Below are 57,054 nucleotides of genomic sequence, written 5' to 3'. Positions count from 1 at the left end.
GAGATCCTCGGCCTCGCGCCCGGTGGCGGTCACCGCGAGAACGGTCCTGGCCGCCCCCTTGGCCCCCTCCCTCGCCAGCGCGGCCACCGCGAAGGGGCGCAGCGCCGGCGGCGCGACCAGCGACACGTCGGACGAGTCGCCCCCGCGCACGTCCCGAAGAAGGGAAGCCAGCTCAGGCTCCCCGGCGACAAGGTCCAGAAGTCCGGAAAGACTCATCAGATTCGCCCACAGCCCCACGACGGCAACACGACAACCCCGGGCCGGGAGGACACGGGGGGTACCCGCTCAAGGCTACTTGCCCAGGCGCACGCTCTCGCAAAGAGTGGTAAATGCGCGACGAATCGTGCTGACTTGACTACTCTCGGTTACATGTCAGAGGTGAGGTCGGTCGTCGATCGAGACGACTTGTTGAGTCAGCGGATCAGGGAGCAGTGGAGCAGCCAGCTCGGCCGGCGGCTCGACATCCTGATCGCCGGGTGCGGATGGCCCGAACCGCTCGATCTGGCCCAGACGGAGTCCAGGGTCATCGGGATCGACGAGGACCTGCCCGTGTTGCGCACGAGCACGTCCGCCCGCAAGGACCTGGACTCCTGGGCCCTGGGCGACCTGCGCTCCGTGCCGGTGCCCCCGCGGGCGTTCGACATCGTCTACGTGTCGTTCCTGCTGGAGCGGATCGAGCACGCGGAACTCGTGCTCGACCGGCTGCTCACCGGGCTGCGCCCCGGCGGGCTGCTGCTGGTCAGGATGCGCGACCGGGCTTCGGCGTACGGGGCGTGCGACCGGCTGACGCCGTCGAGGCTGCGGCGGGCGGTGTGGCGCAGGTTCGCCCCGCCGGGGGCCGTGGGCCCGCTGCCCGCCGTCTACGAGCAGATCGCCTCGCGCGAGGGGATGCACTCCTTCTGCCTGGTGCGCGGGCTGATGGTGACCGAGGACATCTCGGCCGGCAGCGGGCCCGCACTGCGCGGACCTCTAGGTAAGCTTGCCCGCGCCACCTGCTCGATGGTGGAGGCCCTCTCCAGGGGGAGCCGGCCCGCGTCTCACGACGAGATAACCATGGTGATCCGCAAGCCCCAGAGTCACTTCGCCCGATTGATCTGAGATCCACCGGGCCGAGGCACCTGGGATTCACCGGGCGGGTGGATCCCAGGCTCGCTCGACAGGGACGCCCATCGTGAGCGGGTGAGACAGAGAAGTCCGACGATCACGATGGTGGAGCAGATGACGGCGCCTTTCGAGTGGACCCCCGACGCCCGCGAGCTGGCCGACCTTGAGCTGCTGCTCTCCGGCGCCTTCAGGCCGCTGACGGGCTTCCTGAGCTCGGCCGACGCGCACTCCGTGGACGAGCGCGGCACGCTCGCCGACGGCACGCCGTGGCCCGCGCCGGTCACCCTCACCCTGCCGGACGACCATCCGGCCGCCCCCGGCGACCGGATCACCCTGCGCGACCCCGAGGGCGCCGCGCTGGCCGTGCTGAGCGTCACCGGGCGGGAGAACGGCTTCGTCGCCGGACCGGTCGAGGCCCTGGACGCCCCCGAGCACGGGCCTTTCGCCCGGCTCCGCCACACCCCGGCGCGCATCCGCGAGCAGCTGGGCGGGCGGGAGTCGGTCCTGGCCGTCACCATGCGCGGGCCGCTGGGCGACCTCGGCGAGATCGTGGCGACCGCGCAGGAGCTGGAGGCGTCGATCCTGCTGCTCCCGCTGGCGCACGGCGAGGGCGGGCCCGCGGTGGTTCGCGCCGCGCTCAAGGCCCGTGACGGGCTGCCCGAGGACACGCTCGTGGCGGTGGTGCCGCTGGCGCCCAGGGAGCCCGCCATCGACCTGGAGCTGCGCGAGCGCGTGGCCGAGGCCTACGGCGCGACCGAGCACCTGGCGGGCCCCGAGCCCGTGACGCTCCCCGGGCCCCCGCACCGCCGGGGGCTGGTGGTCTTCTTCACCGGCCTGTCCGGCTCCGGCAAGTCGACCGTCGCCCGGGGGCTGCGCGACGCGCTGCTGGAGCGCGGCAGCCGCACGGTGACCTACCTCGACGGCGACGTGGTCCGCCACCTGCTGTCGGCGGGCCTGACCTTCTCCAAGGAAGACCGCGACCTCAACATCCGCCGCATCGGCTTCGTCGCCGCCGAGGCCGCCAGGCACGGCGGGCTGGCGATCTGCGCGCCCATCGCGCCCTACGCCGCCACCCGCGAGGAGGTACGCGCGATGGTCGAGGCCGTCGGCGCCGACTTCCTGCTGGTCCACGTCTCCACCCCTCTCCAGGAGTGCGAGCGCCGCGACCGCAAGGGGCTCTACGCCAAGGCCCGCGCGGGGCTCATCCCCGGGTTCACCGGCATCTCCGACCCGTACGAGGAGCCGGACGACGCCGACCTGGAGATCGACACCACCGGCGTCAGCGTGGACCGGGCGGTGCACCAGGTGCTCGACCCGCTGATCCAGGGCGGCTGGATCCGGTGATCCGGGGCGGTTGAATCCGCTGATCCGGGTCCGATGACGTGGGCCCGGCGATCCGGTGTCGCCCGTCGCCGACCCCCGCCGCCGCGCGGGACGGCTTCGGCCCGTACCTCGGCGGGGGTCAGCCCGCCGGGACGGCGGCGTTGAGGTGCGGGTCGCGGGCGAGCTCGCCGAAAGCCTTCCGCCCGCCGGGCGTGGTGTCGAAGCGGGTGTCGCCCCGGGGGGCGCGCGGCGAGTCGAAGTAGACCAGGGCCTTGATCCGCGGGTACTCGCCGATCTCCCGGCGCACCGAGGCGAAGAACGACTCCTTGAACCCGGGCCGGTCGTGGCGCTCGAAGACGCCCCACTCGGCGAGCATGACGGGCTTGTCCGGAAAGCGTTCCCGCATCCAGCGGTAGAACCCCTGCCACCGGGGAAACTCGGGGCGGATCTTGTTGACCAGCCCGTCGAAGCTGTGGACCCTGTGGTCGACGTAGGGATCCATCGCCACCCAGTCGACCACGTCGTCACCGGGATAGAGCTTCTCGAACCAGGGCTCGGACGCCCAGTTGGGCGCGCCCATGTAGGTCATCACCGTGACCGCGTTGGTCACGCCCCCGTGCCGCAGGCGCGTCACCACGTGGCGGAACATGGCGGCATAGTCGGCCGCCGTCATCCCCTTGCCACGGGCCTCGCGCACGTCGTTCTCCGGCTCGTGGTGGACGGTGAGGAAGAACTTCTCGGGGAAGGTCCTCACGATGTGGGCGGCCAGCCTGTCGATCCGCTCGTCCAGCGCCCCGTGGGCGATCTGCTCCCAGGTGTGGTCGAGGGAGGGCTTCCAGTTGACCAGCAGGAGCCTTCGGCCGTCCGGGTCGCGGGCGATGGCGCGCTCCTCCGGGGTCGGGAAGAGCTCGTCGCCCCGGTGGTAGACGTGCATGATGTCGGCCTGCCGGCCCATGCGCCTCTCGGCCCTCTCGAGAGCCCGCCCCGGAGGCCTTCCGGTGAAGATCTCCGGCGCGACGCCCCACCAGGCGCCGCAGGAGGGGACGAGCCTGCCGGTGACCTCACAGGCCTCCCGGGACGGCTCGGCGGACGGGCCCGGCGCACCCGGAATCCCCGGCGCCCCCGGGGCACTCCCCGCGCCGGCGGCACCCGCGGCGCCCGGGGCACTCCCCGCGTCCGCGACGCCCGCGGCGTTCGAGTTCTGACCGCTCCCGCTGATCCCCGCGACCGCCAGTGCGAGAGTGCCCAGTCCCAGCGCCAGGACGAGGCCGGAACCGGCGATTCTGACCACGCGCGGAATTACTTCTATAGCAGCATTTGTCCGATGCACCGGTTCCTCACAGCTGTCGCGCGTACGCATTCGTGGATCGTCTTCGTCCGTCACGGGGAAACACCTTCCCATCACCCGGACGTGCCTCGTCCCTCACTTTGCCGGTCCATGCCGTAGCCCCGGAGCGGACGACGGGAAATATCGGATAAACAGTTGTTATCTCTCCGTGATTGGCCATACCTGCGTGAAGAAAATCTTGCGTACTGGTTCGAAGAAATGGAGACCCGACCTATAGTTCCTAGGGTTCCCAGCGTCTGTTCGCCGGAGAGGCACCCGCGACATATGAGCCCGTCACCGGACGCCCCCGTCCGCCACGGAGGCGAGGACCTGGCGGACTACGCGTCGTTTCTCCGCCGCCGGTGGCTGATCGTCGTCTCCCTGCTCCTCACCGGGGCCGGTGGCGCCGCCGCCCTGCTGTGGCTCACCCCGCCCTCCTACACCGCCTCCGGGCAGGTCCTGGTGACCGCGACCGGCTCGCAGGAGCAGACCAACCAGGTCACCATCCGACAGCGCGAACCGCTCAACCTCGACACCGAGGCCCAGGTGGCCCGGTCCGCGGTGGTCGCGGCGAAGGCCCGGCACCTGTTCGGCGGCCTTCCCTGTCCCGCGGAGGTCTCGGTGCCGCCCAACACCTCGGTCCTGGAGATCTCCTGCAGCGCCGCCGACCCGAAGGCCGCGGCCTCGGGAGCGAGCGCCTACGCCCTCGCCTACCTGGCCCAGCGCCGCGAGTCCTCCACCCAGACGCTCACCGCCCAGATCGGGGCCGTGCTGGTCAAGCTGAAGCAGATCAACGCGAGCCTCACCAGGGTCGCCACCACGCTTCCCGGCCTCGGCAGGGGGACCACCGAGCGGGCCCTCGCCCTCCAGCGGCAGAACGTCCTCGCCCGCCAGGTCCACAGCCTCACCGCCAGATACGACGCCCTCAAGACCGTCGCCGTCACCCCGGGCTCCGTGATCAGCCAGGCGGTGGCACCGACGGAACCCACCGCCCCCCGCCCACCCCTCTACCTGGGCAGCGGCCTCATGGCAGGGCTGCTCTGCGGGGTGGGGACCGCCTGGCTCCGCGACCGCCTCGACACCGCCCTGCGGACCGCCGCCGACCTCAGGCGCCTGACCGGCCTCGACGCCGTCAACGTCGGGGAGACGCACGGCCTGACGGGCGCGGTGCTCGTGGTCGCCGTGCCCGGCACCTCCTCGCGCGAGGTGAAGGGCGCCGTACGGGCCCTGAACGATCGCGGGGTTCCCGTGGTCGGCGCGTTCGTCATCGGCGACGACTTCCCTTCGTTTCCCGCGTCCCCCACCGCGCGGGCTCCGTACGCCGAGCAGGCCTCGCAGGTCCCGCCCGTGCCGCTGCCCGGCGAAGTACGGGGCCGCGAGGGCGCCCCGAGGAGGGCCGCGCGGCCTCTCGCCGGTCTGGCGAGTGGTCCGACCGCGCCCGAACCGCCCGGCGAGAGCCCGCGGGCACCCGCCCGGCCGGGAGCACACGGAGCGAACGGCGACAAGGCACGCGCAACGCCCGGGGCTCCGGAGGCACCGCTCGCACCCGGGACGTACGGGAACGCTCCAATCGCCCGGCAGGCGGCGGCCGGGCGGAGGGGGCGCAGGTTGTGAGGGGTCCGCGTCCGGCCGTCTGGCCGATCGCCGCGCTCCTGGTGGGATATCCGGTCTGGTGGGCGCTCGGCTTCGGAGGCCTGTCGGTGGTCGTGGTGGCCCCGGCGATGGCTCTGGTCCTGTGGCGCAGACGGCCGATCAGGGCGCCGCGCGGCTTCGGGCTCTGGCTGCTGCTCCTGGCGGGTTACCTGATCAGCGCGCTCATGCTCGGCGAGATGCCGCCCGGCACCTACGGCGAGTTCGGCGCCGGGCGTGTCATCGGCTACCTGATGCGCCTGTGCCTCTACGTCTCACTGTTGATCATGGTGCTCTATCTGGGCAACCTGACGGAGGAGGAGTTGCCGCAGCTCACCCTGGTGCGCATGCTCGGCGCGCTCTTCCTCACGACCGTCGCGGGCGGACTGCTGGGCGTGTTCGCCCCGCGCGCCGAGTTCACCTCGCCGGTCGAGATGCTCCTCCCCGGCTGGATCGGCGGCAACTCCTTCGTCCACAACCTGATCCACCCCACCGCCGCCCAGATGCAGAAGGTCCTCGGCCACGCCTCGCCGCGCCCCGAGGCGCCGTTCGAGTGGGCCAACGCCTGGGGCGGCAACCTCTCGGTGCTGCTCGTCTGGTTCGTGGTCGGCTGGTGGGTGTACGGCGGGCCGCGCAGGCGCCTGGCCGTGATCCCGCTGGTCGCGCTGGCCGCGATCCCCGTCGTCTACTCGCTCAACCGCGGCCTGTGGATCGGGCTCGGCGTCGCCGCCGCGTACGTCCTGCTGCGCCTGGGCACGCGGGCCCGCGTCGCGGTCTGCGCGGCCCTGGCCGCGGGGGGCCTGGCGTTCGCCCTGAGCCCGCTGCAGGCGATGGTGGCCCAGCGGCTCGACAGCCCGCACAGCAACGACATCCGCGCCTTCACCGTCTCGGCGACCATCGCCGCCGCGGGCACCGCGCCGCTCATCGGGTACGGCAACACCCGCAACGCCACGGGCAACCACCGCACGATCACCACCGGCAAGAGCGACTGGTGCCCCACCTGCGGCCACCCGCCGCTGGGCGGGGACGGCCAGCTCTGGCACCTGATGATCACGCAGGGTTTCACCGGGGCCGCCCTCTACGTGGCGTTCTTCGCCGGGGCCGTCCGCCGCCACTGGCGTGACTGGAGCCCGATCGGCCTGGCGGGGGTCCTCGTGATGATCCTCACTCTCCTCTACATGTTCGTCTACGACGGGCTGGTCACCCCGCTCAGCCTGTACCTCGTCTCGTTCGCGCTGCTCTGGAGGAATTCGATGGCGAGCACGGCCGCATGAACGACGCCCGCGCCCGTCTGCGCTACCTGGACCAGACCCTCGACCTGCTGTTCCCCGGTCCCGGCGACCCGAGCCCGTACACCCTGCTCCCCCACCGGCTGCTCCCCCGCAGGCTGGTTCCCCGCGCGTGGTGGCACCCTGGCGCGAGGGTCACGGTGCCGTCGGGGCGGGACGGCATCGAGAGCCACCTGAGCGAGGTGTTCGGCACTCCCGTCCGCGTCACGCTGCGCGTGCGCCCGGCCAGGCGGGCCAACCGCAAGCCGATCCTGGAGGCGCGCGCCGCCGACGGGCCGATCGCCTTCGTGAAGATCGGCGACACCGACCTGACCCGGGAGCTCGTCGCCCACGAGGCGCGGACGCTCGGCCTGCTCGCCGGCGTGCCGCTGAAGACCGTCGTCCCGCCCGCCGTGCTGCACCACGGATCCTGGCGCGGCCTGTCCGTGCTGGCGCTGACCCCGCTTCCGGTACGGCGGGGGCGGGTACCGGGCGACGTCCTCACCGACGCGATCGCCGAGATCGCCCGCATTCCCGGAGGCCACGTCCCGGATCGCGCTCCGCTCGACGACCCGGCCCGGGGAAACCCGGCTCCGGGAGACCCGGCCTCCCATACGCGCCAGCTCCCCGGAGACCCGATCCGGGGGTTCTCCTGGCACGGTGACCTGACGCCGTGGAACATCTCGCGCGGGCCCGACGAACGGCTGCTGGTCTGGGACTGGGAGCGGTTCGGCACCGGGGTCCCGCTGGGCTTCGACGCCGTCCACCACTTCTTCCAGCGGGCCCTGCGCCGTGACGATCCGGCCACCGCGGCCAGGGCCTGCGTGGCGCGGGCCCTGCGGATCCTGGCCCCGTTCGGGCTGTCGGCCGCCGAGTCACGACTGACCGCGCTCCGCTACCTGATCGCCCTCGCCGACCGTCACGCGTCCGACGGCCACGCGCCCCTCGGACCACCGGAGCTCTGGCTCACCCCCCTCGCCGACTCCCAGGAGATCCTGCTGTGAAGCCCGCGCTGAAGCGTTCGATCCACGCGGCGTCGGAGGCCATCGGTCGCCTCACCTCGGGAAGCCGGGTGCTGCCCTCCTTCCTCATCATCGGAGCGCAGCGCTGCGGCACCACCTCCCTGTACCGCGTCCTGTCCCAGCACCCGCTCGCCCTGAAACCCGTCCTGCGCAAGGGCGTGCACTACTTCGACACGGCGTACGACCGGGGCCTGTCCTGGTACCGGGCGCACTTCCCGCTGCGGGTGTCGGCCGCCCGGCTGGCCCGCAGGTACGGCTACCGGCCCCAGGCCTTCGAGTCGTCGCCCTACTACCTGTTCCATCCGCTGGCCGGCCCGAGGATCGCCCGCGACCTGCCGGGCGTCAAGCTGATCGTGCTGGTCCGCGACCCCGTCGAGCGGGCCTTCTCCGCGCACGCCCACGAGCTGGCCAGGGGCTTCGAGACGGAGCGGTCCTTCGCCAGGGCCGTGAGGCTGGAGGAGGAGCGGCTGGCCGGGGCGACGGAGGCCCTGTGCGCCTCGCCGCACGCGACGAGCCTGGCCCACCGCCACCACGCCTACCTGGCCAGGGGCCGCTACGCCGAGCAGCTCGCCCGGCTGGAGCCGCTGGTCGGCCGCGACCGGCTGCTCGTCCTCGACAGCGGCCGGTTCTTCGCCGAACCCGACCTCGCCTACGACCGCGTGCTGGCGTTCCTCGGGCTGCCGCACCTCGGCGACCCGGTGTTCGAGCGGCACAACACCCGGGCCAGGCAGGGCCCCATGTCCCGCAAGCTCCGTCGCGAGCTGACGGCCCACTTCGAGGAGCAGGACGCCCTGCTGACCTCGTGGCTGGGCACGGAGCCGTCGTGGCGCCGCTGACCTCCACCCGCCTGGCGGGGCTGACCGGGGCCGCGCGGGGCGGGCTGGCGGGGCTGGCGGGAGCGGGAGCGGGTGCCGTCGCGCAGTTCCTGACGGTCGTGCTGGTCACCAGGGGGACGGGGCAGGAGACGGCCGGTCTCTTCTTCTCGGCGACCGCCCTGTGCCTGACGGTCGCCGCGGTCCTGCGGCTGGACGCCGGGAACGGGCTGGTCTACTTCATCGCCAGGTCCCGGTCCTCCGGCTACCGCTCCACCTCCGGCTACGTCCGCGCGGCGCTCGTCCCGGTCGCGTCGCTCTCGCTGGCGGCCGGTGCGGCGGTCATCCTCACCGCCTCCGACCCGGCGCTGCGGGTGCTCGCGGTGGCCCTGCCCGCGGTGGCCTGCTCGGGCGTCGTGGTGAGCGCGACCCGCGGGTTCGGCGCGATGCGGCCGACCGTGCTGCTGGACGGGGTGCTGCAGCCGGTGGCCCAGTTGCTCCTGGTCGGGGCGGTGGTGCTCGCGGGCCGCGATTCCGTGCCGCTGCTCGCCGCGGCCTGGGCGCTGCCGTACCTGCCGGTGCTGGTATCGGCCTCGCTCTGGCTGCGCTGGCGGCTGCCCCGGACCCCCTACCTGCCGGGCACCGCCCGCGACCTGTGGCGCCACACCTGGCCCCGGTCGCTGGCGGCCGGGATCCAGGCGGTGTTCCAGCGGCTGGACGTCGTGGTCGTGGCTCTGCTGGCCGGACCGGCCGAGGCGGCCGTCTACACCGCCGCCACCCGTTTCAAGGTCGTGGGTCAGCTGGCCGGCCAGGGACTGGCTCAGGCCACGCAGCCGAGGCTGGTGCGGGCCCTCGCCGAGGGCGACCTGCCGCGCGCCCGCGAGCTGTACCGGTCGGCCACCCTCTGGCTGGTCCTGCTGACCTGGCCGGTCTGGCTGGCGTACGCCGCGCTCGCGCCGTGGCTGCTCGGCGCCGTCTTCGGGGACGGCTACACCGGCGGCGCGCCGGTGGCGCTCGTGCTGGCCGCGACGATGATGCTCGCCACGGCGTGCGGGATGGCCGACGTGGTGCTGACCTCCGCCGGGCACACCGGCTCCAGCCTGGCCAACCTGGTCGCCGCCGTCGCGACGGCGGTGGCGCTGGACCTGCTGCTGATCCCCTCGATGGGCTCGCTCGGCGCCGCCCTCGGCTGGGCGGGGGGCACGGTGGTCAAGAACCTGCTGCCGCTCTGGCGCATCCACCGCCTGTACGGCCTGCGGCCCTTCGGCACGTACGGCCCGGCGGATCCGAACACGCGGCGGGCACCGTGACCGCGCGGTCCGCGCGGTCCGCGCGTTTCGGACGCCCCGGCCACGCGCGGCCCGAACGTCCCGAGCACCTGAACACGCGGCGGGCGCCGTGACACCCGTGCTGGTCACCGGGCTGCCCAGGACGGGGACGAGCTGGACGGGCAGGATGCTCACGGCGAGCGGGGAGCTGGTCTACGTCAACGAGCCGCTCAACCCCGAACACCCCCCGGGCCACTCTCCCGGCGTCCTCGACGCCGTGGTCGGCCACCGCTTCCAGTACATCTGCCGGGACAACGAGGACGCCTGGCTGCCCGCCTTCACCCGCACGGCCGCGCTGCGCTACGGGTTCCTGGCCGAGTTGCGCCGCAACCGGTCGCCCTACGACCTGGCGAGGATGGTCCGGTACGGCACCGCGTTCACGCTGGGGCGGCTGGGCGGGCGCCGGGCGCTGCTGGACGACCCGTTCGCGCTGTTCTCCGCCGGGTGGTTCGCGGACCGGCTGGGCTGCCGGGTGATCGTCCTGTTGCGCGATCCGGTGGCGTTCGTCGGCAGCTGGCAGCGGCTCGGCTGGACGATCTACTTCCACGAGCTGCTCGAACAGCCGCTGCTGGTGCGCGACCAGCCCCACCTGGAGGCGTTGCGCCCGCTGGTCGGCTCCCAGGACCGCGTCGCCAAGGCCGTGGCCCTGTGGCGGGCGGCGGGCATCACCGCGGCCAATCTGGCCGCCCGGCATTCGGGGATCATGCTGGTCCACTACGAGGACCTGGCCCGCGACCCCCGGCCGGGTTTTCGCCGCCTGTACGAGTGGGCGGGCCTGACCTGGTCGGCCCGCGCCGAGGAGCGTGTCCGCCGCGCGTGCACGGCCACGTCGGGCGCAGACGCCTCAGGCACGGACGCCTCAGGCACGACCGTGCCGGACGCGGGCACCGGCGGCTTCACCTGGAGCGGCTTGTCCCGTACGGCCTACCGGCCGATGGACTCGCGCCGCGCCCTCGCCGAGGCCGGTGCCCGGTTGAGCCCGCAGGAGGCCCGCAGGGTCAGGGAACTGGCCTCCGCGGAACACTGACGGCGCCGCCGCGGGAAACGCCACGCGGAAACGGGCACCGGCGCTTCAGGGCCTCGCGCCTTCACGGCCTCACGGCCTCACGGCTTCGTGGCCTCGTGGCCTCAGGAGAACAGGCCGCGTACGAGGGAGACCGTGAGGAGCCGGAGCGCGTACGGCAGGTCGTCGACCAGGTAGCGGCGGGCGAGCCTGCCCGGCTCCCGCGTCAGCCGGAAGATCCACTCCAGGCCGCCGCGGCGCATCCACACCGGTGCCCGCCGGACGGTGCCCGCGGCGAAGGCGATCGCCGAGCCGCAGCCGACGAACCAGGTGCCCGGCAGGTCCCGGCGGAGTGAGGCGATGAGCCGCTCCTGCCGGGGAAAGCCGAGCCCGACGAAGACGAGCCGGGGGGCGGCGGCGATCACGGCGTCGCGCACCCTGGCGTAGCTCTCGGGATCGTCCTCGAACCCGTACGGCGGGGCGCCGACCCCGGCGATCACCAGCTTCGGATGGCGGCCCACCAGCTCGCGGGCCGCCTGCGCGGCCGTGCCCTGAGGACCGCCCAGCAGGTACACGGGGTGGCGGTAGAAGGCGGCGGCCTCCGACAGGGACCAGATCAGGTCGGCGCCGGTGACCCGGCCGGGAAGGGGGGTGCCGAGCAGCCTCGCCGCCCACACCAACGGCATGCCGTCCGCCACCGCGAGGTCGGCGCGCTCGACGAACCGGCGGGCCCCGGCGTCGCGGGCGACGGTCCGGCTGATGTCGACGTTCGGGGTGACGAGGTGGCCGCCCTCACCGCGTTTCAGGGCGGCGACCACGTGGTCGACGACCTCGCTCTCGGTCATCGGGTCGATCGCGACCCCCGCCACGCGCACGCGCCTGCGCAGACGCCTGCGGGTGGCCTTGTCGGGCCGGGGCCTGCGGGGGGCGGGCGGGGCCGCCCCCCGCCTGGTGACCGGCGTTCCGGCCCGCCCTGCGACGGCGGGCAGGCCGGGCACCGGATCGTGACCGGCGGTCGCAGACCGGTGGTCGGTGAGGGGTGGGATCGGCGTCACGGTGTACCGGGCGGCCGGGACCACGGCCCGCCCCACCGCGGACGACATGACCGGCGGGCCGTAGCGCGCGAGCGCCGGCGGGCGCTCGGCGGCCCGGTCCGTCACGGACGGAACGATCGAGGCACCGTGGCGGAGGATCACACGCGGGTGCTCGGTGATGGGCGCCATCAGATGCCGTGTCCCCGATGGTGCAGGAGGCTGAGCAGGGTCCGCGCGGGGACCAGGCCCGCCGCCACCGCGAGCGCGATGGGCGCGCGGGGCTCGCCGTGACGGGCGGTGAACGCCCGCCAGGCCCAGCGGCCCGCCTCCCGACGCTGGCCGAGGGCCGCGTGGTGGAAGGCGAGCTGACCGTAGACCCGCGCCGCGCCGCGCGGATCCACGGCCAGATCAGGGTGCCGGGCGAGCATCCACTGCAGCCCGGCGATCCGGTCGGCCCAGCGGGCCACGTACGAGGAGCCACCCCAGCGCACCCGGACCAGGGGCCGGTCGACGTGCACGATGGGATGCTGGGCGGCGGCGCGCAGCGCCAGGTCCCAGTCCTCGTTCTGGCCCTTGGGGGCGCTCTCGTCCACCCAGAGCCCGCCGCGCCGGAACAGGAACGTCGAGGAGTGCACCATCACCATCCGCGAGCGCACCAGGTGGCGGTAGGTGACGCGGCCGGTCCCGGCCAGCCGGGGAATGCGGCGCGATCCGTACTCGACCTCGATGGCGCAACTGGAGAAGCGCGCGTCCGGTTCGGCCTCCAGCGCGGCGACCTGGGCCCGGGCCTTGCCGGGCAGCCACAGGTCGTCGTCGTCGCAGAAGGCGACCATGTCGGTGCCGAGCGCCGCGATGCCGGTGTTGCGGGCACCGGGCAGGCCGGGGGTGAGCCGGTTGGCCATCACCCGCACGCCGCGCGAGGGCGCCCCGTGCCGGCCGGGTGTCAGCGCCCGGCTGGCCAGGAGGTCGGCCACCTGGTCGGCGACCCAGGCCGGGTCGCCGCCGTCCACGACGACGACGACCTCGACGGGACCGGGGTGGTCCTGGCCGAGCACGGCGAGTATGGCCGTGCGCAGCCGGTCGGGCCGGTGTCCCCGGGTGGGGATGACGACACCCACCGATGTGTTCACGAAAGTCTCCTGTGATAGCCGTACTTGATCATGAGGGGCCAGGTCAGCGCGGCGACCAGGCGCGACTGCCGGGGCGGCGCGACGGCGCGCCAGCTGTCGTCCCTGGTCAGCTCCGTGCGGCCGACCATGAAGCGCACGGGGTTGCCCGAGGCCGTGTGGGCCGTCGAGAACTCCGCCCAGCCGCCCGAGAGGAAGTCGAGGCGGCACGGGAGGCCGATCCTGGCGACCACGCGCCTGAGGGTGTCGGCGGGGGCGTCGAGCAGGTCCTCGTAGCGGACCCGGGTGACCGGGACGCCCCTGCGGGCGAGGAGTTCGAGGCTGAGGTTCTCGCTCAGCCAGTGCAGCGAGGTGCGGGAGGGCGACCAGTGGGTCATCGGACGCCCGTCCTCGGGACGGGCGACCCTCCTGCGCCAGGAGTGCGCGACCGCGCGCGGGTCGCGAACCACGTGGACGACCTGGACGTCGACTCCGGCCGCCGCGAGGCAGAAGGCCAGCGAGGCGTGCTTGCTGGAGTCGATCACGACTGGGCAGTCGGCGACCTCGCCCGCCGCGTCGTACAGGTCGCGGTGGATCGCGACGTACTCGTCCAGCTCGGCGGTGCCGGGCGTCGGCCACCTGCCGGTGCCCGCCTGCTCCTCGGCGAGGAGCCTGGCCAGGGTGGGGATGCGCCGGGTGCGGTCGACGCGGGACCTGAGCGCGATCATCCGGTGGGCCAGCTCCTCGGACCAGCCGCCGAACGCGCGCTCACCGACCTTCTCCCAGAAGGGACACGACCCGAAGGGCTCTCCGCACCCGCAGGCCTCGTCCGCGAGCGCGCTCCTGGCCCAGAGGTGGACGACCTCGCCGAGCGGCGCGATGCCGGGGACCTCCCCGAGCAGGCGCTCAAGCAGCGTGGTCCCGCTGCGGCCGAGGCCGCCCAGAAATACCACCCGAGCAGGTGACGGACTATCAGACACAGGCGCGAATCCTTACCCGACGGATACGGAACGTGCCGAGGCTAGCGCGGAGCGTAACGGAGGGGTCAGAGAACGGACAAAGGATCTACCCAGCGGGTGTAACGCCGCCCATCTCCTGAACGGGGAATCGCCGGAACCCCGCGACCCGCCGCCGGGCACAGGGGCACGAGGGGGCGTATGGCTCAGGAAACGGCGACCGGAACCTCACGGTGCGCCCGCGTGTCGCCGGGCGGACCGCCCCGGGAAGGACCCCTCACCGGTGCGGTCGGCTCAGGAAACGGCGACCGCCCGCGGCCCCGCCGTGGCTCCCTCCCCTCGCGTACGGGGAGGGAGCCACGGCGGCGAACGCGGGCGGCGGGGTGTGCCTACCTGGCGTCGACGATCATCCCGGCGCCGACGGTGTTGTTGGTGGACTCGTCCACGAGGATGAAGCCGCCGGTGAGGCGGTTGCGGGCGTAGTCGTCCACGAACAGGGGCTGGGTGACGCGGAGCGAGACCCGCCCGATCTCGTTGAGGCCGAGCGACTGTGCCGTCTCGTCCCGGTGCAGGGTGTTGACGTCCAGCCGGTAGTGCAGGTCCTTGACCAGGACGCGGGCCGTGCGGGTGGTGTGCTTGATGGTCAGCTTGGTGCGCGGGGCCAGCTTGGCGGTGTCGGCCATCCAGCAGATCATCGCCTCCAGCTCCTGGGAGACGTGCGGCTGGTTGTTCGGGCGGCAGATCATGTCGCCGCGCGAGATGTCGATGTCGTCCTCCAGCCGGAGGGTGACCGACATCGGCGGGAACGCCTCGTCGACCGGCCCGTTGAAGGTGTCGATCGACGCGATGCGCGTGGCCAGGCCCGAGGGCAGGTGCATGACCTCGTCGCCGGGCTTGAGCACCCCTCCGGCGACCTGGCCCGCGTAGCCGCGGTAGTCGTGGAGTGAGGGGTCGGTGGCCCGCTGCGGGCGGATGACGTACTGCACGGGGAAGCGCACGTCGACCAGGTTGCGGTCGGAGGCGATGTGCACGTGCTCCAGGTGGTGGAGCAGGGAGGACCCGTTGTACCAGGGCGTGTTCTCCGAGCGCGACACCACGTTGTCGCCGTGCAGCGCCGACATCGGGATGAACGTCAGGTCCGGCGCGTTCAGCTTGGAGGCGAACGCGGTGAACTCCTCGCGGATCTCCTCGAACCGCTCCTGGGAGTAGTCGACCAGGTCCATCTTGTTGACGGCCAGGACCAGGTGCGGCACCCGCAGCAGGGTGGTGAGGAACGCGTGCCGGCGCGACTGCTCCAGCACGCCCTTGCGGGCGTCGATCAGGACGATCGCCAGGTCGGCGGTGGAGGCGCCGGTGACCATGTTCCGGGTGTACTGGATGTGCCCGGGGGTGTCGGCGATGATGAACTTGCGCTTGGGAGTGGCGAAGTAGCGGTAGGCCACGTCGATCGTGATGCCCTGCTCCCGCTCGGCCCGCAGGCCGTCGGTGAGGAGCGACAGGTCGGTGTACTCGGTGCCGCGGTCGCGGGAGGTGCGCTCGACGGCCTCCAGCTGGTCCTCGAAGATCGCCTTCGAGTCGAAGAGCAGCCGCCCGATGAGGGTCGACTTTCCGTCGTCGACACTTCCCGCCGTGGCGAAGCGAAGAATGTCCATTAGCGCTGCTCTCCAGAGGTCGTACGGCGTGCGCGGCGGGACCGCGCGGGAAGGGGCCCGTGCGGGGCCGGGTGGCACGGGGAGCCGGGGAGGGGGATGTCCACTAGAAGTAGCCCTCCCTCTTGCGGTCCTCCATGGAGGCCTCTGAGGCGCGGTCGTCGGCGCGGGTGGCGCCGCGCTCGGTGATCCGGGTCACGGCGATCTCCTCGATGATCGCCTCGACCGTCGCGGCACTCGACTGGACGGCTCCGGTGCAGGTCACGTCGCCGACCGTCCGGTAGCGGACCGTCATGTCCAGGAGCGGCTCGTCCTCGTCGCGGATGATGAACTCGCTGTCGGCCAGCAGCATGCCGTCGCGCTCGAACACCTTGCGGGTGTGGGCGAAGTAGATCGAGGGGATCTCGATCTCCTCGCGCCGGATGTAGTCCCAGATGTCGAGCTCGGTCCAGTTGGACAGCGGGAACACGCGGATGTGCTCACCCTTGCGGATCTTGGCGTTGTAGAGGTTCCACAGCTCGGGGCGCTGGTTCTTGGGGTCCCACTGGCCGAAGTCGTCGCGGAAGGAGAACACGCGCTCCTTGGCGCGGGCCTTCTCCTCGTCGCGGCGGGCGCCGCCGAACACCGCGTCGTACTCGTTCTCCTCGATCGCGTCCAGCAGCGTCGTGGTCTGCAGCCGGTTGCGCGAGGCCCTGCGGCCGGTCTCCTCGACGACGCGTCCGGCGTCGATGGAGTCCTGGACTCCGGCGACGACCAGGCGGGCGCCCAGCTCCGTGGCACGGCGGTCGCGGAACTCGATGACCTCGGCGAAGTTGTGCCCGGTGTCGACGTGCATCAGGGGGAAGGGAATCGGCGCGGGCCAGAACGCCTTCTCCGCGATGCGGAGCATGACGATGGAGTCCTTGCCCCCCGAGAAGAGCAGACAGGGACGCTCGAACTCCGCCGCGACCTCGCGCATGATGTGAACAGCCTCTGCCTCGAGGACGTCGAGCTGCGACGTGGTGTAGTCGCGCTGAAGCATCAGACTCTCCTAGCGGGGGATTTAGCGGTGCAGATCCCGGATTCCAGCGAGCAACGTCGGCGCCAGTCCCGGTAGGGATACCAGGATATCCGGCAGTGAGGGGTCAGGCTGGTTGTAGATCAGCGGCGAGCCGTCGATGCGGCTCGCGTGGACCCCGGAGGCGAGGGCCACCGCGACGGGCGCGGCGGAGTCCCACTCGTACTGGCCCCCGGCGTGCACGTAGGCCTCGACCTGACCGGTGAGCACGGCGGAGATCTTGGCGCCCGCCGAACCGATCGGCACCAGGTCGGCGCCGGCGAGGCGGGCCAGGTTCTGGACGAACTCCGGCGGGCGGGTCCTGCTGACCGCGATCCGCGGCCTGGCGCCCGACTCGGGGGCGGGCGGCACCGGGGGTTCGAGGGTGGAGAGCGTACGGCCCTGGGCGGGCAGCGCCACGGCTCCGGCCGTCAGCGTGCCGCGCTCCCAGAGAGCCACGTGGACCGCCCAGTCTTCGCGGCCCTCTTCGGCGAACTCCCGGGTGCCGTCCAGTGGGTCGACGATCCAGACCCGCTCGGCGCGCAACCTGCGCGGGTCGAGGCGCTCCTCGCTGGTCGCCTCCTCGGACAGCACACTGTCACCCGGGCGCAACCGTGACAGGGCCTCCATCAGGAACACGTGGGAGGCGGCGTCGCCCTCCTTGCGAAGCTCGGACGGGTCGCCGAAGCCCCGCTCAGCGCGCAGGGCCGCCAGCTTCTCGCCGGCCGTCGTCGCCAGCTCCGCGGCGAGTATGTGATCGTCGCGAACGGTCATCAGTATGCTCCAGCTCCTCGCGCGACAGCCGACCAGGTCTTCCACAGGATCTGCAGGTCCAGCATGAGGGACCAGCTCTCCACGTAACGCAGGTCCAATCGTACGGATTCCTCCCAAGAGAGGTCAGAACGGCCGCTTACCTGCCAGAGGCCGGTCATACCTGGTTTGACGAGTAATCGGCGGCGGACGTCATCACCGTACCTGGCGACCTCCTCGGGCAGCGGCGGCCGGGGGCCGACCAGGGACATGTCCCCCAGGACCACGTTGATCAACTGGGGCAGCTCGTCCAGCGAGTGGCGGCGCAGCCAGGCGCCCAGCGGGGTCACCCTCGGATCGTTACGGATCTTGAAGAGCATGCCGGGGCCGTCACTGGACAGGGTGATCTTCCGGCGCTCGGCGTCGGCGCGCATCGTCCGGAACTTGTAGATCGTGAACTCGGCGCCGTCGCGGCCCACCCTCGTCTGCCGGAAGAACACGGGACCGGATCCCGAGGCCCGCACGGCCACCACCACCCCCGCCAGCAGCGGCAGCAGTGCCGCCAGCAGCAGGCCGGCCCCCACCCGGTCGAACAGGTTCTTGAGCACCTGGCGCAGGCCGGAGATCTCGGGGTGGTCCACGTGCAGCAGCGGCAGCCCCGCCGCCGGGCGGATGGTGATCCGCGGCCCGGCCACCTCCATCAGCGCGGGAGCCACGATCAGGTCGGTGTCGGTCTTCTCCAGCCGCCAGGCCAGCCGCCGCAGCGCCACCCCGTCCATCTCCGGGCAGGCGAGCACGGCCACGGTGTCGGCCGAGACCTGCCCGACCGCGAGCGCGACGTCGGAGAGGTCGCCCATGACCGGCACGCCCTCCACGTCGCCCATCCCGCCGCGCGGGACGCACGCCGCCACGACCTCCATGCCGTGGTAACGCTCCCGGCGGAACCTGCGGACCAGCTCGGCGATCGCCGCCCGGTGGCCCACCGCCACGACCCGCCGCATGCACCCGCCGCGCGCCCGCCTGCGGTGCAGGGAACGGCGCAGGCCGTACCGCGTGAGGAGGGTGAGCAGCGTCGTCAGGGGGAGGGCCAGCACCACGTAGCCCCGGGCCACCTCGATCTTGGTGAGGTAGGCGCAGACGGCGAGGGCGGCGGTGAGCATGAAGCCGCACTGGAGGATCCGCTGGAACTCCTCCGAGCCCAGGCCGATGAGCCGGGGCTCGTAGGCGCGGTTCAGCGCGACCACGCAGACCCAGACGGCGGGCAGGGCGGCGCTCAGCACGACGTACGGGAAGACGTAAGGGGTAACCTCGCCGAATCGAACGAACAGCGCGAGGGCTCCGGCCAGGGCGGCGCAGGAGGTGTCGGCGGCGACGGCCATCGCGCGGTGCTCCCGCACCCAGCCCGGCATGCGCCTGCGCGCGGCGGGAACGGCTCCGGGCCCGGTTTCCTGTACGGCCTGGACTGCGGTCACGTCGCGCACGCGCTCCCCCTGCGTAACCGTTCACGGACAGACAGTTATGGAATGGTAGCGGCGGTGGGAGAGGCTCGAAGGTTGAAGACCGAAACGTACATCTCTGTGGATGTCGAGGCTGATGGTCCCATTCCGGGGCCGTATTCGATGATCAGCTTGGGTATGACCGTGGCCGGGCGGATGACCGGAAAGGTCTTCGAACCGGTGAATCCACAGGCCCACACGTTCTACGTGGAGCTGCGGCCGATCAGCGACGACCACGTGCCCGAGGCACTCGCCGTGAGCGGGCTGGACCGGGAGACGCTGGTCCGCGAGGGGCGCGATCCGACCGAGGCGATGCGGGAGGCCGCCGCGTGGGTCCGCGAGGTGTCCGGGAACAGCTCGCCGGTGCTGGCGGCTTACCCGCTCTCCTACGACTGGATGTGGATTTACTGGTATTTCATGCGCTTCACCGGTGTCTCACCGTTCGGGCACTCGCGCTGCATCGACCTCAAGACGCTGTACGCGGCCAAGGCGGGCGTGCCGATCGGCTGGGCGACGAAGCGGCAGATGCCCGAGCACCTGCGGTCCCGGCGGCCGCACACCCACAACGCGCTGGACGACGCGATCGAGCAGGCCGAGCTGCTGCAGAACCTGATGGCGTTCGACCGCCGGCCCCCCTCACCTCACCCTCAAGGCGCACGGGCCCCAGGTGCTCAGCCCGCGGACTGAGCCGACTCGGCCCGCCCGCCGCCGAACACCTCCTCGACGATCTCCGGGATGGCCTTCCGCGGCTCCGGTGGGCGACCTGATCTTGGCGAACAGGGCCAGGACCAGACCTCGGGGGCTGAGGGCGGGCGTACCGGGACGCGGGTCCGGTGTCAGTCGTCGATCGCCTGGTAGAGCGTGGTCCAGAAGTCGTGGATGAGCCGCGCCGAATCCGGGACCGACATCCCGACCTGGGTGAGCAGGATTCCGGTGAGCCGGTTGTCCGGGTCGGCGTACGTCGAGGTGCCGCTTCCGCCGTCCCAGCCGAACTGGCCGACGGGCGCGTAGTCGCCGCGGTAGGTGCGCACCGCCATCCCCATGCCCCAGCCGCCGTGCTGCCCCTGGCCGAACGAAACATGGACGTTGTTGACGGCCATGGCGTGTCGGGCGGCGTTCTGCTCGGGCGTGAGGCGGTTGGTGGTCATCAGCTCGACGGCGGGCCGGGACAGGATCCGTTCGCTCCCGTGCGTCCCGCCGTTCAGCAGCATCCGGAAGTAGGCGTGGTAGTCGTCGACGGTGGAGACCAGCCCGCCGCCGCCGCCCTGGAACGCCGGAGGCCGGCTCCACCGTCCACCCGCGGCCTCGTCCCACACGACGAACTCCCCGGTCCGCGGGTCGGGGGCGTAGAGGGTCGGCAGCCGGTCGATCTTGTCGGCGGGCACGTGAAAGGCGGTGTCCTTCATCCCCAGCGGGTCGAAGATGCGTTCGCGCAGGAACTCCTCGAACGACTGGCCGGTGACCCTGGCGACGAGCACGCTGAGCACATCGTGGCTGATCTGGTACTGCCAGCGCTCTCCGGGCTGGTACATCAGCGGAAGCGTGCCCAGGCGGCGCATCCACTCGTCCGGCCCGGGCATCGGCTCCGGCAGATCGGGCGTGAGCCCCTGCTCGAAGATCGCGCCCATGATCGGAGCGCCCAGCGCCGTCATGTCCATGCCGAGCCCGAACGTGGAGGTCAGCAGGTCCCGCACGGTGATCGGCCGCCGCGCCGGCACGGTGTCCTCCAGCGGGCCGTCGATCCGCTTCAGCACCCGGCGGTCGGCGAGTTCCGGCAGCCACGGCTCCACCAGGTCGTCCAGCCGCAGCCGGCACTCGTCGAGCAGGACCATCGCCGCCGCCATCGCGACCGGCTTGCTCGTGGACGCCATCCGGAAGATCGTGTCCCGGCGCATCGGCGCGCCACCGTCATGGCGCATCGTCCCGATCGCCTCGACGTGCGTCTCACCGTTCCGGCCGACCAGGGCGACGAGTCCGGGAATCCTCTTCGACTCGACATGCCGTGCCAGCACCTCGCGCAGCCTGTGCAGCCCCGCTTCGGAGAAGCCTCTGTTGCCGTGTTCCATCCTGAATCTCCTTGATTCCATTCGCTTACAGAGAGTGATCGACTGTGGGCGACGCCGTCCAGGCGCCGTACCAGGGGGTGGATCAGGCGCCGCTGGGCGCGATCCATTCGGTCGGCTCGACGACGACGCCGTTGGGGTCGGTGAGACGCATCAGCGGCTGCGTGGAGCCCTCTCGTCCGCCCCTTCCTCGCGCCGCGCACGTCGACGGCGCTCCTCGGGGGCCGCGGGTCAGAGGCTGCGGGCGACGATGTCGCCATAGGCGGTGGTCGCGTGGATGTCGAGCTGGGCGGCGGCGCCTTCGGTGTTCTTGAGCGCGTTGTGGATCCGGCCGTAGGAGGTTCCGGCGTTCAGGGAGGCCGAGACTCCGGCGGCGGCGCCGACCGACACCTCGCCGGCCTCGGTGCGCAGCACGACCGTGCCGCGCACGGCCTCGGCGACGCGGATGTCGCCCTTTCCGGTGCTGATCTTCGCGGGGCCGGTGAGGCGGCCGATTGAGACGTCACCGGCCAGGGTGGTGAGGCGGAGGCTCGCGGCCTCGTCGAGCTTGATCGAGCCGTGCGCGCCCTCGAAGGCGACGTCGCCCAACCGTCCGACGACCCGGAATTCGGCGCTGGCCGCCTTCGCCTCGACCCGGGAACCGGCGGGCAGCTGAACCGTCACCTCGATGGATCCGGAGGAGCCGAGGAACTGGTTCTTCGCCGAGGTCTCGATCCGCAGGACTCCGTCGCCGTATTCGACCTTGGTCTGCTCCGCCACCTTCACGTCGCGGCCCTTCGAGGCGTCCGCGGGCAGGATCTCGACCGTGGTGTCGGCCCGGTCGGCGGCGATGAACCGGACGCGCCCCGCGGGGATGTCGAGGACGGCGGAGATCGGGGCGGGGGTGTCGTACTTCTGCATCGCACTCTCCTGTGCTCGTTGTTTCTGACACTGGAAACGCTACGTTGCATTCCATGGCACTGCAACAGTCTCGTTGCACAAAAACAGCATTCATGCAGCTAGAGGCCATAAAATCGTTGCGATGGCTCTGCATGTAACGCAACAGCAGCCCTCTTGCGTGTTGCAATGAATTGAAAGTGAACGCTATGCTGGAGGCATCGGGGAACACGAAGGAGATCACGATGCCGGGAGGCAGGCTCACCCAGCAGGACCGCCAGCAGATCGCGCTGTGGCTGGCCGACGGCCTCGCCTACGCGGAGATCGCCAGACGTCTCGACCGCCCCACCTCCACGATCACGCGTGAGGTGATGCGGAACGGCGGCCCCACCACCTACCGCGCCGACCTGGCCCATCGCGCCACCGAACGCCGCGCCCACCGGCGCAGGCAGGCCGCGCCCCAGGGGCCGGAGGCGTCCCCGCAGCCCTACGGACGCGACGCCGAGGCCGTGCGCGAGTACGAGGAGACGCTCACCACCGTCCTCATGCAGGCGGGCACGCCCAAGATGATGGCCCGGGTGCTGGCCTGCCTCCATCTCGCCGACGCAGGCAGCCTCACCACGTCCGAGCTCGTCCAGCACCTCCAGGTCAGCCCGGCGTCCATCTCCAAGGCGATCACGTTCCTGGAGAGCCAGGACCTCATCCGCCGGGAACGCGACGAACGCCGCCGCGACCGCTACGTCGTCGACGACGACGTCTGGTACCAGTCGATGATCGGCAGCGCCCACGCCACCGCCCACCTCGCCGAGATCGCGCGGCAGGGCGTCGGCATCCTCGTTCCCGGCACCCCGGCCGCCGCCCGCCTGGAGAACATCGCCCGCTTCGTCGACTTCGTCTCCGAGAGCATCGTCCGCGCCGCGGAGCAGGCCCGCGAGATCCTCCACACCAAACCCGGAGCGCCCTCAGGCGGCACCGTCATGCCGGGTTCGGATCGCGGATAGACGGCCGTCTCGATGGTCACGGCCATGGGACGACGCCGGCCGTGTTCCCGGCCCGGCGCCCGGGAGCGTGCGGTGAGCCCCGATCACCCGAGCGGACCGGCTACCTGGGCGGGCCGGAGATGTTCAGGTCGCCGGTGTGGAAGGCGTTCTGGGTCGGCTCCAGGCCGACCTTGATCAGCGACTCCACCACGTCGGAGGCGCGGTCGACCAGGAACGCGAGGTCCTTGCGCTCGACGGTGGCGAAGTCACGCAGGACGTAGGCCGCGGCGTCCATCCGGCCGGGCGGGCGGCCGATGCCGAACCGCACCCGCAGGTAGTCCTTGGTCGCCAGCGACTTGGTGATCGACTTCAGCCCGTTGTGGCCGTTGTCGCCTCCGCCCAGCTTCGCCCTCAGCGCGCCGTACGGGATGTCCAGCTCGTCGTGGACCACGACCACGCGGGCCGGGTCGACCTTGTAGAAGTCGGCCAGGGCCTTGACCGGTCCACCGGAGAGGTTCATGAAGGACAGTGGCTTGGCCAGGACGGCGGGGACGCCCGCCAGGCGGCCCTCCAGCACCTCCGCCCGCGACCTGTGGGTCTTGAACCGTCCCCCGGCCCGCGCGGCGAGCTCGTCCAGGACCATGAACCCCGCGTTGTGCCGGTTCCCGGCGTACTCCGGCCCGGGGTTTCCCAGGCCTACGACCAACCAGCGGTCCACGATCGGCATCCCTTCACACGCGCGTCAGGGCGGCCCGGTCCCGGGCCGCCCTGACAGATCTAGCAGAGAAAACTACTCGGCGCTCCCGGAGCCCTCGCCCTCGGCGGCGACCGTGCCCTCGGCGGCCTCGCCCTCCGGCTCGGCGGCCGTCATCCCGGCGACGATCAGGACCAGCGCCTCGGGGTCGGCCGCGAGGGTCGTGCCCTTGGGCAGCTTCAGGTCGGCGGCGGTGATCTGCGTGCCGATCTCCAGGCCCTCGACGTCGACCTCGACGCCCTCGGGGATGTGGGTGGCCTCGGTCTCGACGGAGATGGAGACGAGCTGCTGGTCGAGGATGCCGTCGGCGACCTCGCCGACCACGGTGACGGGGATGTCGACGGTGACCTTCTCGCCGCGACGGACGAGGATGAGGTCGACGTGCTCCAGGAAGCCCCTGATCGGGTCACGCTGGACGCCCTTGGGCAGGGCCAGCTCGGCCACCGCGCCCTCAAGACGGATCAGCACGTTCGGCGTACGCAGGGCGAGCAGCAGGTCGTGACCCGGCAGGGTCAGGTGCTGCGGGTCGGTGCCGTGCCCGTAGAGGACGACGGGGACCTTGCTCTCACGACGGATCTTGCGGGCGGCGCCCTTGCCGAACTTGTCACGGAGCTCGGTGGTGATTACCACTTCGGACACGGCTGATCTCCTAGGGATCTTGAGAATCGGAAAGGTGCGTTCCCCCTCACCCGCCCTAGCGGAAGGCGTTACGAACGCACGCAATCCCACAACCCTACCGTGTCAACGGTGACGCCGACGCGCCGCGGTCCCGGCCGGCCCCCGGGAAGGGGCCGGGCCCGTCCCCCGGGAACGCGTGGACGACGGATTCCCGGGGTGCGGGGCGAAGGGTCAGCTGTCGCCCTCGAAGAGGCTGGTCACCGAGCCGTCGCTGAAGACCTCGTTGATCGCGCGGGCGATCAGGGGGGCTATCGACAGCACGGTGAGCTTGTCGAACCTCTTCTCCTCGGGGAGCGGCACCGTGTTGGTGACGATGACCTCGGAGATCCCGGAGTTCTTGAGCCGGTCGACCGCGGGGTCGGAGAACACCGCGTGGGTGGCGGCCACGACGACGTTGGTGGCGCCCTGCTCGTACAGCGCGTCGGCCGCCTTGCAGATCGTTCCCGCGGTGTCGATCATGTCGTCGATCAGCACGCAAGTGCGGCCCCTGACGCGGCCGACGACCTCGCTCACCTTCACCTGGTTGGCCACTTCGAGGTCGCGGCGCTTGTGGATGAAGGCCAGCGGGGTGCCCAGCGTGTCGGCCCAGCGCTCCGAGAGCCGCACCCGGCCGGTGTCGGGCGAGACGACCGTGGTCGTGGCCAGGTCGAGCTTGTCCTTGAGGTAGTTGACCAGGACGGGCATGGCGAACAGGTGGTCCACCGGGCCGTCGAAGAAGCCCTGGATCTGGGAGGTGTGCAGGTCGATCGACATCAGCCGGTCGGCTCCGGCCGTCTTGAACATGTCGGCCATCAGTCGGGCGGTGATGGGCTCGCGGCCCCGGCCCTTCTTGTCCTGGCGGGCGTAGCCGTAGAACGGCATGATCACGGTGATCCTCTTGGCGGAGGCGCGCTTGAGGGCGTCCACCATGATCAGCTGTTCCATGATCCACTGGTTGATCGGCCAGGTGTGGCTCTGCATGACGAACGCGTCGCAGCCGCGGACCGACTCCTGGTAGCGGGCGTAGATCTCCCCGTTGGCGAAGTCGCGCAGCGTGGTCGGCGCCGCGTCGACCCCGAGGTGGCTCGCCACCTCGTCCGCCAGCTCCGGGTGCGCGCGCCCGGAGAAGAACATCAGGTTCTTCTCACCGGTCTTCTTGATGCCGCTCATGCCGTCCCCCTCGCCTGGCAGCACACCGATGCCCGCGCGACGCTGCCGTGCCCACCGGGCCGCTCGCTTCGCTCACTCACGTCTGGCTCCCCTGCTGTTTCCCGGCCTCGGCGGCGCGTAACGCCGCCTCCGCCGATCTGGTGCCCGCGCGCCTGCGCGCGACCCACCCTTCGATGTTGCGCTGCCGTCCGCGAGCCACCCCGATGGCCCCCGGGGGGACATCCGTGTCGATGACCGAACCCGCGGCCGTGTACGCGCCGTCGCCGATGGTGACCGGCGCGACGAGCATGGTGTCGCACCCGACGAAGGCGCTCTCGCCCACCGTCGTGTGGTGCTTGTTGACCCCGTCGTAGTTGACGAAGATCGCCGAAGCGCCGATGTTGGCGCCCGCGCCGATCGTGGCGTCGCCCACGTAGCTCAGATGGGGCACCTTGGCGCCCTCTCCGACCTGCGCGTTCTTCATCTCAACGTACGTTCCGGCCTTGGCCTTGCGCGCCAGGACCGTGCCGGGGCGCAGGTAGGCGTACGGCCCGACCAGGGCCTCGGGGCCGATCACGGCGTCGACGCAGACGGCGTTGCGCACCAGCGCCCCCTCGCCGACGATCGTGTCGGTCAGGGTGCTGGCGGGGCCGATCTCGGCGCCCATGGCGACCGTCGTGCAGCCGTGCAGCTGGGTGCCCGGGTGGATCACCACGTCCGCTTCGAGGATGACGTCGACGTCGACCCACGTACCCGCGGGGTCGACCACGGTCACCCCCGCGCGCATGTGGGCCTCCAGCAGGCGCGCGTTGAGCACCTTGCGGGCGAACGCCAGCTGCACGCGGTCGTTGACACCCTCCACCTCCACGTAGTCGGCCGCGATGTGCGCGCCGACCCGGTGGCCGTCCTCCCGCAGGATCGAGAGGACGTCGGTGAGGTACTCCTCGCCCTGGGCGTTGGAGGCGGACACCCGCTTGACCGCGTCGGCGAGCAGGCGGCCGTCGAAGGCGTAGACGCCGGAGTTCATCTCCTTGATCGCCCGCTGCGCGGGGTCGGCGTCCTTCTCCTCGACGATCTCCAGGACCGCCCCCGAGGCGTCGCGGACGATCCGGCCGTAGCCATACGGATCGGGCACCTCGGCCGTCAGCACGGTGACGGCGTTGCCGTCCTCGTCGTGCCGTTCGAGCAGGGCGGCGAGGGTCTCGGTGCGCAGCAGCGGCGTGTCGCCGTAGGTCACCAGGACGGTGCCGTCGATGACGCCCGCCGCTTCGAGGGCGGTCCTGACGGCGTGGCCGGTGCCCTTCTGCTCGACCTGGACGACGGCCTGCGCGTCGGGGCTGGTTCCGGCCAGGTGCGCCTGGACCCGCTCCCGCTCGTGGCCGATGACGATTATGAGCCGCTCGGGGTCGAGACCCCGGGCGGCGACGAGCACGTGGTCGACCAAGGCGCGGCCGCACAGCTCATGGAGGATCTTCGGCGTTCTCGACTTCATCCGGGTACCCTCGCCTGCGGCGAGGACGATGACGGCTGCCGGGCGCGGCACACTCACGGACGAGGCTCCCTCGGCGTCGCGGCTGAGACATGGCGAAGCGCGATGACGGATGGCCACCCCCAGGGCGCGGCATCGTCACCTGCTCGACAACGTGAGGATACCTTCCCCCCTGGGAAGCCACTCAGCCGACTAGCCGAGTGAATAAATCAGACACAAGGGATGGCTCCGGCACCAGGACTCGAACCTGGACAACAAGGACCAAAACCTTGCGGGCTGCCAATTACCCAATGCCGGACCGGCCGGGCGATCGAGACGGAACCCGCGCGCCCGGCACCCCTACGATACAGAGCCCGCGCCGCCGAACGCGCCCCGTTTGGGCACCCGCTTCGGCGGCCCGCCCCGGGGCTCGCGCGCCCGCGACCCGCCCACGCGCGGCCGGGCGCGCGCGAGGCCGTCGTTTAGCAGGTCAGCGGGGGGTAGAACAAAAGACGGACTCGCTACGACACCCATCTCGAAGAGTCATGTTCCAGACATTCGGCGCTTAGGTATTCCTAACTTACGATGGCGTAGGTTACGGTTGCGTAGCCATATATGAGTCCTTGGCCTTTCCGAGCCACCGCGAGGTAGCGCATGACCCTCATCGAAGAACGCCCTGCTCCGGGACCAAAACCAGACGTCGACCCCGAGCGGAAGACCCTGCCCGAGATCCTCACCTTCGGAGTGGTGGTCGGCGCCCCGCTGATCGCCCTGGCGGTCGCCGTCCCGTTCGCCTGGGGATGGGGGCTCGGCTGGTCCGACGTCGTCATCGCGAGTGTCTTCTACGTGATCACCGGGCTGGGCGTCACCGTCGGCCTGCACCGCCACTTCACGCACGGTTCGTTCAAGGCCAAGCGTCCGCTGAAGATCGCGCTGGGCATCGCGGGCAGCCTCTCGATGGAGATGTCGGTGCTCGACTGGGTGGCCACCCATCGCAAGCACCACAAGTTCTCCGACAAGGAGGGCGACCCGCACTCGCCGTGGCGCTTCGGCACGGGCTTCGCGGCGGTGTCCAAGGGCCTGCTCTGGGCGCACATGGGCTGGCTGTTCGAGGCCGACCGGGCCAACCGCGAGAAGTACGCGCCCGACCTGGTCAAGGACCCGGACATCATCAAGCTGCACAAGCTCTTCCCGGTGCTGGCGATCACCACGATCGTCATGCCCGCGCTGCTGGGCGGCCTGCTGACCTGGTCGTGGTGGGGCATGGCGACCGGCTTCTTCTGGGGCACGCTGGTCCGGATCGGCCTGCTGCACCACGTGACCTGGTCGATCAACTCCATCTGCCACGTCTTCGGCGAGGAGGCCTTCGAGTCGCGCGACAAGTCGCGCAACGTGTGGTGGCTGGCCATCCCCTCCTTCGGCGAGTCCTGGCACAACCTGCACCACTCTGACCCCACCTGCGCCAGGCACGGCGCGCTGAAGGGCCAGATCGACCTCAGCGCGGGCGTCATCCGCTGGTTCGAGAAGGCCGGATGGGCGTACGACGTCCGCTGGCCGACGCCCGAGCGCCTGGCCGCCAAGCGCATCGCCGCCTGACCCGGCGTCCGGGTCCCATATAGAAACAGGGGAACGCCATTATTAGAACCGTGAGCGAACCCCGACGGCGCATGTCAGGTAAGGAACGCCGGGAACAGCTGATCCAGATCAGCAGGACCCTGTTCGCGGAGAAAGGGTTCGACGGCACATCGGTGGAGGAGATCGCGGCGACCGCCAACGTCTCCAAACCGGTGGTCTACGAGCACTTCGGTGGCAAGGAGGGCGTCTACGCGGTCGTCATCGACCGGGAAATGCAGAAGCTGCTGGGCCTGGTCACCGAGGCGCTGTCCGCCTCGCACTCGCTGATCAAGCTGGAGCGGGCGGCCCTGGCCCTGCTGGCCTACGTGGAGGAGAACAGCGAGGGTTTCCGCATCCTCGTCCGCGACTCGCACGCCGCCTCGGGGACCGGCACCTTCGCCAGCCTGATCAACGACATCGCCAGCCAGGTCGAGGACGTCATGGTCGACGAGTTCGTCGAGCGAGGCTACGACCCCAAGCTGGCTCCCATGTACGCCCAGATGCTGGTCGGCATGGTGGCGCTGACCGGCCAGTGGTGGCTGGACGTGCGCAGGCCCCCGCGCCAGGAGGTCGCCGCCCACCTGGTCAACCTGGCCTGGAACGGTCTGACAGGCCTGGATCCCAACCCCCGGCTGACCGCCGCCTCGCGCGGCCTGGAGCACCGGCTGGCCTCTCCGCCGCAGCGCCCCGAGTCCCACCCCCACCCGCCGCGGAGCCCCGCCGAGCCCTCCGCCTCCGGCCTGCGGCCACCCGCCGCGGAGCCGGAGCCGCCCCCGGCGGGATCGCGGACGCTTCCGCGCCCCGAGTTACCGCCGCCCCCGACGGACAAGGAGATCCGGGAGCTGGAGAAGGCCCGCGAGCGGGAGCTGAAGAACCAGGAGAAGCTGCGCGAGCGCGAGCGGCGCGAGGCCGAGAAGCTGGCCAGGGACCTGGAGAAGGCGCGGCTCCGCGAGCAGCGGGAGCTGGAGAAGGTGCGCGAGCGGGAGTATCGGGAGCAACAGCGGCTGCTGAGGGACGAGGAGAAGGCCCGCGAGCGGGAGTTGAGGGAGCTTGAGAAGGCGCGGCTCAGGGAGGCCAGGATCGCCGAGCGCGACGCCGCCAAGCACGCGAAACTCGTTGATGAAGAGCGGGAAAAGTTTGAGCCAAGTGGGTAAGCAACAGCGCCCGTTGAGACTAAATTAACGTTCCGTTCAACCAAAGCGGGCATTCTGGTCATATGTCCGCTGAACTCGTGCGCCCTACCCCCGACGGGCTTCCTCTACCCCAGGAGCGGTTCCTCAACCGAGAGGAGAGCTGGCTCCAGTTCAACCAGCGAGTTCTGGAGATGGCGGAGGACCCGGCCCTGCCGCTGCTGGAACGGGTGCGGTTCCTGGCCATCTTCGCCAGCAACCTCGACGAGTTCTTCCGCGTCCGGGTGGCGGGGCTGAAACGGCGGATGGCCACCGGCCTGCTGCTCCGCACCAAGAGCGGGCTGAAGCCCCGCGAGGAGCTGGCCAGGATCGCGGCGATCGCCAACGACCTCGCGCAGCGGCAGTCGGCCTGCTTCTACGAGCGGATCTGCCCGCAGCTGGGCGCCGAGGGCATCGAGATCGTGCGCTGGGACGACCTGGGCCGTGACGAGCGTGCCGAGATGCGCAAGCTCTTCAGGGAGCGGATCAGGCCGGTGCTGACGCCGCTGGCCGTCGACCCCGCCCATCCTTTTCCGTACATATCGGGCCTGTCGCTGAACCTGGCGGTCACCGTCCGCAACCCCTCGACCGGTAACACGGTCTTCGCCAGGGTCAAGGTGCCCAGCCAGCTCCCCCGCTTCGTCACGGCGTCCAAGAACCGCTTCGTCCCGCTGGAGGACGTGATCGCCGCCCACCTCGGGCAGCTGTTCAAGGGCATGGAGGTCGTCGAGCACCACGTCTTCCGGGTGACCAGGAACGAGGACCTCGACGTCGACGAGGACGTCACCGAGAACCTCATGCAGGCGCTGGAGCGCGAGCTGCTCAAGCGCCGCTTCGGCCCCCCGGTCCGGCTGGAGGTCGAGGACACCATCACGCCCGAGGTGCTCGACCTGCTGGTGGACGAGCTGGGAGTGGCCGAGCACGAGATCTACCGGCTGCCGGGCCCGCTGGACCTGACCGGGCTGCACGCGATCGCCGACCTGGACCGGGGCGAGCTGAGCTTCCGCCCGTTCGTGCCCGCGGAGGTCGTGCACGTCGAGGACGACATCTTCGCGGTGCTGCGCGAGCGGGACGTGCTGCTGCACCACCCGTACGACTCGTTCTCCACGAGCGTGCAGCGGTTCATCGAGCAGGCCGCGGCCGACCCTGCGGTGCTGGCCATCAAGCAGACGCTCTACCGCACCAGCGGCGACTCGCCGATCGTGGACGCGCTGATCGACGCCGCCGAGGCGGGCAAGCAGGTCGTCGTGGTCGTGGAGATCAAGGCCAGGTTCGACGAGCACGCCAACATCACCTGGGCGCGCAAGCTGGAGCGGGCCGGATGCCACGTGGTCTACGGCGTCGTGGGGCTGAAGACCCACTGCAAGCTGGCCCTGGTCGTGCGCCAGGAGCCCTCGGGCGAGCTGCGCAGCTACTGCCACATCGGCACGGGGAACTACAACCCCAAGACCGCCAGGCTGTACGAGGACCTCGGCCTGCTCACCGCCGACCGGCTGGTCGGCGAGGACGTCACGGACCTGTTCATCCACCTGACCGGCTACTCCAACCACTCGGCCTACCGGCGGCTGCTGGTCGCCCCGCACTCCCTGCGCGGCGGGCTGCTGGCCAGGATCGAGCGGGAGATCTCCCACCAGGAGGCGGGCCGGCCGGCCAGGATCAGGATGAAGACGAACTCCCTGGTCGACGAGCCCATCATCGACGCCCTCTACCGGGCGTCGCGGGCCGGCGTACCGGTGGACCTGTGGGTGCGGGGGGTCTGCACGCTCCGCCCCGGCATCCCCGAGCTGTCGGAGAACATCAGGGTCAGGAGCGTGCTGGGCCGGTTCCTCGAACACTCGCGGATCTACGAGTTCGGCCACGGCCGGCGCCCGGAGATCTGGATCGGCAGCGGCGACATGATGCGCCGCAACATCGAGCGGCGGGTGGAGGCGCTGGTCAAGGTCTCCAGCCAGCAGCAGCGCAACTACCTCAGCGAACTGCTCGACCGGGCCATGTCGGACGACACCGCGACCTGGTGGCTCAACTCCGACGGGACCTGGGCCCGGCACCCCGGTGAGGACCTGCAGACCCACCTGATCGGCACCCGCAGGTGGAGAGCGATCGATGACTGAGCACGACGCCCGCCCGGGCGGCATGATCCACGCGGCCGGGGCGGTCGTCTGGCGCGGCTCCCCCGACGCGCCGGAGGTCGCCCTCGTCCACCGGCCCAAGTACGACGACTGGTCGTTTCCCAAGGGGAAGCTGAAGCGCGGCGAGCACCCCGTCGCGGGCGCGCTGCGCGAGGTGACCGAGGAGACGGGGATCACCGCGGAGTTCGGCCGGTCGCTGCCGTCGAGCCACTACCTCAAGGGCGGGCGGCCCAAGCGCGTCGACTACTGGCTGGCCAGGATGGTCTCCGAGGGGCATCGGACCGACACGCACGAGGTCGACGGCGTGGTCTGGCTGCCGGTGGCCGAGGCCGCGCGGCGCCTGACCTACGAGTGGGACGCCGGGCTGCTCCGCTCGCTCGGCGAGGCGTCGCCTGCGACCACCCCGCTCGTCCTGGTGCGGCACGGCCTGGCGGGGAACCGGCAGGACTGGAAGGGCGACGACGACGATCGGCCGCTCGACAGGCACGGCCGCCGGCAGTCCGAGGTGCTGGCGAGCGTGCTGGGCGCCTTCGGCCTCACGGAGCTGGTCAGCTCTCCCAGCAGGCGGTGCGTGCAGACCCTGGAACCGTACGCGGAACGGGCCGGCCTGCCGATCCGGCTCGACCCCGTCCTGTCGGAGAACGGCTACGACTGCCAGGCCTCCCTCCGCCTGGCCGTGGAGGCGATGGCCTCGAACCGGCCCGTGGCCCTCTGCAGCCACGGCAAGGTCCTGCCCGAGCTGATCTCCGGACTCGACGAGCGGGCGGGCCTCACGCGGCTGTCCAAGGGCGCGTTCATGGTGCTGCACCACGCGGGCGGTGACGTCGTGGCCGCGGACGAATACGACATCTAACACCCGTCACAGGAGCTTCGCGATGGCGGCCGTGGTCTCCTCCCATACTCCGGGGAACTCCTTCCACGCCCGCGCGGCCCCGGCCCGCTCCACGCCGGTCAGCACGCCGTAGGTGAACGTGTCCTCCCCGACCAGGCGGGCGTTCGCGGCCTCGGCCGCCAGCCGCTCCTGCGCGACGACGCCGTCCAAGTGGGTGCCCAGCACCTCCTGCACGGCCTCGGCCCGCTTGGCCAGCTTGCTCATGCCGAGCACCTCCGCGGTGTAGCGGGCCCGCTTGGCCGCCTTGCGCACGTCGTGCATGGCGATCTCGCGCTCGGACTCGTTCTCGATGGCCTGGGCGATGTCGTAGGCCCTGGTGACCCGGCGCCAGCTCTTGGCGGCGACGACGTCCAGGGTGTCGGCGGGCTTCTTGGCGGCCTTGGTGAGCACCGGGGTGCCGGTCAGGTCGTCGAGGGCGTCGAGCAGGGCGAAGTAGCGCTCCCCGCCCAGGGTGTCCCTGATCCGGTCGAGGGCCTCGTGCTCGTCGTCCAGCAGGTCGGAGCTGAGGCGCGCCCTGACCGGGCCCACGATCAGCGCGTCGTCCAGGTCGTCGAGCCCGCGCGCGAACCGCTCGCGGATGACCTCCAGGTCACGGGCCTCCCCGAGGACCGTACCGAGCCACTTGAGCTCCTCCTGGAGGTTCTCGGTCCCCTCGACGACCGTCCTGAACGACTTCAGCGCGCTGCGGAGCCGCCGGGCGGCGACGCGCATCTGGTGTACGGCGTCCTCCTCCGCCTTCCTGACCCGGGGGTCCTGCGCGAGCAGCGCGCCGGCCTGGGAGGTGAGGTAGCCGACGACGACCTCGCCCGCCGACCCGGGAACGGTCTCGGCGCGCGGATGCTCCGAGACCGCTCCGGCGCCGCCGAGCAGGCGCGCGAGCTTGCTGGCCGAGTCGGCGGGGGTGGCCCCGGCCTTGCCCAGCCGCCTGCCGACCTTCCTCAGCAGCTTCTCGTCACCCTGGAGCAGCTCCGCCTCGACCTCTCGCCAGCGCTCGACATGGGGTTCGCCGCCGAACACGGTGCCCTTGACCCGGTCGTCGGCGATCTCGACCAGCCCCACCCCCGCGCCGTTGACCACGGTGGTGACGGCACGGCGGGTGTCCAGCTCGGCGATGGGCGCGAGCGGGGCGCCCCGGGTGTAGGCGAGCACCAGGTCCGCCAGCTCGGGGGGAACGATCTTGGCGCTCCGGGTCAGCGGATGGGTGATCTCCTGGCGGACGCCCTTGGCCTTGGGAAGTTTGAGGTGCCACCCCGGATCGGTGCCGCCCCGGCGTCTCCGCAGGGTGATCCCTCTCGCGGCGAGCCTCAGATCGGGCGTGTCGAAGTAAAGGGCGACCAGCTGGTGGGTTTTCGGACCCACGACCTCCGCCGAGCCCGGAAGGCCCGTGAGATCCGGCAGCTGGTACTCCGCCGGCACGTCGAACTTGTCCTCAATTTCTATCGCCACAGGTCATCCCCTGATTTGCCCAGATATCTACCACGTCTTCGCAGTATTTATTGATGCCCTGTTATCCGTCCAGGAACCCAGGGCGATTGCCCCCGAGGTCACCGGGACGACGGCACCCCCGGCCGGACCGCTGGTCATGAGGGCATTCGAACCCGATCGACCCGACCACCTCACCTGTGCGATCGGGTCATTGAGCGGGGGACGCGTTCTCCGGGTGCCGCCCCTGCACGGGGGTGAAGAGGGCGGCCACCGCGATCAGCAGGCAGCATACGCCCGCGAAGACGAAGACCGGGGTGGTGCCGTAGCGGGCCGCGCCCCAGGTGAGGACGGCCGCGCCGACGGGGCCCATCGAGAAGTGGATGGTCCAGAACGCCGACGTGACCCGCCCGAGCAGGTAGTCGGGGGTCACCTGCTGGCGCAGGGACATGGAGCAGATCCCCGCTACGCTCACGCAGCCGAGATAGAGGGCCACGATGACGGCCACCCCCCAGACGGAGCCCGCGAATCCGACGCCGACGATCGCGAGCCCGGCCACGGCCTGCGCGCCGATCCACGCGGGGCCGAACCCCACGCGCCTGCGCAGGCGCGCGACCAGGAGAGAGCCGATCACCGTGCCGACCGCGGCGACACCGAGGACCACCCCGACGGTGGAGTCGGGCCGGCCCAGGTCGTGCTTGAGCCGGTAGATCACGAGGTCGGTCAGTCCGAGCGTCAGGAAGACGAAGCACGACAGCAGGACGGTCAGGACGCGCAGCACCGGATGGCGCCACAGGAACACCGCCCCGGCCAGAAACTCGCGCCACGGCCGCTCTCGCGCGGCGGGCGTCGCGGGCCCGCCGGTGTTGCGGGGAACGCGGATCAGGTACACCCCGATCGCGGACACCGCGAAGCTCACGGCGTTGATGCCGATCGCGGCGGTCAGGCCGAATCTTCCCGCCACCACCCCGGCCAGCATCGGGCCGAGGATTCCCGCCGCGGCGGCGGTCGCGTAGAGCTTGCCGTTGGCGTCGGTGACGCGGTCCTCGCCGACGAGGTTGCGCACCGCGGTCACGTAGGTGACCTGGAAGACCATGCCGACGGCCTCGGCCAGCGGCAACACCACGTAGAGCAGCCAGACGCGCGGCCCCGTCGTCCAGGCCAGCGGGATCAGGGCGTACAGGACGAGCCTGGCGAGGTCGCAGACGATGAGCAGCGTGCGCCGGTCGAACCGGTCGACGAGGACCCCGGCGAACACTCCGGCGACGATCGAGGCGGCGCCCGAGACGCCGGTCAGCAGGCCCATCTGCGCGACGGAGCCCGTCGCGTTCAGGATGAGCAGGGGAACGGCGATGAGAGCGAACGAGTCACCGGCCACGGAAAGGGTCTGCGCGCCCCAGAATATGCCGAAGGATCGATCCCGCCACAGAGGGCGGGGCGCTTCCGGTCCGGAACCCGCTGCTTCCTTCACCCGCCGCCTGACGCTCGTCCGACACATCGCCGGGTCACGTCCGGCGACCGGTCACGACCGCGTCCGCATCCTCGCGGCCCCGCCCCGGCACTCCGCGGACCGACCCACGCCCACCGAATCACACCATTCGCAGCCGGATCAAGAAATTTTCCGGTATCGCCGAAACACCGGCAGGGGCACACCACATGGCGGTCCAGCTCTTCAGGACCGGGTCATGTTCGATGTGCCACCCCGGGGTCTGTTCGAGTGCCGCGAGCTGTGGCGCTTCCAGGTCGGGCAGTCTCGCCCGCAGCCGCTGCGCGGCACCGACGCGAACACCTCGGCCACGAACGCGGCCCCGCGCCGGGACATGCCACGACACGCCGCGAGCAGCGTTTGCCGCGGGCGTTTCCGCACCGGCCGCTGCACGGACTGGTCGTTGCCAGCTCACCCGGTGAGCAGCGCGCACGAGCGCAGCCTGCTCGCGACTCAGAGGCGGGAAGCCCGCCACGCGCTCGGCGGCAGCAGCGCGGATCTCGGCGCGGTCCCCGGCATCGGATCGGCCGCCTACTCCGAACCCAGTCGCTGCCGTGCGGCGGGGTGCCCGAAGAGGCCCGGGAGGCCACCCGAGTGCAAGAAGACCGTGGTCTCGCCTGGGCGGATCGTGCCGTCCTTCACGGCCGCGACGAGGCCGGCCATCGCACGCCCCGTGTAGGTGGGATCCAGGACGATCCCCTCCGTCCGGGCTGCCAGGTGGATCGCGCCGGCTGTTGTCTGCGACAGGAGGCCGTACCCGTCGCCGAGCTGGTCGTCGCGAATGCGCAGCTGCTCTTCGGCGACGGGTACGCCGCTCGCTTCGGACGCCATCCGCGCGACGGCGCTTCGCGGGTCACGCATCGCGCCCGTGTCGACGCCGAGTACCCGGTCGGCGCCGAGGGCAGCGACCAGGCCGGCCATCGTGCCGCCCGAGCCGACTGCGCAGACCACGGTCCGCACTGCCGGGAGCTGTCCGTCGATCTCGTGCCCGGCCTCGACGTACCCGATGGCGCCCAGCGCGCTGGAGCCACCGAACGGGATCACGTACGGTGTGCCGCCGCCATCTCGGATCTCCTCTGCGACCTGAGCGACCAACTCGTCCGGTGATGTGTCTCCCGCCCAGTGGATCCGGGCCCCGAACAATGCGTCCAAGAGCACGTTGCCCTGGCGTGACCCGTCGTCCGTGCCGCCCAGCACGAGGACTGCCCGGAGGCCGAGCCGGGCCGCCGCCGCGGCGGTCAACCGTGCGTGATTGCTCTGTGGTGCGCCCGTGGTGACGAGTGTGTCCGCTCCCCGGGCGATCGCCTCGCCCACTGTCCACTCGAGCTTGCGGATCTTGTTGCCGCCCGCCCCCAAGCCCGTCAGGTCGTCCCGCTTGATCCACAGGTCGGACCTGCCGAGTCCGAGCGCGGACGCAAGCCTGGGCGCGGGCTCGATCGGGGTCGGCCAGTACCCGAGCCTGACGCGAGTCCCCCTGCGCGTCGCATCGTCCATGCCCGTCATCCTTTCAGGCTCACAAGCCGCCCCGGCCTGTCACGGTCGTGAGGCGAGAAGCGTCTGGGTGACCTCGGCGTCGATCACCTGCTGGCCGGCGTTGATCAGCGCCTGGGTGAGCACGGCTCCGGGGAGCACGCTGTTCACGGTGATTCCGCGGTGCCCGATCTCTCGCACGACCTCTTCGGCGTCGGCGCGTTCCGGCGGACAGTAGTTGACGACCACGCTCGCCGGCGAGGCGCTCCGCGATGGAGCGTCCGATTCCTCGTGATGCCCCCGGTGACGAGCGCCACTTTGCCGTGCAGTGTCATGTGTTGTCTTCGATCAGGGGATTGCCCCCGCTTGTCGTCGGACACGGATGCGTCCGACGAGGTGTGTCGCGGGCATGTGCCCGCGGTTGGCCGTGGCCCGGCGGGCTGCGGGGAGGTCAGCCGAGCAGTTCTCGGACGCGGGGGACGACCTCGGTGCCGTAGAGGCGGATGTTGTTCAGGAGCCGCTCGTGACTGAGAGCACCCATCGCGTACTTGAGGTCGAATCGGTTCGCGCCGAGCGCGGTCATGTTCGCGGCGATCTTCCGGGCCACCGTCTCGGGCGAACCGACGTACAGAGCACCGTTGGGGCCGATCTCGTGAAGGAAGCTCTCCTTGGAGGGGACGGCGAACCCGCGTGTCCTGCTGACGTGGCGGATCACGTCGAGGTAGTTCGGCCAGAACTCGTCGATGGCTTGCTCGTCGGTTGCGGCGACATGGCCGGGAGAGTGGATGCCGACCGGGCGTGGGGGGTGCCCGAGCTGGGCGAGGGCTTGCTGGAAGAGGCTCGCGAACGGTGCGAAGCGGGCGGGCGGGCCGCCGATGATGGCGAGCATCAGGTTGAACCCGTAGTGGGCGGCCCGCACGACGGATTGCGGGCTGCCGCCGACGCCGATCCACACCGGGAAGGGACCGTCTTCGAGGTAGGGAACGACGTCCTGGCCGTGCAGCGGTGTGCGGGTCGTCCCGGACCAGGTGACGGGCGGGCCCTTGACGAGCTCGGCGAAGAGGTTGATCTTCTCCTCGAAGAGCACCTCGTAGTCGGCGAGGTCGAAGCCGAACAACGGGAAGGAGTCGACGCTGGATCCGCGTCCGAGGATGACCTCGGCGCGCCCGTTCGACAGGGCGTTGAGGGTGGAGTAGCGCTGGAAGACGCGGATCGGGTCGTCGGAGCTGAGCACGGTCACGGCGGATCCGAGCCGGATCTGCGAGGTGCGCGAGGCGATCGCGCCGAGGACGACGTCGCCGGCAGGCATGGGGAAGTCGGGTGTGTGGTGCTCGCCGATGCCGAAGTAGTGCACGCCGACCTCGTCGGCGAGCACAGCCTGCTCGACAAGGTCCCGGATGGTCTGCGCGTGCGAGAGCGGTGTGCCTTCCTCGTCACTGGTCCGGTCACCGAACGTGTCGAGCCCGAACTCCAGCGGGAAGTCGCTGGCTGGATCGCTCGGGGTCTCGGATGTGCTCATCGTGGGATTCCTTGTCGTCGTACGGATGATGGCGGAGGCGCTACCAGGGTCAGGCGGTGGCTCTGGCGCGCACGGCACGCTCGAAGTCGTGGTGGTCGAGGCGGGCCCCGAAAACGGGACCGCCGGGTTGGAACGCGCGGCCGGCCCGTAGCGTGTCGAGGGTGACCGGGTCGTAGCCGAGGCGGTCCACGATGGCGGCGACCAGTTCCACGGCGGCCGGGTCGTCGCCTGCGACACCGAGGGCGCGGCGGTCGTGTGCGCCGACGGGTCGGCGGTCTTCCTCCAGCTCGTGGTAGCCGATGTGGTTGAAGGTCTTGACCACGGTCGAGGCAGGCAGATGGCGCTGCACGATCTCGCTGCTGCTGAGTGCGGTGTCCTCGAACAGGGTCTGCACGCCATCGGTCGGCGCCCAGTAGTTCATGTTGTCGATCACGATCTTGCCTGCCACGAGGGCAGGGTCGAAGGTCGCGAACCTGTGCAACGGGATGGCGAGGACGACGAGTTCCGCCTCTGCGGCCGCCTCAGCGTCCCATCGCGGGGTCACGCCCGGCATCACGATGCTCGCGATCAGCTCAAGTTCCGCCGGGTCGCCGGAGGCGGCGACGGAGACCTCGTACCCGGCGTCCACCATGACCCGCCCGAGGGCGGAGCCCACGCGGCCGGCGCCGAGGATCGCGATCTGCGTGCCGCGGGGGCTGAGCGCGCTCACGACGACTTCGGGCGCGCGATGGAGTGTGACTCCAAAGCGGCAAGGTGGGTCTGGACGGACGCCAGGACGCCGCCGAGCTCGTCGAGCTGCTGCTCGGACAGAGCGTCGGCGAAGTAGTGTTTCACGGCCCGCAGATGGGGCGCCGATGCGCGGCGGAACGAGGCCATTCCTTCCTCGGTGATCGCGATGATGGCACCGCGGTTGTCGGTCAGGCACTCCTCGCGGCGGATGAGACCACGGCGCCCCATGCGCCCCAGGTGATGCGAGAGGCGACTGCGCTGCCAGTCGATCGTGTCGGCCAGCTCGGAGGAGCGCAGCGAGCGCCCTTCCGCCTCGCTGAGGGCAAGCATCACCGCGTAGTCGCCCGGGGAGACATCGACCTCTTGAAGCTGGGCCGTCAACAACCGTCGCAGCTCGGTCGTGGTGTCCATGAGCGAGCGCCACACCGAGAGCTCCTTGCTCGTCAGACGGCGTCTCGCTTGGGCCTGATCGGGGTCCTGGACGTTCATGCTCACCTCACTTGATTGACACATCAATTATGTGCATGCACGATTGACATGTCAATCAGAAGGAGGTGGGGCATGGCGAAGGCTCAGGACACGCACCCGATCGTGATCGGGATCGACAGCTTCGGAGACATCACGTCCGACGATGCGGGGCGTCCGTTCGATCAGCCGGAGAACATCCGGGCGCTCGTCGAGGAGGGCGTGCTCGCCGACGAGTCGGGGCTGGACTTCTTCGGTCTCGGCGAGCATCACATCGAGGAGATGCCGCTGTCCGCGCCGGATCTCGTGCTCGCGACGGTAGCCGCCCGGACCTCCCGAATCCGGTTGGGCTCGGCGGTGACGGTACTCAGCTCCGACGACCCGGTGCGCGTGTTCCAGCGCTACGCCACCCTCGACGCGCTCTCGAACGGTCGGGCCGAGGTGATCCTCGGGCGCGGGTCGAGCAAAGAGTCCTTCCCGCTGTTCGGATTCGACCTGGCCGACTACGAGCGTCTGTTCGAGGAGAAGCTCGAGCTGTTCGCGGCGCTGCGTTCAGAGCAGCCGGTCACCTGGTCGGGAACGACGCGCGCGCCCCTACCGGGCCTGCCGGTGTTCCCGCGGACGGCGTCCGGGGCTCTGCCGACGTGGGTCGGGGTCGGGGGCAGCCCCTCGTCGGTGGCCCGCGCGGCGCGCTACGGGTTCAACCTCATGCTCGCGATCATCGGTGGCAACCCCGCCCGTATGACACGTCTCGCCGAGCTGTTCCGCCAGTCCATCACCCAGTTCGGCTTCGGCTCCCGACCGATCGGCGTGCACTCGCCCGGGCACGTCGCCGCAACCGACGAGCAAGCCGTCGAGGAGTTCTGGCCCTTCTACGAGACGTTCATGCTTGAGGCCCGCTACCAGCGGGGCTTCCCGCCGATCACCCGCGAGCTCTACGAGCACGAGCTGGAGTACGGCTCGCTCTACGTCGGCTCGCCCGAGACCGTCGCCCGCAGGATCGCCAAGACGATGCGGCTGCTCGGCGCGACCCGTTTCGACCTCAAGTACGGCATGGGACCGATGCCGCACTCCCAGATCATGGAGAACATCCGCCTCTTCGGCACCGAGGTCGCCCCGCTGATCCGCGGGCACCTCGCCCACGGTGACACCGCCCACCGACGGCAGGACGCCCGCGCCGGCGTGCCTGCCGAGCGATCAACCCCGACCACCTAGAAGGGCACTCGACCACGAACCGCATCGTCCTGAGCACCTCCGCCACGCTCGTCACGACGAACGACCCCGTCCGCATCGCCGAGGAGTACGCGATGCTCCAGCACCTGTCGAAGGGCCGCACCTACTGCGGGTCGGAACCAGGCGCGTAACCGTGCGAGGAAACGCCCCGCTGCTCGCCGCTGGTTCGTTCCGCTCTTGATGCGACGGCCCGAGATCGATGGTCACTTCTGGGCGACCGCGAAGACCCTGCGGAAGGGGAAGACCGTGCCGTGCGGCCCGCGCGGATAGGCCTCGCGGAGCGGGGCGGCGCAGTCGGCGAGGAAGGCGGCGGCCTCGGCGGGATCCAGGCGGTCGAGCATCGGGCGCAGGGCGGTGCCGGTGATCCAGGCGAGCACGGCGTCGTCGCCGGGGAGGACGTGGAGGTAGGTGGTCTCCCACGCGTCCACCCGGCAGCCCAGGCCGGTGAGCAGGTCGAGGTACGCGGCCGGGTCGTCGACCGGGGAGGGACGGACCAGGTCGCCCAGCCGGTGGCGCCACTTCGTACGGCACAGCTCGCGGACCAGGGCGTGGCTGGGGGCGTCGAAGTTGCCCGGGACCTGGAAGGCGAGCCAGCCGCCGGGGGCGAGGGCCTCCACCCAGCGCGGCAGCAGCTCGCGGTGCTCGGGCACCCACTGCAGGACGGCGTTGGACACGATCACGTCGACCGGGCGCCCGGGGCGCCAGCGCGTGACGTCGTCGACGGAGAAGCTCAGCGAGCCGCCCGCGGGGGCCTTCTCGATCATGGCGGGCGAGGAGTCGAACCCGTGGACGCGGGCGCCGGGCCAGCGTCTGGCGAGCTCGGCGGTGAGTTCGCCGGTGCCGCAGCCCGCGTCGATCACGTGGCCGGGGCGCTCCGCGGCTATCCTGGAAACAAGATCGAAGAATGGCCGCGACCTCTCGTCGGCGTAGCGGCCGTAGACCAGGGGATCCCACATATCTCTTGACATCAAGATAATTGATATCCGGCAAGATATCTCGATGTCAAGACAGATAGACTCGCGACATGACCCTGCACCACGCGGACCACGGCTCCGGGCGTCCGTCCGTCGCGAAGGACGAGACCGTGGCGGCCGACGCGCTCGACAGGGACGAGGTCGACCTGCTGGTCGCCGCCTGGCGTCAGGAACGCCCCGACCTCGACGTGGAGCCGCTCCAGGTGCTCAGCCGGGTCTCCCGGCTGGCCCGCCACCTCGACCGCGCCCGCCGGGCCTCCTTCGCCGAGCACGGCCTGGAGACCTGGGAGTTCGACGTGCTCACCGCCCTGCGCCGGGCCGGGGAGCCGTACGAGATGAGCCCGGGAGCCCTGCTCCGCGCGACGCTGGTGACGTCGGGGACGATGACCAACCGGATCGACCGCCTGGCCGCGGCCGGGCTGGTCAGGCGGCGCCCCGACCCCGAGGACCGGCGTGGTGTCCTGGTCTCCCTGACCGACGCCGGGCGGACGCGGGTGGACGGCGCCTTCGCCGACCTGCTGCGCCGCGAGCGCGATCTCCTGTCGAGCCTGGGAAAACGCGAACAGCAGGCCCTTTCGGGCCTGCTGCGCACGCTGCTCGTCCCTTTTGACGCCACCGACACCGGAGTGCGCTGACCCTTCATGCCCTCCAGGGAAGATCCAAACCTGGACCTTCCGTACTTCCGGGGCGGATCCGGAGAGCGGGGCCTACTCGCCCAGGCGGTCGGCCAGCTCCAGCCACTCGCCCTCGATCGACTCCTTCTCCGCGAGGATCTCCTTCAGCTGCGCGTCGAGCGAGGCCAGCCGCTCGTAGTCGGCGGCGGAGTCGGCCATGGACGCGTGCAGCTTCGCCTCGCGGCCACTCAGCTTGTCGAGCTGGCGCTCCATCCGGGAGAGCTCCTTGCGAAGGTCACGCTCGTCCTTCGCGGACAGGCCGGGGCCCGTCTCCTTAGCGCCGGCGGACGAGGTCGCCGAGGCCGTGCCGGACACCGCGCCGGACGCCGCCCGCGCGGACAGGGCCGCTCCCGAGGCGCGCCGGGCGAGGTATTCGTCCACGCCGCCGGGGAGCATCGACAGCTTGCGGTCGCCGAGCAGGGCGACGGTCCTGTCGGTGACCCGCTCCAGGAAGTAGCGGTCGTGGCTGACCAGGATCAGCGTGCCCGGCCAGCCGTCGAGCAGGTCCTCCAGCTCGTTGAGCGTCTCGATGTCGAGGTCGTTGGTCGGCTCGTCGAGCAGCAGCACGTTGGGGTCGTCCATGAGGAGGCGGAGCAGCTGCAGGCGGCGCCGCTCGCCACCGGACAGGTCGCCGACGACCTTCCACTGCGCGTCGCCCTTGAAGCCGAGGCGCTCCAGCAGCTGGGAGGCGGTCCACTCCTTCTTGCCGACCTGGATGAACTTGCGCACCTCCTCGACGGTCTCCAGCACCCGGCGCTCCGGGTCGAGCTCGCCCAGCTCCTGCGACAGGTGCGCCAGGCGGACCGTCTTGCCGCGTACGAGCCTGCCCGAGTCGGGGTGCACCGTACCGGCGAGCAGGCGGAGCAGCGAGGACTTGCCCGACCCGTTCACACCGATCAGGCCGACCCGGTCACCGGGGCCGAACTGCCAGGTCGAGTGGTCGAGGACCATCGGGCCCTGGCCCGGCCCTCCGGCGTGCAGGGTGACGTCCTCAAGGTCGTAGACCGTGCGGCCCAGCCGGGCCGCGGCGAACTTGACCAGCTCGACGCTCTCCCTGGCGGGAGGCTCGTCGGCGATCAGCGCCTGGGCGGCGTCGATGCGGAACTTGGGCTTGGACGTGCGCGCGGGCGGGCCCCGGCGGAGCCAGGCGATCTCCTTGCGCATCAGGTTCTGGCGGCGGGCCTCGGTGGAGGCGGCGACCCGGGCGCGCTCGGCCTTGGCCAGCACGTACGCGGCGTACCCGCCCTCGTAGCGCTCGACCGTGCCGTCCACGACCTCCCACGTCCTGGTGGAGACCGCGTCCAGGAACCACCGGTCGTGGGTCACGACCACCAGCGCGGTCCTGCGGCCCGCCAGGTGCCTGGCCAGCCAGTCGATGGCCTCGATGTCGAGGTGGTTGGTGGGCTCGTCCAGGATGATCAGGTCGTGCTCGTCGATGAGCAGCTTGGCCAGGGCCGTGCGGCGCCGCTCACCGCCCGACAGGCTTCCGGCGAGCGCCGTCAGGTCGATGTCGCCGAGCAGGCTGGCGAGGATCTCGCGGATGCCCGCGTCGCCCGCCCACTCGTGCTCGGACCTGTCACCGAGGACGATCTCGCTCACCGAGCGAGCCGGGTCGAGATCGTCGCCCTGCGACAGCGACCCCACCTGGAGCCCCCTGTTGTGGGTGACCCGTCCGGTGTTGGGCTTGAGGTCGCCGGCTATCACCGAGATGAGGGTGGTCTTGCCGCCGCCGTTGCGGCCGACCACGCCGATGCGGTCGCCCACCTCGATGCCGAGGGAGACGTCGCTGAGCAGGGGCTTGGGACCGTAGGAGTGGGAGACCGACTCAAGATTGACCAGATTCATCGCCACACAAGCGTATCCGCTCCCGGCCGGCGCGACCCCCACCGGGAAGGCGGCCTTCGCCCGTGCGCCCTCGCCGGGAAGCGCCCCCGGAAAACGTCCCCGGGAAACCCCGCCCATGCGACGGCCCGGCCCCGGCCGCGCGGCCCCCGGGACCACGGCACGCCGGGACCCCGGGGCCGCGACCGGGACGGAGGCGGCTACACGATCACGGGACCGGGGACGGGGCCGTGGGCGGTGATGACGTCACGCGCCACCCCGGCGTCCTTCAGGAAGGCCGCCAGCTCGCCCGCGTGGGCCTCGGAGCGGGCGAGGAAGGCGCAGGTGGGCCCGGAGCCGGAGACCAGTGAGCCGAGGGCCCCGTGGTCGCGGCCGGCGTCCAGGGTGCGGGCCAGGGATCCGCGCAGCATCACGGCGGCGGGCTGCAGGTCGTTGCAGAGCTCGGCGCCGAGGGTCTGCGCGTCCCCCTCGCGGAGCGCGGCCAGCAGCGGCTCGGCGGCCCGGGGCCAGGCGACCCGCTCGCCGAGCGCCTGGCGGAGGCGGTCACACTCGGCGTAGACGGTGGCCGTGGACAGGCCGCCGTCGGCGAGCGCGAACACCCAGTGGAAGGTGCCCGCGACCTCCAGCGGGGTCAGCCGCTCGCCCCTGCCGGTGCCGACGGCCGTACCGCCGAGCAGCGCGAACGGGACGTCGCTGCCGATGTCGGCGGCGATCTCCATCAGGTCCTCGAGCGGCAGGCCGAGGCCCCACAGCTCGTTGCAGGCGACCAGGGCCGCGGCGGCGTCGGCGCTGCCGCCCGCCATGCCGCCCGCCACCGGGATCGACTTGCGGATGAGCAGGTTCACGCCGTACGAGCGGCCCGCGTGCCCGGCCAGCGCGAGAGCGGCCTTGATCGCGAGGTTCTCGCGGTCTTCCGGCACCTGGTCGGCGGACTCGCCCTCCACCCGGACGCTCATCCCGGTCTTCGCGGTGGCCGTGACCTCGTCGAAGATCGAGACGGCGTGGAAGACATTGACGAGGTCGTGGTAGCCGTCATCCCGCAGCGGCCCGACGGCAAGCTGCAGGTTGACCTTCGCGGGCACGCGGACGGTCACGGAGTTCATGCGTCCCTCATCGGGGCTCGCTCACTGGTCACGACCTCAGATCGTAACGGGCTCCCTCCGCCGCGCACGCAAACGGACCGGCGAATCACGCTACGCACCGCTTTCGGCCGTACGGTGCTCGGCGATCCGCGCGAAGTCCTCGACGGTGAGCTGCTCACCGCGCTCGGAGGGGTCGATCCCCGCGGCCCGCAGCGCCCGCTCGGCGGCGGGGGCCGTACCCGCCCAGGAGGCGAGGGCGGCGCGAAGGGTCTTGCGGCGCTGGGCGAAGGCGGCGTCCACCACCGCGAAGACCTCCTCGCGGGTGGCCACGGTCGTGGGCGGTTCTCGCCGGACCATCGCGACCAGGCCGGAGTCGACGTTGGGAACCGGCCAGAAGACCGTACGGCCGACGGGGCCGGCCCTGCGGACGTCGGCGTACCAGGCGGCCTTGACCGAGGGGATGCCGTACACCTTGGAACCGGGGCCGGCGGCCAGCCGGTCGGCGACCTCGGCCTGCACCATGATCAGGACTTTGTTCAGCGACGGCTGCGTCTCCAGCAGGTGCAGCACCACCGGCACGGACACGTTGTAGGGAAGGTTCGCGACCAGCGCGGTCGGCCTCTCGTCCGGCAGGTCCGCGGGCAGGACGCGCATGGCGTCGGCGAGCACCACGGTGAGACGGCCGGCGAGTTCGGGGGCGTGCTCGGCCACGGTCAGCGGCAGCTGGGCGGCGAGAACGGGGTCGATCTCCACGGCGATCACGCGGCGGACCTCGGGAAGCAGCGCGAGGGTGAGCGAGCCCAGCCCGGGACCGACCTCGATGACGACGTCGTCCGGCTCGAGCCCGGCCACCCGCACGATCTTGCGGACGGTGCCCCCGTCGATCACGAAGTTCTGGCCGAGCTTCTTCGTGGGACGAATGTTGAGCCTGTCCGCCAAAATACGTATTTCCGCTGGACCAAGAAGGTTCATGCTGGTTCCCCGCACGGCGGCTCGGACCCGGTACCTACCGGCCCGCTGTGGTCTTTGACTCGTTTGCCTCGATTACTCAAGGTTGTTCTCCCATGCCATCCGACCAGTTTCCCGCACCGAAGACGATGCAAAGACGCCTGATGAAGCGCGAGGGGTTCCGTTGTGGATAACGTTGCCGTACGGGGGCCCAACGGTGAGAAGGGGAATCTTCCCGGTGAAGAGGACGTGAACCAGCCCGGTGTCGAGGGGCTGCGACCCGCCGACCCCGAGCAGATCGGGAGTTACCGCCTGCTCGGACGTCTCGGCGAGGGCGGGATGGGAACCGTTTACCTGGCGCTGGCGCCGACGGGACGGCCGGTCGCGCTCAAGGTGGTGAAGGCGGAGTTCGCGATCGAGGACGGCTTCGCGGCGAGGTTCCACACGGAGGTCGAGAACGCGCGGCGGGTGGCCTCGTTCTGCACCGCCCAGGTGCTGGACAACGGCAACGACGACGACGGCCGCCCGTACATGGTCACCGAGTACATCGCGGGCACGCCGCTGTCCCGCCAGATCATCGAGCACGGCGCCCTGGAGCAGGGAACCCTGCACGGCGTGGCCCTGGGGGTGGCGGCGGCGCTGGCCGCGATCCACGTCGCCGGGCTGGTGCACCGGGATCTCAAGCCCGCCAACGTGATCCTGTCCATGTCGGGCCCCCGCGTGATCGACTTCGGCATCGCCAGGGCCCTCGACTCCACGCACAGCTTCACCCGCTCGGGCGAGGTGCTGGGCAGCCCCGGCTGGTGGGCCCCCGAGCAGGTCCGCGGCCTGGAGATCACTCCGGCCGCCGACGTCTTCGCGTGGGGGTGCATGGTCGCGTACGCGGGCAACGGCCGCCACCCCTACGGGCGGGGCGACATGATGACCATGGCCACCCGGCTGCTCACCACCCCGCCCGACCTGGGCGCGCTTCCCGCCCCGCTCAACGACCTGGTCCGCCGCGCGACCGAGATGGACCCCTACCAGCGGCCCAGCGCCCAGGACCTGCTGATCGCCCTGGTCGGCGGCGGGATCGCGGCACCGGCCGCCCCGGCTCCCATACGGGCCGACCCGCCCACGCTGATCGCCACCGACCTGCTGAACGAGTCGTGGGAGCCGCCCGCCAACGTGGAGCCCGACTCCACCCAGACCCTCAGCGCGCTGAACCTGGAGTCGGGGTTCGCCGACCCGGCCACGGCACCGACGCCGATCCCCGGCCCGATCCCCGGCTGGGACCCGGCGGGCCCGCCCTCGGTACCGGCCCCGTCCGCCCCCGGGGCGGCCTTCACCTCCGCGCCCCCCGAGACCCCTGGGACTCCGGCCCCTTCGGCGTCCGGCCCGTCCACGACACCGGCGGCCTCCGAACCCCGCACGGCACCGGCGCCCCTCACGGCGCCGACCGTGCCACCGGGAACACCGGGAACACCAGGGCCGTCAGGCTCCCTGACGGCCCCGGAACGGACCCCGCCGCCGAATCCGCTCCCGTACCCCATGCGGGCCGAGCCCACGACATCGCCGTCGCGCCCGTTCACGACCCCTCTCCCGGTCCAGCCGTCCGGCCGGGCACCGGATATCGCGCCGGGCCGGATACCGGCTCAGACGCGAGACCAGGCAGCGGAGCAGGCACAGGGGGCGCAGCGTCAGACGCAGGGGCAGGCGCCGGGTCAGGTGCCCACCCTGCCCCCGGCGCCCCCGGCGGGATTCCAAACCCCGCCCGGATCAGACGCGCCGGACACGGGGGGTTCGGCGCCCCGGCGCCGCTGGCTGTTCGCCGGGCTGGCCGTGCTCGCGGCACTGGCCGTCACGGTCGTCGTCCTGATGAACACCGGCGGAGGAAACGCGAACGGCCAGGGACAGGCGCGGCCCGGCAACACCGCCGAGGCCGGCGACCTCGCCGGTACCGGCGCCACCGACGTGGGCCGCACGATCACGACCGGCTCCTTCATCGAGGACCCTCGGCTGATCATCCCCAGGACCCCGACCTGCGGGCTCACCTCCTACGGGAACGCCACCCCGGCACGCGGCCGGTTCTGCGCGGTCCCGTTGACGCTGATCAACACCGGCGGGGAGCTGGTCCAGCTCGGTGACGGCACCGCGATCACCCTGACCGACGATCGCGGCGCGACGCACACCCCCGAGCGGGTGTCGACGACCCTTCCCCCCGCCCTGCCCCCGGGGACGAAAGCCGAGGCCGTCCTGGTCTTCGACCTGCCCCCGGCTCGCAGGCCCGCCAAACTGACCGGCGTGGTGATCAAGGGAGGCAGGAACATCGAGGTGAGGTTGTCATGAGGCTGCTGCTCTCCCTCGCGGCGACGGCCGCGATCGTCCTCCCCTCGACCGGGTCCGCCGAGGCGCTCACCGCGCCCGCCCGGATCCTCTCGGCCGGGTCCGGCGCCGCCTCCGCCGCCTCGCCCGCCGACTGCACCGGGGCGGGCGTGAGCGACTTCGACGGCGACGGCCTGGAGGACTCCGCGGTCGGCGACCCGCTCGCCAACCCCGGCGGGCTGACCGGAGCGGGGGCCGTCCACGTGCTCTTCGGCCGGGGAGAGAGCGGCGAGGCCGTGACCGTCCCCGAGACGAAGGCGGGCGACGGCTTCGGCTGGTCGGTGCGGCTGGCCAAGGTCGACGGCGACGGCTGCGCGGACCTGCTCGTCGGCGCCCCGTACGCGGACGTGGCGGGCCGTGCGGACGCGGGTGCGGTCTACGTGGTCTACGGCGGCCCCGGGGGCAGGACGGCCCGCCTGGTCGCCCCGGAGCCCGAGGCCGACGCCCACTTCGGCTGGTCCCTGACCTTCGGAGGGACGATGGTGGCGGTCGGAGCCCCGCACGAGAACGCCGAGGGTACGGCCGACTCCGGCGCTGTCTACCTCTTCGGCACCCCGGCCCTCGGGACGGGCCGGCGGATCTCGCAGGAGACCGAGGGCGTGACGGGCAACGGCGAGGTCGGCGACATGTTCGGCTGGTCGCTGGCGATCGGCAGGCTCGGCGGAACCTCGCAGGAGCCGGATCTCGCGGTCGGGGTGCCGTACGAGAACGACGACGGGGCGGGGCGCCAGGTCGGCGCGGGAAAGCTCGATTCCGGGTCGATCGCGGTGATCTACGACGTGCGCGAGCCCAAGGACGAGTACGGGAGCAGGAAATGGGACCTCCGCGAGGTGGCCGAGTCCGAGGAGGGCGACCGGTTCGGCTACGCGATGGCCTACGCCGAGCAGGGTGACGTCGGCTACCTCGCGGTGAGCGCCCCGCTCGGCGACGGCGGGCCAGTGAAGGACTCCGGCCTCGTCCAGCTGTTCCAGGCCTCCGGCACCCAGGTGATCACCCCCATCGCCACCTTCCACCAGGGCCAGGAGGGGGCACCGGGCGAGGGCTACGGATTCTCGCTGGCGTTCACCGGCGAGGGAGGCCAGGGAGAGGTCAGGCTCGCCGTGGGCGTGCCCTTCGACGGCCCCGGCGGGCAGGGCGGCGTACGGCTGCTCACGATCGGCGAGCAGGGGGCGGGCAGGCTGGTCACCCAGAGCACGGCGGGTGACCACTTCGGCTGGTCGGTCGGGTTCAGCGGCAACCGGCTGGTCGTCGGGGCGCCCGACAGGGGAGGCGCGGGAGCGGTCGTCCTGCTGGGCCGCAACGACACCGAGGGCATCCCGCTCTCGCCGGGCACCGGGAAGATCCCGGCCCTCGAAGGCGCCGCCTCCGCCGACTTCGGCACGGCCGTGGGCTGAGGCTCCCGGCTCCGGTCCCGCCATGGGCCGGGGCCGCCGGCTTCGGCGCCGCCGGCCGCCATGGGCCCGAGACCGTCGGCTCCGGCGCCGCCGTGAGCTGAGATGCCCGGCTCCGGTCCCGCCTCGGGCCGGGGCCCACGGGTTCCGGCCGCGCCGGACCCGGGCCCCGGTCACCAGGAGCCGAAGACGGTCTCCCCGTTGGCGCTGACGGCGGCGGCGAGCTCTGCGAGGTCGGTCTCCTTGACCTCGGCGACGCAGCGCAGCGTGAGCGGTATGAGGTAGGGCGCGTTCGGCTTGCCCCGGTGGGGGGTGGGCGGCAGGTAGGGCGCGTCGGTCTCGACGAGGATCAGTTCCTTCGGCGCGACCCGCGCGGCCTCACGGAGGTAGGCGGCGTTCTTGTAGGTGACCGGACCAGAAAATGACATGAAATATCCGGCACTTACACACTTTTTCGCCATCTCGGCGTCACCGGAGAAGCTGTGGAACACCACGACCTCGGGGGCGCCCTCCTCGGCCAGCACGCGCAGCACGTCGTCGTGGGCCTCGCGGTCGTGGATCACCAGGGCCTTGCCGGTCCGCTTGGCGATCTCGATGTGCGCGCGGAAGCTGGCGTGCTGGTCGTCCTTCGACGCCCAGTCGCGGTAGTAGTCGAGCCCGGTCTCCCCCACCGCCCTGACGTGCGGCAGGCGGGCCAGCCGCTCGATCTCGGCGAGGGTCTCCGGCGTCGAGGCGTGCGCCTCGTTGGGGTGGATGGCCACTCCGGCGTAGACGTCCGCGTGGAGGGCGGCCGTCTCGGCGTTCCAGCGCGAGGACGGCAGGTCGTAGCCGATCGTGACGAGCCGCGTCACGCCGACGGCGCGGGCCTCGTCGAGGATGCCCTCGACGCTCGCCCGAGCCGCCTGCGCGGCCTGGGCCACCGGATCGCCGGAGGAGGCCTGGCGGTTGCCCACCATGATGTCCAGGTGGCAGTGGCTGTCGAACACCTCTGCTGGCAGGGGCTTGGGCGCGGCGGGAAGCTTCGGCGTGCTCACGGCGTCCAACCTATCGAGAGGCCGGCACGGCTCGCGCCCGGCACGGGCGCGAGCCGCGAGACCCGGCCTACTCGGCCAGGCGGGCCAGCTCCTGCTCGACGATCTTCGGGTCGAGCTTCACGAACAGCGGGGTCGGCGGGGCCAGCGGGAAGCCCACCCGGATCGGGAACGACTCCCAGCGCGCGGCGCCCTCGTAGGAGCCGGTGATGATCGGGTAGGTCCGGCCGTCGTCGTCGGTGACCTCCTGGATCTCCGGCATGCCCGACCAGACGCCGGTGCCGCCGAGCATCGCGTAGATCTTGTTGGAGGAGTTGGGCAGGACCGGCGTCAGCAGCGTCTTGGCGTCGTCCACGACCTGCAGGGCGACGTGCAGGATGGTCTTCACCCGCGCGGGGTCGTCCTTGATCTTCCAGGGCTCCTGCTCGGCCAGGTATCTGTTGGCCTCGCGGATGACCTCGAACGCCTCGTTCGTCGCGTTCTTGAACCGGCAGTGCTCGAACTCGGCGGCGGCCTTGGGGAAGGCCGCCCGGCTGCGCTCCAGCATGGCGCGGTCGGCGTCGGTGAGCTCGCCCGCCTCGGGGATGACCCCGAAGTTCTTGGCGGCCATCGAGATCGAGCGGTTCACCAGGTTGCCCCAGGCCGCCACCAGCTCGCCGTTGTTGCGGTTGAGGAACTCCGACCAGGTGAAGTCGGTGTCCTGGTTCTCCGGGCCCGCCACGGCGATGTAGTAGCGCAGCGCGTCGGCGTCGTAGCGCTCCAGGAAGTCGCGCACGTAGATGACCACCGAGCGGGAGGAGGAGAACTTGCGTCCCTCCATCGTCAGGAACTCGCTGGAGACGACCTCGGAGGGCAGGTTCAGCGCGCCGAGGGAGCCCGGCTCGCCGTCACGGGCGCCCTGGCCGTTGTAGCCGAGCAGCATCGCCGGCCAGATCTCCGCGTGGAAGACGATGTTGTCCTTGCCCATGAAGTAGTAGCCGAGGGCCTTGGGGTCCTGCCACCACTGACGCCAGGCCTCGGGGTCGCCGGAGCGGCGGGCCCACTCGATGGAGGCGCTGAGATAGCCGATGACCGCGTCGAACCAGACGTAGAGCCGCTTGTTGGCCTGGTCGCTCCAGCCCTCCAGCGGGATCGGCACGCCCCAGTCGAGGTCGCGGCTGATCGCGCGGGGGTGCATGTCGCCGAGCATGTTGAGGGCGAACTTCAGCACGTTGGGTCGCCAGTCGCCCTCCTTGGAGCTCAGCCACGACGCCAGGACCTCGGCGAACGCGGGCAGGTCGAGCATGAAGTGCTCGGTCTCCGCGAAGATCGGCGTCTCACCGTTGACCTTGCTCACCGGATCGATCAGCTGGATCGGGTCGAGCTGGTTGCCGCAGTTGTCGCACTGGTCGCCGCGGGCGCTCTCGTAACCGCAGATCGGGCAGGTGCCCTCGATGTAGCGGTCGGGCAGGGTGCGCCCGGTGGAGGGCGAGATGGCGCCCATCGTGGTCTGGGGGAAGATATAGCCGTTGGCGTGGAGTCCCTTGAAGATCTCCTGCGTGACCGCGTAGTGGTTTTCCGTGGTGGTCCGGGTGAACAGGTCGTAGGAGAGCCCCAGCGCCTGGAGATCCTCGACGATCACCCTGTTGTAGCGGTCGGCGAGCTCGCGGGCGGTGAGGCCCTCCTTGTCGGCCTGTACCTGGATCGGGGTGCCGTGCTCGTCGGTCCCGCTGACCATGAGGACCTTGTTGCCCGCCATCCGCTGGTAGCGGCTGAAGACGTCGGACGGCACGCCGAATCCGGATACGTGCCCGATATGGCGAGGGCCGTTGGCATAGGGCCAGGCGACCGCGGTCAGGATGTGCTGGGACATGGTGCAAGCCTAAGGGACGCGGCCTCGGGTCTTGGTGCTGTCTCGCTTCTCCGGCACCTTCCGCTTCTCCCGAGCCGCCGCGGGGCTCACGGCAGCTGCGGCGACACCGGTGTGGCACCGCCCGCGGGAGTGTCCGCCGGGTCGCCCGCGGCGGCGCGGCTGACGGCCTCGGCGGCCTCCTCGGCGGCGGAGGCGGCCACGTCGATGGGCGTCTCCTTGGTACGGCGGATGCCGAGGATGCTGATGAACAGCGCCGCGAAAATTGTCTGGAAACTCACGATCAGCGCGGTGGCCGAGGGCACGACGAGGCGCAGCGACTCCGACGGGATCAGCGGGCCGAAGCTGCGCGTCTGCCAGTGGACCAGCGAGGCGACCAGGCCGCCCAGACCGCCCAGGGCCAGCAGGCCGCCGACGATCAGGCCCTTCTCCAGGCTCACGATGTCGACGAGCTTGCGCACCCTCCTGTCTTCCGGCAGGAAGCCCTCCTCAGCCGCGTACACCTTGGTGAACAGGGCGAACAGGGACGCCTGGAAGCCGATCACCACCATGGCCGAGGCTCCGACCAGGGTGTCGACGTCGAAGGCGAGCTTGCCGATGTAAACGGGGCCGAAGGTCAGGGCGGCGCCCGCGACCAGGCCGAGCGTCATCAGGACCAGGCCGGGGATGAAGAACAGCCAGCGCGGGCTGTAGAGCATCAGGAAGCGCAGGTGGCGCCAGCCGTCACGCCAGGACCGCAGGTGCGGCGGGCGGGAGCGGCCGTCGGGCGACAGCGTGGTGGGCACCTCGCGCACGTCCAGCCCGGACAGGGTCGAGCGGACCACCATCTCGCTGGCGAACTCCATGCCGCCGGTCTGCAGGCCGAGCTTGAGGATGGAGTCGCGCCGGAAGCCGCGTAGGCCGCAGTGGAAGTCGCCGATCGCGCTGGGGAAGAACAGGCGCCCGATGAAGGAGAGCACCGGGTTGCCCAGGTAGCGGTGGAGCGGGGGCATGGCGCCCGGCGCGATGCCGCCCTTGAACCGGTTGCCCATCACCAGGTCCGCACCGTCACGGAGCTGCTCGACGAACGGCAGCAGGGCGGTGAAGTCGTAGGAGTCGTCCGCGTCGCCCATGATGACGTAGCGGCCGCGCGCGGCGCGGATGCCGCCCATCAGCGCGTTGCCGTACCCCTTGGCGTCGACGTGCACGACCCGGGCGCCGGCCTCGCGGGCGAGTTGCTGTGAGCCGTCCGTGCTGCCGTTGTCGGCGATCAGGACTTCCCCGTCGATCCCGTGCTCCCGCATGCACGCGAGTGCCTTGCGTACGCAGGTTTCCACGGTCTCCGCCTCGTTCAAACAAGGCATGACCACGGTCAGTTCCACGTCTCAACCCTTCACTCACTGCACAAGCCGATCTAACCATGATGCCCTCTACAGTCCCCTGCCCGGGTCAACTCCCCGAAACGGCTGGCATCCTGTAATGCATGGTGACCGTCGCCGACCGCCCTCGCCTGGACGCGCCTCCGCCCGACCGGGTCACTCGCCTGCGGGCGTTCCTCTACCGGCATCGCCTCTTCGTGGCCGCCCTCGCGCTGGCTTTCCTGCTGCGTGTGGTCACCATGCTCGGGTACGGCCCGGCCCAGTGGTTCAACGACTCCTACGAGTACGTCTCCGGGGCGGTGAACCCCGACCGGCCCAGTGCCCTGCGGCCGAACGGTTACTCCTTCCTGCTCCTGCTGCTGAGGCCGCTGCACAGCTTCGGCCTGGTGGCCTTCGTCCAGCACCTGATGGGCCTGGGCGTCGCGGTGCTCATCTACTCCCTGCTGCGCGGCAGGTTCCGGCTGCCCGGCTGGGGGGCGACGCTGGCCGCGCTGCCGGTGCTGTTCGACGCCTACCAGGTCCAGCTCGAACATTTGATCATGTCGGACGCGATGTTCATGCTGCTGGTCGTGGGCGTGATCACGCTGGTGCTCTGGCACCGGCGGATGTCCTGGAGGCTCGGCGCGGTGATCGGGCTGCTGCTCGCCCTCACCGCGCTCACCCGGTCGATCGGCCTGCCGATCCTCGTGCTGGTCGTGATCTACCTGATGGTCAAGCGCACGGCCTGGAAGACGATCGCGGCCATGGTGGTCGCGTGCGCGCTTCCCGTGACCGGGTACATGGCCTGGTTCGCGTCCGCGCACGGCAACTTCGCGATGACCAACAGCGACGGCGCGATCCTCTACATGCGGACGGCGCTGTTCGCCGACTGCCGGAAAATGAAGATCGACCCTCGTGAGGAGCTGGAGCTGGCGCTGCTGTGCATCAGCGCGCCGCCGGGCCAGCGCGGCTTCTCCGGGCAGAAATACCTCTGGTGGGCGCAGAACGGCCAGCGCTTCCACGCCTTCGGGGTGGGCAGCACGTTCACCCCCGAGACGAACAAGACCGCGGGCGCGTTCGCCCAGCGGGCCATCCTGTCCCAGCCGCTCGACTATCTCGGCCTCGTGGCCGGTGACTTCTTCCGCGCCTTCCACTGGGGCCGGCCGCGCTTCCCCGACTTCAACACCTACCGGCAGTACGAGTTCCTGCCGGAGACCAAGGTCCTTCCCGCCTGGACCTCGTACCGGGGCAGCACCGATACCGACGCGCAGAAGTACGAGCCGGGCCTGCGGACCGCGCAGATCCAGGGCAAGCTGCGCGTGATCGGCACCGACGTCATCGACCCGTGGGCCGGTTTCATGCAGGCCTACCAGCGGGTCGTCCGGCTGCCGGGCATCGTGCTCGGCGTGCTGCTGCTGATCGGGCTGGCCGGGGTGGCGGTGCGCTGGCGCAGGCTGGGAGGGCCGGTGCTGCTTCCGTGGCTGGCCGCGTTCGGCCTCATCCTGGCCCCGGCGGCGACGGCCGAGTTCGACTACCGCTACCTGCTGCCCGCGGTGCCGCTGGCGTGCATGGCGGCGGCGATCTCGTTGCGCCACGGGTTCTCCGGGCCCGCCACGGCCGTCACGGCCGGCGACGTCGCCTCGGGTCCCGTCGAGGGCGGCTCCGTCGAGGGCGGCTCCGTCGAGAGCGGTCCCGCCGCGGCCGGCCCGGTCGCGATCGGCCCCGCCGCGCCGCCGGCGACCGCGCCGCCCGCCGTCACGGGCGGCTCCATCACGACCACCCCCATCACCACACCGGCTCCCGTCACCCCGGATCCCGTCACACCCAGCTCCGGAACAGCATCCGCGCCCACCACTGGGAGTGCGGGATGAGCTCGGCGACCAGCACCGGGTAGAGCCATCCGAGATTGATCAGCGCGAGGAGCGTGAAGGCCCCGACGACCGCGGCTCCCAGCGCCCTGCGGTTGGGCTCGGCGTCCGCCCGCCCGATGATCAGCCCGGCCGCCAGGGTCAGTGCGAGGATCATGAAGGGGAGCATCGTGATCGCGTAGAAGAGGTACATCGTCCGGTTGTCGGCGATGGCGTAGTAGAACCAGGGGAGCCAGCCGGCGGCGTAGGCGAGGAGCACGGCCCCGGCGCGCCAGTCGCGGGTGGCGACGTACCAGGCGATCATGGCGATGAGGGCGGCCAGGCCGCCGTACCAGATGACCGGGGTGCCCACCCCGAGCACCGCCTCGGCGCAGCTGTCGGCGCCGCACCCGGTCTTGTCGGCCGGGTAGTGGAACGCCACCGGACGCAGCAGCAGCGGCCAGGTCCAGGGGTCGGACTGGTAGGTGTGCCCGGCGCTCAGCCCGGTGTGGAAGCCGAGCACCTGCATCTGGTAGCTCAGCCACGACCGGAGCGAGTCGAAGACGAAGAACCCGGGGCCCTGCGAGGTCGCCTGGACCCAGTTGCGGCCCCAGCCCAGCGGCGAGGCGAACCAGCCGGCCCAGGAGACGACGTAGGTGACCGCGGGCAGCAGGCCCATCGCCAGTGCGACGCCGGTCAGGTCCCTGTTCAGCGCCCCCACGTACGGCCTGCGCAGGCCGATCGCCCTGCGGGCGCCCGCGTCCCAGACCAGGGACATCACCGCGAAGGCGACCAGG

Annotated in this window: 47 protein-coding genes, 1 tRNA gene and 3 pseudogenes (1 of these 51 only partly in view); 20 read left to right on the top strand and 31 right to left on the bottom strand. The window is 71.2% G+C overall.

The window, feature by feature from the left end:
- A protein-coding gene (gene mfd, locus ACSDR0_RS03975) for a transcription-repair coupling factor (protein WP_435287337.1) crosses the window boundary here: on the bottom strand, positions 1-216 show its 5' end (the start). The gene continues 3,339 nt to the left of window position 1, outside the view; 216 of the gene's 3,555 nt are visible here — the first part of the coding sequence; the start codon lies at positions 214-216; the stop codon falls past the left edge of the window.
- 153 nt (positions 217-369) lie between these two features.
- On the opposite strand from mfd, the gene ACSDR0_RS03970 reads away from it, so the two are divergent.
- Together ACSDR0_RS03970 and cysC are read left to right on the top strand one after the other, a co-directional pair.
- Positions 370-1,098, top strand: coding sequence for a class I SAM-dependent methyltransferase (locus tag ACSDR0_RS03970; protein WP_435287336.1), 729 nt, complete (start codon positions 370-372; stop codon positions 1,096-1,098).
- Between the two features lie 120 nt (positions 1,099-1,218).
- Positions 1,219-2,448, top strand: coding sequence for an adenylyl-sulfate kinase (gene cysC / locus ACSDR0_RS03965; RefSeq protein ID WP_435287595.1), 1,230 nt, complete (start codon positions 1,219-1,221; stop codon positions 2,446-2,448).
- Positions 2,449-2,566: 118 nt separating this feature from the next.
- On the opposite strand, the gene ACSDR0_RS03960 is transcribed toward cysC, so the two are convergent.
- Positions 2,567-3,718 carry a glycoside hydrolase family 26 protein gene (locus ACSDR0_RS03960; protein WP_435287335.1) on the bottom strand — a complete coding sequence of 384 codons (1,152 nt, stop codon included), beginning with the start codon at positions 3,716-3,718 and terminating at the stop codon, positions 2,567-2,569.
- 321 nt (positions 3,719-4,039) lie between these two features.
- Here ACSDR0_RS03960 and ACSDR0_RS03955 point away from each other — a divergent pair, with 321 nt between their 5' ends.
- The 6 genes from ACSDR0_RS03955 (at position 4,040) to ACSDR0_RS03930 (ending at position 10,840) form a co-directional block, all read left to right on the top strand.
- Positions 4,040-5,368: a Wzz/FepE/Etk N-terminal domain-containing protein gene (locus ACSDR0_RS03955; protein WP_435287334.1), complete on the top strand. Its 1,329-nt coding sequence runs from the start codon at positions 4,040-4,042 to the stop codon at positions 5,366-5,368.
- Positions 5,365-6,657, top strand: a complete 1,293-nt coding sequence (locus ACSDR0_RS03950; protein WP_435287333.1) for a hypothetical protein — start codon at positions 5,365-5,367, stop codon at positions 6,655-6,657. The genes ACSDR0_RS03955 and ACSDR0_RS03950 overlap by 4 nt, the downstream gene beginning before the upstream one ends.
- Entirely contained in the window at positions 6,654-7,655 is a 1,002-nt protein-coding gene (locus tag ACSDR0_RS03945) for a hypothetical protein (protein ID WP_435287332.1), read from the top strand. Before ACSDR0_RS03950 ends, ACSDR0_RS03945 begins: the two co-directional genes overlap by 4 nt.
- The gene (locus tag ACSDR0_RS03940) at positions 7,652-8,509 is read left to right on the top strand and encodes a sulfotransferase (protein WP_435287331.1); all 858 of its coding nucleotides are present in this window, start codon (positions 7,652-7,654) and stop codon (positions 8,507-8,509) included. The genes ACSDR0_RS03945 and ACSDR0_RS03940 overlap by 4 nt, the downstream gene beginning before the upstream one ends.
- Positions 8,497-9,795 (top strand): lipopolysaccharide biosynthesis protein, encoded by a 1,299-nt coding sequence (locus ACSDR0_RS03935; RefSeq protein WP_435287330.1) that lies wholly within the window; start codon positions 8,497-8,499, stop codon positions 9,793-9,795. The genes ACSDR0_RS03940 and ACSDR0_RS03935 overlap by 13 nt, the downstream gene beginning before the upstream one ends.
- Positions 9,796-9,883: 88 nt before the next feature.
- Entirely contained in the window at positions 9,884-10,840 is a 957-nt protein-coding gene (locus tag ACSDR0_RS03930) for a sulfotransferase (protein ID WP_435287329.1), read from the top strand.
- Positions 10,841-10,941: 101 nt separating this feature from the next.
- On the opposite strand, the gene ACSDR0_RS03925 is transcribed toward ACSDR0_RS03930, so the two are convergent.
- The 7 genes from ACSDR0_RS03925 to ACSDR0_RS03895 form a co-directional block, all read right to left on the bottom strand.
- The gene (locus tag ACSDR0_RS03925; RefSeq protein WP_435287328.1) at positions 10,942-11,976 is read right to left on the bottom strand and encodes a WecB/TagA/CpsF family glycosyltransferase; all 1,035 of its coding nucleotides are present in this window, start codon (positions 11,974-11,976) and stop codon (positions 10,942-10,944) included.
- 62 nt (positions 11,977-12,038) lie between these two features.
- On the bottom strand, positions 12,039-12,980 hold the full coding sequence (locus ACSDR0_RS03920) for a glycosyltransferase family 2 protein (protein ID WP_435287327.1): 942 nt from the start codon (positions 12,978-12,980) through the stop codon (positions 12,039-12,041).
- Positions 12,977-13,909: a sulfotransferase gene (locus ACSDR0_RS03915; protein ID WP_435287326.1), complete on the bottom strand. Its 933-nt coding sequence runs from the start codon at positions 13,907-13,909 to the stop codon at positions 12,977-12,979. Before ACSDR0_RS03915 ends, ACSDR0_RS03920 begins: the two co-directional genes overlap by 4 nt.
- A gap of 392 nt (positions 13,910-14,301) precedes the next feature.
- Positions 14,302-15,564 (bottom strand): sulfate adenylyltransferase subunit CysN, encoded by a 1,263-nt coding sequence (cysN, locus tag ACSDR0_RS03910; RefSeq protein ID WP_435287325.1) that lies wholly within the window; start codon positions 15,562-15,564, stop codon positions 14,302-14,304.
- A 103-nt stretch (positions 15,565-15,667) separates the two neighbouring features.
- Positions 15,668-16,582, bottom strand: a complete 915-nt coding sequence (cysD, locus tag ACSDR0_RS03905) for a sulfate adenylyltransferase subunit CysD (RefSeq protein WP_435287324.1) — start codon at positions 16,580-16,582, stop codon at positions 15,668-15,670.
- A gap of 21 nt (positions 16,583-16,603) precedes the next feature.
- Positions 16,604-17,371 (bottom strand): 3'(2'),5'-bisphosphate nucleotidase CysQ, encoded by a 768-nt coding sequence (locus ACSDR0_RS03900; protein WP_435287323.1) that lies wholly within the window; start codon positions 17,369-17,371, stop codon positions 16,604-16,606.
- Entirely contained in the window at positions 17,371-18,756 is a 1,386-nt protein-coding gene (locus ACSDR0_RS03895; protein ID WP_435287594.1) for a sugar transferase, read from the bottom strand. Before ACSDR0_RS03895 ends, ACSDR0_RS03900 begins: the two co-directional genes overlap by 1 nt.
- Before the next feature lie 225 nt (positions 18,757-18,981).
- On the opposite strand from ACSDR0_RS03895, the gene ACSDR0_RS03890 reads away from it, so the two are divergent.
- Entirely contained in the window at positions 18,982-19,530 is a 549-nt protein-coding gene (locus ACSDR0_RS03890) for an exonuclease (RefSeq protein ID WP_435287593.1), read from the top strand.
- A gap of 149 nt (positions 19,531-19,679) precedes the next feature.
- On the opposite strand, the gene ACSDR0_RS03885 is transcribed toward ACSDR0_RS03890, so the two are convergent.
- Both ACSDR0_RS03885 and ACSDR0_RS03880 read right to left on the bottom strand, forming a co-directional pair.
- Positions 19,680-20,909 carry a serine hydrolase domain-containing protein gene (locus ACSDR0_RS03885; RefSeq protein ID WP_435287322.1) on the bottom strand — a complete coding sequence of 410 codons (1,230 nt, stop codon included), beginning with the start codon at positions 20,907-20,909 and terminating at the stop codon, positions 19,680-19,682.
- Positions 20,910-21,137: 228 nt separating this feature from the next.
- Complete coding sequence (locus ACSDR0_RS03880; RefSeq protein ID WP_435287321.1) at positions 21,138-21,806, bottom strand: DUF4097 family beta strand repeat-containing protein; 669 nt, start codon at positions 21,804-21,806, stop codon at positions 21,138-21,140.
- Positions 21,807-22,027: 221 nt separating this feature from the next.
- On the opposite strand from ACSDR0_RS03880, the gene ACSDR0_RS03875 reads away from it, so the two are divergent.
- Positions 22,028-22,783, top strand: a complete 756-nt coding sequence (locus tag ACSDR0_RS03875) for a helix-turn-helix domain-containing protein (RefSeq protein WP_435287592.1) — start codon at positions 22,028-22,030, stop codon at positions 22,781-22,783.
- Between the two features lie 100 nt (positions 22,784-22,883).
- Here the strand turns inward: ACSDR0_RS03875 and pth are convergent, their stop codons facing one another.
- The 5 genes from pth to ACSDR0_RS03850 form a co-directional block, all read right to left on the bottom strand.
- Positions 22,884-23,489, bottom strand: a complete 606-nt coding sequence (gene pth / locus ACSDR0_RS03870) for an aminoacyl-tRNA hydrolase (RefSeq protein WP_435287320.1) — start codon at positions 23,487-23,489, stop codon at positions 22,884-22,886.
- A gap of 63 nt (positions 23,490-23,552) precedes the next feature.
- Entirely contained in the window at positions 23,553-24,155 is a 603-nt protein-coding gene (locus ACSDR0_RS03865; RefSeq protein ID WP_435287319.1) for a 50S ribosomal protein L25/general stress protein Ctc, read from the bottom strand.
- Positions 24,156-24,365: 210 nt separating this feature from the next.
- Complete coding sequence (locus ACSDR0_RS03860) at positions 24,366-25,343, bottom strand: ribose-phosphate diphosphokinase (protein WP_435287318.1); 978 nt, start codon at positions 25,341-25,343, stop codon at positions 24,366-24,368.
- 76 nt (positions 25,344-25,419) lie between these two features.
- On the bottom strand, positions 25,420-26,871 hold the full coding sequence (glmU, locus tag ACSDR0_RS03855) for a bifunctional UDP-N-acetylglucosamine diphosphorylase/glucosamine-1-phosphate N-acetyltransferase GlmU (RefSeq protein WP_435287317.1): 1,452 nt from the start codon (positions 26,869-26,871) through the stop codon (positions 25,420-25,422).
- 163 nt (positions 26,872-27,034) lie between these two features.
- Positions 27,035-27,109, bottom strand: a tRNA-Gln gene (locus ACSDR0_RS03850).
- 335 nt (positions 27,110-27,444) lie between these two features.
- Here ACSDR0_RS03850 and ACSDR0_RS03845 point away from each other — a divergent pair.
- The 4 genes and pseudogenes from ACSDR0_RS03845 (at position 27,445) to ACSDR0_RS03830 (ending at position 32,555) form a co-directional block, all read left to right on the top strand.
- On the top strand, positions 27,445-28,386 hold the full coding sequence (locus ACSDR0_RS03845; protein WP_435287316.1) for an acyl-CoA desaturase: 942 nt from the start codon (positions 27,445-27,447) through the stop codon (positions 28,384-28,386).
- Between the two features lie 71 nt (positions 28,387-28,457).
- A pseudogene (locus tag ACSDR0_RS03840) lies at positions 28,458-29,054 on the top strand (TetR/AcrR family transcriptional regulator); the annotation flags it as partial.
- A gap of 566 nt (positions 29,055-29,620) precedes the next feature.
- Entirely contained in the window at positions 29,621-31,684 is a 2,064-nt protein-coding gene (locus tag ACSDR0_RS03835; protein WP_435287315.1) for an RNA degradosome polyphosphate kinase, read from the top strand.
- Entirely contained in the window at positions 31,677-32,555 is an 879-nt protein-coding gene (locus ACSDR0_RS03830; RefSeq protein WP_435287314.1) for an NUDIX hydrolase, read from the top strand. Before ACSDR0_RS03835 ends, ACSDR0_RS03830 begins: the two co-directional genes overlap by 8 nt.
- 6 nt (positions 32,556-32,561) lie before the next feature.
- Here the strand turns inward: ACSDR0_RS03830 and ACSDR0_RS03825 are convergent, their stop codons facing one another.
- The 7 genes from ACSDR0_RS03825 to ACSDR0_RS03795 form a co-directional block, all read right to left on the bottom strand.
- A complete protein-coding gene (locus ACSDR0_RS03825) occupies positions 32,562-34,040 on the bottom strand; it encodes a CHAD domain-containing protein (protein ID WP_435287313.1) in 1,479 nt (492 codons plus the stop codon).
- Between the two features lie 187 nt (positions 34,041-34,227).
- Positions 34,228-35,514: an MFS transporter gene (locus tag ACSDR0_RS03820; RefSeq protein WP_435287312.1), complete on the bottom strand. Its 1,287-nt coding sequence runs from the start codon at positions 35,512-35,514 to the stop codon at positions 34,228-34,230.
- 519 nt (positions 35,515-36,033) lie between these two features.
- Positions 36,034-36,996, bottom strand: coding sequence for a D-cysteine desulfhydrase family protein (locus tag ACSDR0_RS03815; protein WP_435287311.1), 963 nt, complete (start codon positions 36,994-36,996; stop codon positions 36,034-36,036).
- 39 nt (positions 36,997-37,035) lie between these two features.
- Positions 37,036-37,221, bottom strand: a complete 186-nt coding sequence (locus tag ACSDR0_RS03810) for a hypothetical protein (protein WP_435287310.1) — start codon at positions 37,219-37,221, stop codon at positions 37,036-37,038.
- A gap of 202 nt (positions 37,222-37,423) precedes the next feature.
- Entirely contained in the window at positions 37,424-38,491 is a 1,068-nt protein-coding gene (locus tag ACSDR0_RS03805) for an LLM class flavin-dependent oxidoreductase (RefSeq protein ID WP_435287309.1), read from the bottom strand.
- Between the two features lie 49 nt (positions 38,492-38,540).
- Entirely contained in the window at positions 38,541-39,200 is a 660-nt protein-coding gene (locus ACSDR0_RS03800) for an NADPH-dependent F420 reductase (protein ID WP_435287308.1), read from the bottom strand.
- Positions 39,197-39,709 carry a MarR family winged helix-turn-helix transcriptional regulator gene (locus tag ACSDR0_RS03795; protein WP_435287307.1) on the bottom strand — a complete coding sequence of 171 codons (513 nt, stop codon included), beginning with the start codon at positions 39,707-39,709 and terminating at the stop codon, positions 39,197-39,199. Before ACSDR0_RS03795 ends, ACSDR0_RS03800 begins: the two co-directional genes overlap by 4 nt.
- Positions 39,710-39,781: 72 nt before the next feature.
- Here ACSDR0_RS03795 and ACSDR0_RS03790 point away from each other — a divergent pair, with 72 nt between their 5' ends.
- Both ACSDR0_RS03790 and ACSDR0_RS03785 read left to right on the top strand, forming a co-directional pair.
- Positions 39,782-40,900 (top strand): LLM class flavin-dependent oxidoreductase, encoded by a 1,119-nt coding sequence (locus tag ACSDR0_RS03790; RefSeq protein WP_435287306.1) that lies wholly within the window; start codon positions 39,782-39,784, stop codon positions 40,898-40,900.
- Between the two features lie 14 nt (positions 40,901-40,914).
- Positions 40,915-41,019, top strand: a pseudogene (locus ACSDR0_RS03785) (LLM class flavin-dependent oxidoreductase); the annotation flags it as partial.
- A 102-nt stretch (positions 41,020-41,121) separates the two neighbouring features.
- Here ACSDR0_RS03785 and ACSDR0_RS03780 read toward each other — a convergent pair.
- Positions 41,122-41,886, bottom strand: coding sequence for a trans-aconitate 2-methyltransferase (locus tag ACSDR0_RS03780; protein ID WP_435287305.1), 765 nt, complete (start codon positions 41,884-41,886; stop codon positions 41,122-41,124).
- Positions 41,887-41,942: 56 nt separating this feature from the next.
- On the opposite strand from ACSDR0_RS03780, the gene ACSDR0_RS03775 reads away from it, so the two are divergent.
- Positions 41,943-42,527 carry a MarR family winged helix-turn-helix transcriptional regulator gene (locus ACSDR0_RS03775; RefSeq protein ID WP_435287304.1) on the top strand — a complete coding sequence of 195 codons (585 nt, stop codon included), beginning with the start codon at positions 41,943-41,945 and terminating at the stop codon, positions 42,525-42,527.
- Between the two features lie 72 nt (positions 42,528-42,599).
- Here ACSDR0_RS03775 and ACSDR0_RS03770 read toward each other — a convergent pair whose 3' ends face one another.
- From ACSDR0_RS03770 to rsmA, 3 genes are all read right to left on the bottom strand, one after another.
- Positions 42,600-44,411, bottom strand: coding sequence for an ABC-F family ATP-binding cassette domain-containing protein (locus ACSDR0_RS03770; RefSeq protein WP_435287303.1), 1,812 nt, complete (start codon positions 44,409-44,411; stop codon positions 42,600-42,602).
- A gap of 197 nt (positions 44,412-44,608) precedes the next feature.
- Positions 44,609-45,511: a 4-(cytidine 5'-diphospho)-2-C-methyl-D-erythritol kinase gene (locus tag ACSDR0_RS03765; RefSeq protein WP_435287302.1), complete on the bottom strand. Its 903-nt coding sequence runs from the start codon at positions 45,509-45,511 to the stop codon at positions 44,609-44,611.
- A gap of 90 nt (positions 45,512-45,601) precedes the next feature.
- Positions 45,602-46,462 (bottom strand): 16S rRNA (adenine(1518)-N(6)/adenine(1519)-N(6))-dimethyltransferase RsmA, encoded by an 861-nt coding sequence (rsmA, locus tag ACSDR0_RS03760; protein ID WP_435287301.1) that lies wholly within the window; start codon positions 46,460-46,462, stop codon positions 45,602-45,604.
- A 225-nt stretch (positions 46,463-46,687) separates the two neighbouring features.
- Between rsmA and ACSDR0_RS03755 the strand changes: the two genes are divergently transcribed.
- Together ACSDR0_RS03755 and ACSDR0_RS03750 are read left to right on the top strand one after the other, a co-directional pair.
- Positions 46,688-48,766 (top strand): protein kinase domain-containing protein, encoded by a 2,079-nt coding sequence (locus ACSDR0_RS03755; protein WP_435287300.1) that lies wholly within the window; start codon positions 46,688-46,690, stop codon positions 48,764-48,766.
- The gene (locus ACSDR0_RS03750; protein WP_435287299.1) at positions 48,763-50,196 is read left to right on the top strand and encodes a hypothetical protein; all 1,434 of its coding nucleotides are present in this window, start codon (positions 48,763-48,765) and stop codon (positions 50,194-50,196) included. Before ACSDR0_RS03755 ends, ACSDR0_RS03750 begins: the two co-directional genes overlap by 4 nt.
- A gap of 170 nt (positions 50,197-50,366) precedes the next feature.
- Here the strand turns inward: ACSDR0_RS03750 and ACSDR0_RS03745 are convergent, their stop codons facing one another.
- The 3 genes from ACSDR0_RS03745 to ACSDR0_RS03735 all read right to left on the bottom strand — a co-directional run bounded on the left by ACSDR0_RS03745 (position 50,367) and on the right by ACSDR0_RS03735 (position 54,434).
- Positions 50,367-51,227: a TatD family hydrolase gene (locus tag ACSDR0_RS03745; protein WP_435287298.1), complete on the bottom strand. Its 861-nt coding sequence runs from the start codon at positions 51,225-51,227 to the stop codon at positions 50,367-50,369.
- Between the two features lie 67 nt (positions 51,228-51,294).
- The gene (metG, locus tag ACSDR0_RS03740) at positions 51,295-53,076 is read right to left on the bottom strand and encodes a methionine--tRNA ligase (protein ID WP_435287297.1); all 1,782 of its coding nucleotides are present in this window, start codon (positions 53,074-53,076) and stop codon (positions 51,295-51,297) included.
- An 86-nt stretch (positions 53,077-53,162) separates the two neighbouring features.
- The gene (locus tag ACSDR0_RS03735; RefSeq protein ID WP_435287296.1) at positions 53,163-54,434 is read right to left on the bottom strand and encodes a glycosyltransferase; all 1,272 of its coding nucleotides are present in this window, start codon (positions 54,432-54,434) and stop codon (positions 53,163-53,165) included.
- A gap of 101 nt (positions 54,435-54,535) precedes the next feature.
- Here ACSDR0_RS03735 and ACSDR0_RS03730 point away from each other — a divergent pair, with 101 nt between their 5' ends.
- Entirely contained in the window at positions 54,536-56,281 is a 1,746-nt protein-coding gene (locus tag ACSDR0_RS03730; RefSeq protein ID WP_435287295.1) for a hypothetical protein, read from the top strand.
- Here ACSDR0_RS03730 and ACSDR0_RS03725 read toward each other — a convergent pair.
- Positions 56,229-57,054 (bottom strand): annotated as a pseudogene (locus ACSDR0_RS03725) (phospholipid carrier-dependent glycosyltransferase); the annotation flags it as partial. The gene ACSDR0_RS03730 and the pseudogene ACSDR0_RS03725 sit on opposite strands and share 53 nt — an antisense overlap.

The sequence above is a fragment of the Streptosporangium sp. G11 genome (genome assembly GCF_051192615.1).
GTDB lineage: Bacteria > Actinomycetota > Actinomycetes > Streptosporangiales > Streptosporangiaceae > Streptosporangium.
This window is presented reverse-complemented; position numbering and strand designations above follow the sequence as displayed.

Bases quoted from the DNA above. Each gene is read 5' to 3' on its own strand.
- ACSDR0_RS03880 (WP_435287321.1), bottom strand. From the start codon at position 21,806: ATGCAGAAGTACGACACCCCCGCCCCGATCTCCGCCGTCCTCGACATC.
- ACSDR0_RS03900 (WP_435287323.1), bottom strand. From the start codon at position 17,371: ATGACCGTTCGCGACGATCACATACTCGCCGCGGAGCTGGCGACGACG.
- ACSDR0_RS03775 (WP_435287304.1), top strand. From the start codon at position 41,943: ATGACCCTGCACCACGCGGACCACGGCTCCGGGCGTCCGTCCGTCGCG.
- pth (WP_435287320.1), bottom strand. From the start codon at position 23,489: ATGCCGATCGTGGACCGCTGGTTGGTCGTAGGCCTGGGAAACCCCGGG.
- ACSDR0_RS03885 (WP_435287322.1), bottom strand. From the start codon at position 20,909: ATGGAACACGGCAACAGAGGCTTCTCCGAAGCGGGGCTGCACAGGCTG.
- ACSDR0_RS03835 (WP_435287315.1), top strand. From the start codon at position 29,621: ATGTCCGCTGAACTCGTGCGCCCTACCCCCGACGGGCTTCCTCTACCC.
- ACSDR0_RS03945 (WP_435287332.1), top strand. From the start codon at position 6,654: ATGAACGACGCCCGCGCCCGTCTGCGCTACCTGGACCAGACCCTCGAC.
- ACSDR0_RS03730 (WP_435287295.1), top strand. From the start codon at position 54,536: ATGGTGACCGTCGCCGACCGCCCTCGCCTGGACGCGCCTCCGCCCGAC.
- ACSDR0_RS03815 (WP_435287311.1), bottom strand. From the start codon at position 36,996: ATGGACGATGCGACGCGCAGGGGGACTCGCGTCAGGCTCGGGTACTGG.
- ACSDR0_RS03890 (WP_435287593.1), top strand. From the start codon at position 18,982: ATGACCGTGGCCGGGCGGATGACCGGAAAGGTCTTCGAACCGGTGAAT.
- cysN (WP_435287325.1), bottom strand. From the start codon at position 15,564: ATGGACATTCTTCGCTTCGCCACGGCGGGAAGTGTCGACGACGGAAAG.
- cysD (WP_435287324.1), bottom strand. From the start codon at position 16,582: ATGCTTCAGCGCGACTACACCACGTCGCAGCTCGACGTCCTCGAGGCA.
- ACSDR0_RS03765 (WP_435287302.1), bottom strand. From the start codon at position 45,511: ATGAACTCCGTGACCGTCCGCGTGCCCGCGAAGGTCAACCTGCAGCTT.
- rsmA (WP_435287301.1), bottom strand. From the start codon at position 46,462: ATGAACCTTCTTGGTCCAGCGGAAATACGTATTTTGGCGGACAGGCTC.
- ACSDR0_RS03770 (WP_435287303.1), bottom strand. From the start codon at position 44,411: ATGAATCTGGTCAATCTTGAGTCGGTCTCCCACTCCTACGGTCCCAAG.
- cysC (WP_435287595.1), top strand. From the start codon at position 1,219: ATGACGGCGCCTTTCGAGTGGACCCCCGACGCCCGCGAGCTGGCCGAC.
- ACSDR0_RS03875 (WP_435287592.1), top strand. From the start codon at position 22,028: ATGCCGGGAGGCAGGCTCACCCAGCAGGACCGCCAGCAGATCGCGCTG.
- ACSDR0_RS03830 (WP_435287314.1), top strand. From the start codon at position 31,677: ATGACTGAGCACGACGCCCGCCCGGGCGGCATGATCCACGCGGCCGGG.
- ACSDR0_RS03780 (WP_435287305.1), bottom strand. From the start codon at position 41,886: ATGTCAAGAGATATGTGGGATCCCCTGGTCTACGGCCGCTACGCCGAC.
- ACSDR0_RS03790 (WP_435287306.1), top strand. From the start codon at position 39,782: ATGGCGAAGGCTCAGGACACGCACCCGATCGTGATCGGGATCGACAGC.
- ACSDR0_RS03820 (WP_435287312.1), bottom strand. From the start codon at position 35,514: ATGTGTCGGACGAGCGTCAGGCGGCGGGTGAAGGAAGCAGCGGGTTCC.
- ACSDR0_RS03805 (WP_435287309.1), bottom strand. From the start codon at position 38,491: ATGAGCACATCCGAGACCCCGAGCGATCCAGCCAGCGACTTCCCGCTG.
- metG (WP_435287297.1), bottom strand. From the start codon at position 53,076: ATGTCCCAGCACATCCTGACCGCGGTCGCCTGGCCCTATGCCAACGGC.
- ACSDR0_RS03750 (WP_435287299.1), top strand. From the start codon at position 48,763: ATGAGGCTGCTGCTCTCCCTCGCGGCGACGGCCGCGATCGTCCTCCCC.
- ACSDR0_RS03845 (WP_435287316.1), top strand. From the start codon at position 27,445: ATGACCCTCATCGAAGAACGCCCTGCTCCGGGACCAAAACCAGACGTC.
- ACSDR0_RS03860 (WP_435287318.1), bottom strand. From the start codon at position 25,343: ATGAGCGGCATCAAGAAGACCGGTGAGAAGAACCTGATGTTCTTCTCC.
- ACSDR0_RS03955 (WP_435287334.1), top strand. From the start codon at position 4,040: ATGAGCCCGTCACCGGACGCCCCCGTCCGCCACGGAGGCGAGGACCTG.
- ACSDR0_RS03970 (WP_435287336.1), top strand. From the start codon at position 370: ATGTCAGAGGTGAGGTCGGTCGTCGATCGAGACGACTTGTTGAGTCAG.
- ACSDR0_RS03795 (WP_435287307.1), bottom strand. From the start codon at position 39,709: ATGAACGTCCAGGACCCCGATCAGGCCCAAGCGAGACGCCGTCTGACG.
- ACSDR0_RS03895 (WP_435287594.1), bottom strand. From the start codon at position 18,756: ATGCCGGGCTGGGTGCGGGAGCACCGCGCGATGGCCGTCGCCGCCGAC.